Here is a 57,275-nt window from a genome sequence, read left to right on the forward strand (position 1 = left end):
CGGGCGGTCCGCAGCTCCCGGGGACGGCGCTGCGCGAGGCACAGCGGTCCCGTCCGGCGCGTCCGGGCGCGGCCCGCCCTTCGCGTCCGGCCGCCTCCCCCCGGCCGTCGAGCGCCCCGCGCACCCCGCCCCGGGCCCCGCGCCCCGGCGCGCGCGGCCCGCGCCGGGCGGTGGAGGGCGTACGGCGGCTGTACCTGCGGGCGAAGCGGGCCTGGGACCGGCCGCTGACCGCGTACTACGTGATCCTCGGCGGCAGCCTGCTGATCACCGGCCTCGGTCTGGTGATGGTCTTCTCCGCCTCCCAGATCCAGGCCCTGCAGTCCGGCCTGCCCTCCACGTACTTCTTCCGCAAACAGCTGCTGGCCGCCGTCCTGGGGGCCGTGCTGCTGCTGGCCGCCTCCCGGATGCCGATCGCCCTCCAGCGCGGTCTGGCGTATCCGCTGCTGGCCGTCTCGATCTTCCTGATGTGCCTGGTGCAGGTGCCGGGGATCGGCCAGGAGGTGAACGGCAACCGCAACTGGCTCCAGCTCGGCGGACCGTTCCAGCTCCAGCCCAGCGAGTTCGCCAAGCTCGCCCTGGTGCTGTGGGGGGCCGACCTGCTCGCGCGCAAGGGCGACAAACGGCTGCTCGTCCAGTGGAAGCACATGCTGGTGCCGCTCGTTCCGGTGACCTTCCTGCTGCTGGGCCTGATCATGCTCGGCGGCGACATGGGCACCGCGATCATCCTCGCGGCGATCCTGGTCGGGCTGCTCTGGCTGGCCGGGGCGCCCCTGCGGCTGTTCGTCGGGGTGCTGGCGTTCGTCGCCGTCGTCGGGGCCGTCTTCATCGGCACCAACCCCAACCGGATGTCCCGCCTGGGCTGCCTCGGCGCCACCGACCCCGGCCCGAACGACGCGTGCTGGCAGGCCGTGCACGGCATCTACGCCCTGGCCTCCGGTGGCTGGTTCGGCTCGGGCCTGGGCGCCAGCGTGGAGAAATGGGGGCAACTGCCCGAACCGCACACCGACTTCATCTTCGCCGTGACCGGGGAGGAACTCGGCCTGACGGGGACGCTGTCGGTGCTCGCTCTTTTCGCGGCTCTAGGCTATGCGGGTATCCGCGTGGCCGGACGCACGGAGGACCCCTTCGTCAGGTACGCGGCGGGAGGCGTGACCACCTGGATCATGGCGCAGGCCGTGGTCAACATCGGCGCGGTGCTCGGACTGCTGCCGATCGCCGGTGTCCCGCTCCCGCTGTTCTCCTACGGAGGTTCCGCCCTGCTGCCGACGATGTTCGCCGTCGGGCTGCTGATCTCGTCCGCGAGAACGGAACCCGCCGCGAAGGCGGCACTGGCCATGCGGCAGCCTGCTGTGAGAAAGAAGCTGGCTGGGGTGAGACGGAAGACGATGCGACGGAGCGCCACGCGGCGCCCGTCCGGAGAGCGGTGAAATTCGGTGCATGTCGTACTCGCCGGTGGGGGGACCGCCGGCCACATCGAGCCCGCGCTCGCCCTCGCGGACGCCCTGCGCAGGCAGGACCCGACCGTGGGGATCACGGCACTCGGCACGGAACGCGGACTTGAGACCCGGCTCGTCCCGGAGCGCGGCTACGACCTGGAGCTGATCCCGGCCGTGCCGCTGCCGCGCAAACCCACCCCTGAGCTGATCACCGTGCCGGGGCGGCTGCGCGGCACCATCAAGGCCGCCGAGCAGGTCCTGGAGCGCACCAAGGCCGACTGCGTGGTCGGCTTCGGGGGCTACGTGGCGCTGCCCGGCTACCTGGCGGCCAAGCGGCTCGGGGTGCCGATCGTGGTGCACGAGGCCAACGCCCGGCCGGGCCTGGCCAACAAGATCGGTTCCCGCTACACCCGCTTCGTCGCCGTCTCCACCCCGGACAGCAAGCTGCGGCACGCCCGCTACGTCGGCATCCCGCTGCGCCGCTCCATCGCCACCCTGGACCGGGCGGCGGTGCGGGCCGAGGCCAGGGCGGCCTTCGGGCTCGATCCGGGCCTGCCCACCCTGCTGGTCACCGGCGGCTCCCAGGGGGCGCGGCGGCTGAACGAGGTCGTCCAGGCCATCGCCCCGACCCTCCAGCGGTCCGGCATCCAGATCCTCCACGCGGTCGGCCCGAAGAACGAGCTGCCGCAGGTGGACAACATGCCCGGAATGCCGCCGTACATCCCGGTATCGTATCTGGATCGCATGGATCTCGCGTACGCCGCGGCCGACATGATGCTCTGCCGCGCGGGCGCGATGACGGTCGCCGAACTGTCCGCCGTCGGGCTGCCCGCCGCCTACGTCCCGCTGCCGATCGGCAACGGCGAGCAGCGGCTGAACGCCCAGCCGGTGGTCAAGGCGGGCGGCGGGCTGCTGGTCGACGACGCCGAGCTGTCGCCGGAGTGGATCCAGAACAACGTCCTGCCGGTGCTCACCGACCCGCACCGGCTGTACGACATGGCCCGCGCCGCCGCCGAGTTCGGCCGCCGTGACGCCGACGAACTGCTGGTCGGCATGGTGTACGAAGCGATCGCGGCACGCCGTCAGGGCTGACGGTCCGGGCGCGGGAGAGCAGGGAGCGTGGCCGGACGGACAACGACCGCCGAGCGCGGCGCCGGCGGACCGAGGCGGCCGGGGCGGGGCGCCGTCCCGCCCCCGGCCGCCCGGCGCCCGGCGCCCGGGCGGCCGGACGACCGCAGGCGCCGCCGACTGCTGCTGGTGCTCGCCCTCGCCCCCGCGCTCGTGCTCGGCGGCTGCGCCCTGTGGGTGCTCTACGGCTCCTCGTGGCTGCGGGTGGAGAGCGTCACGGTCACCGGCACACGGGTCCTGACGGAGCGGCAGGTCAGGGGGGTCGCCGCCGTCCCCGTGGGCGACCCGCTCGTCTCGGTCGACCCCGAGGCGGTGGAGCGGCGCCTGCTGGACGGGCTGCCCCGGATCGACTCGGTGGAGGTCGTGCGGTCCTGGCCGCACGGCATCGAGGTGAGGGTCGTCGAGCGCAGACCCGTGGTCGTCATGGCGGAGAAGCGCGGGTACGCGGAGGTGGACGGCGAGGGGGTGCGGTTCGGCACGGTCGCCGAACGGCCCGGGGGCGTCCCCCTGCTCGTGGTGGACCTCGCCGACTCGCCCAGCCGTCACCGCTTCGGCGCCGAGCGGATGCGCCGGGAGGCCGTGCGGGTCGCCTCGGCGCTCCCCGACGGGGTCCGCCGGGACACCCGCACCATCCGCGTCCGCTCCTACGACTCCATCACCCTGGAGCTGACCGGGGGGCGCACGGTGGTGTGGGGGAGCGCCGAGAAGAGCGCCGCGAAGGCCGAGTCGCTCACCCTGCTGATGAAAGCGGCGGACGGGGCGGAGAGGTTCGACGTGAGTGTCCCCGGCGCCCCGGCGGCGTCGGGGAGTTGACGTCCGTACCCGCAGGCCAGCACCCTGGTTGGCTACCGCATCGCCTGATCACATAGGGTGAGAAGAAAAACGGGAGGTTCGGCGTGTTCATTGAACGCGCACCGCATGTCGACCTAGTGTCCGTTCCAAAGAATCCGAGGAACGACAGACATTGGTAACCCTAAACTTCACCGTTAGGGTTCGGGTCGGCGTCCGGACCGTCCCACTCGGCATAGGTCGGCGCACCGCAACCACCGTGGAGCGGCGACACGTAACTCGAGGCGAGAGGCCTTCGACGTGGCAGCACCGCAGAACTACCTCGCAGTCATCAAGGTCGTCGGTATCGGCGGCGGTGGCGTCAATGCCATCAACCGGATGATCGAGGTCGGTCTCAAGGGCGTCGAGTTCATCGCGATCAACACCGACGCACAGGCCCTGCTGATGAGCGACGCCGACGTCAAGCTCGACGTCGGCCGCGAGCTCACCCGCGGCCTCGGCGCGGGTGCCAACCCCGAGGTGGGCCGCAAGGCCGCCGAGGACCACCGCGAGGAGATCGAGGAGGTCCTCAAGGGGGCCGACATGGTCTTCGTCACGGCGGGCGAGGGCGGCGGCACCGGCACCGGCGGTGCACCCGTCGTCGCGAACATCGCACGCTCCCTCGGCGCCCTCACCATCGGCGTCGTCACCCGTCCCTTCACCTTCGAGGGCCGCCGCCGCGCCAACCAGGCCGAGGACGGCATCGCGGCCCTGCGCGACGAGGTCGACACCCTCATCGTCATCCCCAACGACCGGCTGCTGTCCATCTCGGACCGTCAGGTGAGCGTGCTCGACGCGTTCAAGTCCGCGGACCAGGTGCTGCTGTCCGGTGTGCAGGGCATCACCGACCTCATCACCACCCCGGGCCTGATCAACCTCGACTTCGCGGACGTCAAGTCCGTGATGTCCGAGGCGGGTTCGGCGCTCATGGGCATCGGCTCGGCGCGCGGCGACGACCGCGCGGTGGCCGCCGCCGAGATGGCGATCTCCTCGCCGCTGCTGGAGGCGTCCATCGACGGCGCCCGCGGCGTCCTGCTCTCCATCTCCGGCGGCTCCGACCTCGGCCTGTTCGAGATCAACGAGGCCGCCCAGCTGGTGAGCGAGGCGGCGCACCCCGAGGCGAACATCATCTTCGGCGCGGTCATCGACGACGCCCTCGGCGACGAGGTCCGGGTCACCGTCATCGCGGCGGGCTTCGACGGTGGGCAGCCCCCGGCGAAGAACCGCGACAAGGTGCTCGGTTCCTACGGGAGCAAGGAGGAGAGCGCCACGGGCACGCGCCCGGCGCCCTCCGACACCGACCGTCCGTCCTTCGGCGGGCTCGGCTCCGTCACCCCGCGCGAGGACGAGCCGTCCCCCGTGTCCCCGCTGAGCGACCCCTCGCCCGTCTTCGGCACGAGCACCTCGACCACGGGAGCCGGCGAGACCGGCCCGTCCGCGGGCCCGCAGGTGCCCCCGGCCCGGCCGTACCCGTCGGAGGGGCAGGCCGAGGAGCTCGACGTGCCGGACTTCCTCAAGTAGGCACCACGAGCGTGATAGGGCAGCACGACTCCGTGAGCGGCGCGCACTTCGCCTTCACCGACCGGTGGGGCGGGGTGAGCGCCGCTCCGTATGACGAACTCAACCTCGGCGGCGCGGTGGGGGACGACCCCGGCGCCGTACGGGCCAACCGGGAGCTGGCGGCGAAGGCGCTCGGCCTGGACCCGGCCGCGGTGGTCTGGATGAACCAGGTGCACGGCCGTGACGCGGCCGTCGTCCGAGGGCCGTGGGGGACCGGCGACGCGCCGTGCGTGGACGCGGTCGTCACCGACCGGCCCGGCCTGGCACTCGCCGTCCTCACCGCCGACTGCGTACCGGTCCTCCTCGCCGATCCCGTCGCCGGGGTCGCGGGCGCCGCGCACGCCGGACGGCCGGGCCTGGTCGCCGGGGTGGTGCCGGCGGTGGTCGAGACGATGACGTCCCTGGGCGCCGATCCGGCGCGCGTCGTCGCCCGCGTCGGTCCCTCGGTGTGCGGGCGCTGCTACGAGGTGCCGGAGCGGATGCGCGAGGAGGTCGCCGCCGTGGTGCCGGAGGCGTACGCCACCACGCGCCGGGGCACGCCGGCGGTCGACGTCGCGGCCGGGGTCCGCGCCCAACTCGCCCGGCTCGGCGTCCCGGAGCCGCCGCGCTCCTCCGTGTGCACGCTGGAGTCGGACGACCACTACTCGTACCGGCGGGAGAAGGTCACCGGACGGCTGGCGAGTTACGTCTGGCTGGAGGGAGCGGACTCCCCGGAGAGTCCGGATGAAAGGGACGGGTCGGGGAAGCCGGGCCGTACGGAAGGCCGGACGCCGTCCACGGACGGCGCCGGAGCGTCGCACGGGGAGCGTGGGGAGTGACGGACCGCAAGGCCGAACTGGCCGCCAATCTCGCCCGGGTGGAGGAGCGCATCGCCCGCGCTTGTGTCACCGCGGGGCGCGAACCGAAGGACGTGACCCTGATCGTCGTCACCAAGACCCGCCCCGCCGGCGATGTGCGGCTGTTGGCCGAACTCGGGGTGCGGCACGTGGCGGAGAACCGCGACCAGGAGGCGGCGCCCAAGGCCGCGGCCTGCGCGGACCTGCCGCTCACCTGGCACTTCGTGGGCCAGTTGCAGACGAACAAGGTCCGCTCCGTGGTCCGCTACGCCGACTTCGTGCACTCGGTGGACCGCCCCCGTCTGGTCGCCGCGCTCTCCTCGGCGGCCGAGCGGGAGGGGCGGCGGATCGGCTGTCTGCTCCAGGTCGCGCTCGACCGGGAGTCGGGCGCGGCCGGGGGGCGCGGCGGCGTCGCGCCCGACGGGGTGGGGGAGTTGGCCGCCGAGGTGGCCGCCGCCCCGGGGCTGTGGCTGGCCGGTGTGATGACGGTCGCACCCCTGTCCGGTCCGTACGCCGGGAGGCCGAGGGCCGCGTTCGAGAGGCTGGGTGAAATCTCAACCGGCCTGCGGGCGAACGATCCTGCTGCGAACATGGTGTCGGCGGGAATGAGCGCGGATCTGGAGCACGCGGTGGCGGCCGGTGCGACACATGTGCGCATCGGCAGTGCGGTACTCGGAGACCGACCCGGCCTCCGGTAACGTCGCCAAGCAAGTCGGACCACAAAAGAAAATATGGTCATTTCCGCACCGAGCGGATGGCCGCGTGGATCCAAGGCCACCGGTGACGGAGCCTTGGGGCCTCCCCGCCGGAGGCACCGGAGGCAGGAATGGGGCCTCCCCGCCGAAGGCAGGGGAACCACCACAGAGCGGAGGACGCAGAGAATGGCCGGCGCGATGCGCAAGATGGCGGTCTACCTCGGCCTCGTGGAGGACGATGGGTACGACGGCCCGGGGTTCGACCCCGATGACGAGTTCGAGCCCGAGCCGGAGCCCGAAAGGGACCGGCGCCATCAGGCACACCAGCCTCTGGGAGCTTCCACGGTGAAGGCCGGCGGGGAGCAGGAGCCCGAGGAGCCGGTGCGGGTCGTCCATCCTCCGGCTCACCGGGAGCGGGAACAGGCTCCCGCGATCGTCACCGAGAGCGGCCGCCACGGGCGGATCGCGCCCGTGGCATCCATCACATCCGAACGCCAGAACCTGGAGAAGAACGCGCCGGTGATCATGCCCAAGGTCGTGTCCGAGCGGGAGCCCTACCGGATCACCACGCTCCACCCCCGGACGTACAACGAAGCCCGTACCATCGGGGAACACTTCCGCGAGGGCACCCCGGTGATCATGAATCTGACCGAGATGGACGACACGGACGCGAAGCGGCTGGTCGACTTCGCGGCCGGTCTGGTGTTCGGTCTCCATGGGAGTATCGAGCGGGTGACGCAGAAGGTCTTCCTGCTGTCTCCTGCTAACGTCGATGTCACGGCGGAGGACAAGGCCCGCATCGCAGAGGGCGGGTTCTTCAACCAGAGCTGATAGTCAGTACGAACGGACAGCCCGGTCGGCAGGCGGCCGGACACGACCAAAGGGGAGAGGGAAGCGCACGATGGGCGTCGCACAGCAGGTGATCCTCATTGCGCTGCAATGCTTCCTGGTCGTGCTGATCTTCCGCCTGGTGATGGACTACGTCTTCATGTTCGCCCGCTCATGGCAGCCCGGCAAGGCGATGGTGGTCGTTCTGGAGGCCACCTACACTGTCACTGATCCGCCACTCAAGCTACTGCGGCGGTTCATACCGCCGCTGCGCTTCGGGGGCGTGGCGCTCGACCTGTCCTTCTTCGTACTGATGATCATCGTCTACATCCTGATCAGTGTCGTGGCCAGGCTGTGAGCGATACGGTCTTGCCGATATGCCGATGACTTACGTTGAGGTGAAGAGATGCCGCTGACCCCCGAGGACGTGCGGAACAAGCAGTTCACGACCGTCCGCCTGCGCGAGGGCTACGACGAGGACGAGGTCGATGCCTTCCTCGACGAGGTCGAGGCCGAGCTGACCCGGCTGCTCCGCGAGAACGAGGACCTGCGCGCCAAGCTGGCCGCGGCGACGCGGGCCGCCGCGCAGAACCAGCAGCAGCAGGGGATGCGCAAACCCGAGCCACAGGAGAGGCCCGGGGCTCCCGTACCAGCCGCCATATCGGGACCGCAGCCGGTCCCGCCGGGGCAGATGGGCGGCCCGCCCCAGCTCCCCGGCGGTGCGCCGCAGCTGCCGGCAGGTCCCGGCGGGCACGGACCGCAGGGCGGTCCGCACGGTCCCGGGCCGATGGGCCCCGGACCGATGGGTCCCGGCCCGATGGGTGGCCAGGCCCCCGGCGGCGACAGCGCGGCCCGCGTGCTGTCGCTGGCGCAGCAGACCGCCGACCAGGCGATCGCGGAGGCCCGTTCCGAGGCCAACAAGATCGTCGGTGAGGCGCGCAGCCGCGCCGAAGGCCTGGAGCGGGACGCCCGCGCCAAGGCCGACGCCCTGGAGCGGGACGCGCAGGAGAAGCACCGTGTCGCGATGGGCTCGCTGGAGTCCGCCCGCGCCACGCTGGAGCGCAAGGTCGAGGACCTGCGCGGCTTCGAGCGCGAGTACCGCACCCGTCTGAAGTCGTACCTGGAGAGCCAGCTCCGCCAGCTGGAGAGCCAGGCCGACGACTCCCTGGCCCCGCCGCGCACCCCGGCGACGGCCTCGCTGCCGCCGTCCCCGTCGATGGCCTCGGCCGGTGCCCCCACCGGCGGCTCGATGGGCGGCGGACACCAGGCGATGGGCGGCAACCAGTCCATGGGCGGCGGCCAGTCGATGGGCGGCCCCGGTGGTCACGGCGGCCACACCCAGGGCGGTGGTCAGACGTACGGCGGACAGCAGCAGCAGATGTCCCCGGCCATGACCCAGCCGATGGCCCCCGTGCGGCCGCAGGGCCCGCAGCCGATGCAGCAGGCGCCGTCGCCGATGCGCGGCTTCCTCATCGACGAGGACGACAACTGACCGGCGGCTGACGGACGCCTCCGCGAGCGCAGGTCGGCATATCACGAACGGGCCGGGCCCGGGATCCGAAACGATCCCGGGCCCGGCCCGTTGGCGTGTTCGCTTCACCCCGCCCGAGCGAGCACGGCCACGACGCGGCCACGCCACGAGCGCGACCGGGGGCCACGACCGGGGCCGCGATCGGGAGGGGTCGGGACGGCCGGCGTCGCGGGGACGCCGGCCGTCGAGCCGCCGTCAGGCGCGGCGGAGCCGGAAGGTCAGGGAGAGCCCCTCGTCCGTGAACGGCTCGCCGAAGGAGTCGTCGCCCTCGCCCTCGGCGTAGTCCGTCGCCAGGACCTCGTCCGTGATCAGGGCCTGGTGCTCGGTGAGGGCCCGGCCGACCTCCGCGTCGTCCGACCGCCACCGCAGGGCGATCCGGTCGGCGACGTCCAGGCCGCTCTTCTTGCGCGCCTCCTGGATCAGCCGGATCGCGTCACGGGCCAGTCCGGCCCGCCGCAGCTCCGGGGTGATCTCCAGGTCCAGGGCGACCGTGGCGCCCGCGTCGGAGGCCACCGACCACCCCTCGCGCGGGGTCTCGGTGATGATGACCTCCTCCGGCGACAGCGCGATCGTCTCGCCGTCCACCTCCACCGAGGCCGTGCCGTTGCGCAGCGCCGCCGAGAGCTCCGCCGCGTCCGCCTCGGCGATGGCCTTGGCGACCGGCTGGGTGCGCTTGCCGAACCGGCGGCCCAGCGCGCGGAAGTTCGCCTTGGCGGTGGTGTCCACCAGGGAACCGCCCACCTCCGACAGGGAGGCGAGCGAGGTGACGTTCAGCTCCTCGGCGATCTGCTCCCGCAGCTCGTCGCTGAGCAGCTCGAAGCCCTGCGCGGCCAGCAGCGCCCTCGACAGCGGCTGCCGGGTCTTGACGCCCGACTCGGCGCGCGTGGCCCGACCCAGCTCCACCAGACGCCGCACCAGCAGCATGTCGCGGGAGAGGTCCGGGTCGATGGCGTCCGGGTCGGCGACCGGCCACGAGGCCATGTGCACCGAGGGCGGCGCGTCCGGGGTGACGGGGACGACCAGGTCCTGCCAGACCCGCTCGGTGATGAACGGCGTCAGCGGGGCCATCAGGCGGGTGACCGTCTCCAGCACGTCGTGGAGGGTGCGCAGCGCCGCCGGGTCGCCCTGCCAGAAGCGGCGCCGCGAGCGGCGCACGTACCAGTTGGACAGGTCGTCCACGAAGGTCGACAGCAGCTTGCCGGTGCGCTGGGTGTCGAACGTCTCCATGGCCTGGGTGCACTGGTCGACCAGCGCGTGGAGCTCGCTGAGCAGCCAGCGGTCCAGCAGCGGCCTCTCCGCCGGGGCCGGGTCGGCCTCGGAGGGCGTCCAGCCGGAGGTGCGGGCGTACAGGGCCTGGAAGGCGACCGTGTTCCAGTAGGTCAGCAGGACCTTGCGGACGACCTCCTGGATCGTGCCGTGGCCGACGCGCCGCGCGCTCCACGGGGAGCCGCCCGCCGCCATGAACCAGCGCACCGCGTCGGCGCCGTGCCGCTCCATGAGCGGGATCGGCTCCAGGATGTTGCCCAGGTGCTTGGACATCTTCCGGCCGTCCTCGGCGAGGATGTGGCCCAGGCAGACCACGTTCTCGTAGGAGGAGCGGTCGAAGACGAGCGTGCCGACCGCCATCAGCGTGTAGAACCAGCCGCGGGTCTGGTCGATCGCCTCGCAGATGAACTGCGCCGGGTAGCGCTTCTCGAACAGCTCCTTGTTCCGGTACGGGTAGCCCCACTGCGCGAAGGGCATCGACCCCGAGTCGTACCAGGCGTCGATGACCTCCGGGACGCGGACGGCCCGGTGGGAGCAGCCCTCGGCGGGGCAGTCGAAGACGACCTCGTCGATGTAGGGCCGGTGCGGGTCCAGGCCGGACTGGTCGGTGCCGGTCAGCTCCGTCAGCTCGGCCAGCGAGCCGACGCAGGTGAGGTGGCCGTCCTCGCACCGCCAGATGGGCAGCGGGGTGCCCCAGTAGCGGTTGCGGGACAGGGCCCAGTCGATGTTGTTGTTCAGCCAGTCGCCGTAGCGGCCGTGCTTGACCGAGTCCGGGAACCAGTTCGTCCGCTCGTTCTCCCGGAGCAGGGCGTCCTTGACGGCGGTGGTGCGGATGTACCAGGACGGCTGCGCGTAGTAGAGCAGCGCGGTGTGGCAGCGCCAGCAGTGCGGGTAGCTGTGCTCGTACGGCAGGTGGCGGAAGAGCAGGCCGCGTGCGTCCAGGTCGGCGACCAGCGCCTCGTCGGCCTTCTTGAAGAACTGCCCGCCGACCAGCCCCAGGCCCTCCTCGAAGGTGCCGTCGGGCCGGACGGGGTTGACCACCGGCAGCCCGTAGGCGCGGCAGGTCTTCAGGTCGTCCTCGCCGAAGGCGGGGGACTGGTGGACCAGGCCGGTGCCGTCGTCGGTGGTGACGTACTCGGCGTTGACGACGTAGTGGGCGTTCTCGATCTCCACCAGGTCGAACGGGCGGCGGTAGGTCCAGCGCTCCATCTGGCGGCCGGTGAAGGTCTGCCCGGTCGTGCTCCAGCCCTCGCCGAGGGCCTTGGCCAGCAGCGGCTCGGCGACGACCAGCTTCTCGGTGCCGTCCGTGGCCACCACGTAGGTGACGTCGGGGTGGGCCGCGACCGCGGTGTTGGACACCAGCGTCCAGGGGGTGGTCGTCCACACCAGCAGCGCGGCCTCGCCGGCCAGCGGGCCGGAGGTCAGTGGGAAGCGGACGTAGACCGAGGGGTCGACCACGGTCTCGTAGCCCTGCGCCAGCTCGTGGTCGGACAGGCCGGTGCCGCAGCGCGGGCACCAGGGCGCCACCCGGTGGTCCTGGACGAGGAGGCCCTTGTCGAAGATCTGCTTCAGGGACCACCAGACGGACTCGATGTACTGGGGGCTCATCGTCCAGTACGCGTCGTCCATGTCGACCCAGTAGCCCATCCGGGTCGTCAGCTCGGCGAAGGCGTCGGTGTGCCGGGTCACCGACTCGCGGCACTTGGCGTTGAACTCCGCGATGCCGTAGGCCTCGATGTCCTGCTTGCCGGTGAAGCCCAGCTCCTTCTCCACCGCCAGCTCGACCGGCAGGCCGTGGCAGTCCCAGCCGGCCTTGCGCGTGACGTGGTAGCCGCGCATGGTGCGGAAGCGGGGGAAGACGTCCTTGAAGACGCGGGCCTCGATGTGGTGGGCGCCGGGCATGCCGTTCGCGGTCGGGGGGCCCTCGTAGAAGACCCACTCGGGACGGCCCTCGGTCTGTTCCAGACTGCGGGCGAAGATCTTGTTCTCGCGCCAGAAGTCCAGTACGGCGCGCTCCAGGGCGGGGAGATCCACCTGGGCGGGCACCGGACGGTACTGGGGCGGGGGCTGCTGGCTCACTGCGAGCTTCCTCCAACGGACGTCGTGACTTCCGCCGGAGGGACGAGACCGCCGCCCGTCGGCGCCGGTTCCCGCGGTACCACCCTCCTTGACGGCGGGAGCGCGCCGCGCGCGGGTCCCACCGCCCACTCATTGGTGCCGCGATGCCGGTTCTACTCGCCACGCGCTCGACGCGCTCGCGCGGGCTTTCTTCCGGCGGCTCCGGGGTGATCTTCACGCCGCGCTCGCCCCCGGGCTCACACCGTCCCCGGGTCGCTCTCGGCTGCGTACGGACGCTACTCGTCCCCATCCACGCCTTTCGCTCTGCCCAGTGTACGGGTGTCCTCCAATGGCGGTGGACCGGTTTTCGGGCCGCGCCGCGGGGCACAACGCTTCGCAGGGGCACGGGCCCGCCGCGGAAGAGACACGGGCGGACCGGCGTGCCCCGTTGCCGCGTGATCGGGGTCGACTTATCGTTCCCGTCACGATTCGCGGACAAGATCACAATATGTGAAGGGAACGCGGCCATGGTGGCGAGAGAGACCGCGGGGAAGAGGGCGAAAGCCGTGCGGAAACCCGCCGCGCCCGCCACGGAGGCCGCCGACGGGGTGCGGAGGAGGACGGCGGACGTGACGGGGGCGGAGCCGAAGGCGAATCCGAGAGGGGCCGGCCGGGAGACCTCCGCGGGGACGGCCCCCGCCGCGGACGAGGACGCGACGGCGGGGAGAACCGCCCCCGGGGCGGACGGCCGGGACGTCGCCACGGAGACGGCCGCGGGAGCGGCCGGCGAGGAGACAGGAGCCAAGACGGTGGTTGCCAAGAAGACCACGACGGGAGCGCCGGCCGCCGAGGTGCCCACGGCCCGCGCGGCCGCGACACCCGCCGCCCCCGACGAACTCGTCGTACGGCCCGGCGAGAGCCCCTGGACCCCGGACGAGGTGGAGGAGGCGCGCGCCGAGCTGTCCGAGGACGCCGCACGGCTGCGCACCGAGATCCACGCCGCCGAGGAGGCCCTCAACGGCCTGATGCGCGACTCGGCCGACGCCACCGGGGACGACCAGGCCGACACGGGCACCAAGAACATCACGCGCGAGCACGAGATGGCCCTCGCGGAGAACGCCCGCGAGATGCTCTACCAGACCGAGCGCGCCCTGGGGCGCCTGGAGGCCGGGACGTACGGGGTCTGCGAGAGCTGCGGCCGGCCGATCGGCAAGGCGCGGATGCAGGCGTTCCCCCGCGCCACGCTCTGCGTCGAGTGCAAGCAGCGGCAGGAACGCCGCTGACGGCTCCCGCGCGGGTGTGACGTACCCTGCATCACGTGACAGAGGTGGAACGGGCCGACGACAAGCCCGAGAAGGCCGAAGCCGAGACCGTGGAAGCGCCGCCGGAGACGGCGCCCGCGACGGGGACCGGGGCCCGGGAGGGCGAGCGGACACCGTCCGCTCGCCGCCGGCGGGTGGTGGAACTCGCCATCGTGGCGGCCCTGGCGTACGCCCTCGACCTGATCACCAAGATCCTCGTGGTCGAGAGGCTGGAGGGCCACGACGCGATCGAGGTGATCGGGACCTGGCTGCGGTTCCACGCGGTGCGCAACCCGGGCGCCGCCTTCGGCATCGGCGAGGCCCTCACCATCGTCTTCACCGTCATCGCGGCGGCCGTGATCGTGGTGATCGTACGGATCGCCCGCAAGCTCTACAGCGCGCCGTGGGCCGTGGCGCTGGGGCTGCTGCTGGGCGGGGCCCTGGGCAACCTCACCGACCGGATCTTCCGCTCGCCGGGGGTGTTCCGGGGCCACGTCGTGGACTTCATCGCGCCCGCGCACTTCGCCGTCTTCAACCTCGCCGACACGGCGATCGTCTGTGGCGGCGTGCTGATCGTGATCCTGTCCTTCCGCGGCCTGGACCCCGACGGCACGGTCCACCGCGACTGACCCGGGCCGTGCCTCCGCCCGCCGGACGGAGGCACGGCCCGGGTCCGGCATACTCGATCGGGTGAGCCAGCTTCCCGAGATCCGCACCCTGCCCGTACCCGACGGCCTGGAGGGCGAGCGCGTCGACGCGGCCCTGGCCAGGATGTTCGGCTTCTCCCGCACCAAGGCGGCCGAGCTGGCCGCCGCGGGGAAGGTCCGGCTCGACGGCGGCGAGGTGGGGAAGTCGGAGCGCGTGCGGGGCGGGGCCTGGCTGGAGGTCGAGATGCCCGCGCCCCCCGCGCCGGTGAGGGTCGTCGCCGAGCCCGTCGAGGGCATGGAGATCGTGTACGACGACGCCGACATCGTGGTGGTCGACAAGCCGATCGGCGTGGCGGCCCACCCCAGCCCCGGCTGGGACGGGCCCACCGTGATCGGCGGACTCGCCGCCGCGGGCTTCCGCATCTCCACCTCGGGCGCCGCGGAGCGCCAGGGCATCGTGCACCGGCTGGACGTGGGCACCTCCGGGCTGATGGTGGTCGCCAAGTCCGAGCGGGCCTACACCCTGCTCAAGCAGCAGTTCCGCGAGCGCACGGTCGACAAGCGCTACCACGCGCTCGTCCAGGGCCACCCCGACCCGCTGAGCGGCACGATCGACGCCCCCATCGGGCGACACCCCGTCCACGACTCCAAGTGGGCCGTCACCGCCGACGGCAAGCCGTCGGTCACCCACTACGACCTCATCGAGGCGTTCCGGGCCGCCAGCCTGCTCGACATCAAGCTGGAGACCGGCCGCACCCACCAGATCCGCGTCCACATGGCCGCCCACCGGCATCCCTGCGTCGGCGACACCACCTATGGCGCCGACCCGACGATGGCGAAGCGGCTCGGTCTGGGCCGGCAGTGGCTGCACGCGGTCCGGCTCGGCTTCGAACACCCCGCGGACGGCCGCCGGGTGGAGTTCGCCAGCGACTACCCCGACGACCTCCGGACCGCCCTGGACCGGGTCCGCGCCGAGAGCGCGTGACCGGCGCGCGGGACGTACGACGGCGCGGCGGCGGGGGACCGGGGAGCAGCCGGGTCCGGGGAGGCGCCGGCGGGCGCGTCAGGGGGCCTTCCGGGCGTCCGGGATGCCCGCCCGGCCCGGCCCGGAGCCGTTCGACCGGTCGTCCGCCGCGCCCGTCCCCCGCCGCGCCGACCGCTCCCGGGCGGGCTCCGGCGCCGCCTGCGCCGTCGTGATGCGGGGAAGCGCGTAGGGGTGCTCCCGGTGGAGCCAGGTGATCAGCTCCTCGCGGAGCTCGCAGCGCAGCGTCCAGACGTCGTCGGACGTGCGCGCCGTCACCATCGCGCGGACCTCGATCGTGGAGGGCGTGGTGTCGGTCACCACCAGGTTCCAGGCGCGGCCGTCCCACGCGTCGCTGGCGCGCACGATCTCCTCGGTCTTCGCGCGGATCTCGGCGATCGGGGCCGAGTGGTCGAGGTGGAGGTAGACCGTGCCGGTCATCTGCGCGCCGTTGCGGGACCAGTTCTCGAAGGGCTTGCCGGCGAAGTACGACACCGGCATGGTGATCCGCCGCTCGTCCCAGGTGCGGATGACGATGTACGAGACGGTGATCTCCTCGACCGTCCCCAGCTCGCCCTCGACCACCACCGTGTCGCCGATGCGCACCATGTCGCCGAAGGCGATCTGCAGGCCGGCGAAGAGGTTGCCCAGCGTGGACTGGGCGGCGATGCCCGCGACGATGCCGAGCACACCGGCCGAGGCCAGCATGGAGGCGCCGAGCTTCTCCATCGCGGGGAACTGCAGCAGCATCGCGGCGGCGGCGATCACCGTGACCACCGCCGTCGCCAGCCGCCGGATCAGGGTCAGCTGGGTGCGAACGCGTCGCACCCGCGCCGCGTCGTGGGCCACCCCCGCGTAGCGGGAGAACGCCGTCTCCACGATGGCGGCGACGATCCGCAGCGCCAGCCACGCGGTGGCCCCGATCAGTATCAGGCTGAGCCAGAGGTCGACGGTCTTCTGGTGGTCCCGGGTCAGGTGCGTCTCTTCGGAGAAGGCGTTGAGCAGCGCGACGAAGACGACCGCCTGCAGCGGCCACCGGCCGCTGCGCAGCAGCCCCCACATGGGGGTCTCCGGGTGCCGGGCGTCCACGCGCCGCAGCACGCGGTCCATGGCCCAGCCGACGACGAGGGCCAGTGCGATCGCGCCGCCGAAGACGATCAGCGGCCGTAGCACGTTCTCCATGGTCGTGGGACTCCTCGGGGGCTCCTGATGACGAAAAGGACTCCAACGACCGTACCTGGCACCATGGGGGGAACCCCGCTCCGGGTGAGGCGCCCGAACGCGGATCATGAGCCTGACCTGCGAAGGAAGTGACATCGTGCCCACCGTTGTGATGTTCCACTCCGCCTACGGGCCGCGCCCCGCCGTACACGCCGCCGCCGAGCGGCTGCGGGAGGCCGGGCACGAGGTCCACACCCCCGACCTGTACGACGGGCGGACGGCCGACACCGTCGAGGACGGCATGGCGATCAAGGACGAGATCGGCCGGGACGAACTGCTCAAGCGGGCCGTCGCCGCCACCGCGCCCCTGTCCGAGCGGGGGCTGGTGTACGCCGGGTTCTCGCTGGGCGGGGCGATCGCCCAGAACCTCGCGCTGGCCGACGTCCGCGCCCGCGGGCTGCTGCTCCTCCACGGCACCTCGGACATCGCGGAGAACGCCTCCGTGGACGAGCTGCCCGTCCAGCTCCACGTCGCCGACCCCGACCCCTTCGAGCCGCACGACTGGCTGAACGCCTGGTACCTGCGGATGCGACGGGCGGGCGCGGAGGTCGAGATCCACCGCTACGCCGGGGCCGGGCACCTCTACACCGACCCCGACCTGCCCGACTACGACAAGGAGGCGGCCGAGCGGACCTGGCGGATCGCCCTGGACTTCCTGGCGGACCTGGCGGACCGCTGAGGCGGTCCGAGGCCGGGACCCGGGGTTTCCCGGGCCCCGGCGGACGGTCCGGGGACGGGGGCACCGCACAGCAGCACGTTGGCCGGCTTCACGTCGCGGTGGTGGGCGCCGACGGCGTGCGCGGCGCACAGCGCGGAGAGGATCCGCCGCCCCAGCCGGGCCGCCTCGCGCGGCTCTGGCGGGCCGTCGACGATCCGTCCGGGCCGGGTGTGCTCCTCGTGCCGTCCCCCTGACATTCCCCCTGACATTCCCCCTGACACGGGGTCAACGTACGGGCTCCTCCGCGCGCTCCACACGCTGGGTGCCCGAGCGTGTGCGGTAGGAGCGGACGTGTTCGGCGGTCGCCAGCGGGTCCGTCTTGTCCGACAGCGCGTAGTAGTCCATCTGCGCCCGCTCGCCGGTCACGTCCAGGACGCCGTAGCCGTGCGAGTCCATGTCGACCCACTTGGTGTGGCGGTTGGCGGCGCGGATGGCGGTCTCGGCCACGGAGGAGACGGTGTGCGGCGGGACCCTCAGGAAGTCGTCCAGGTTGTCCGAGGTGACGGAGGTGACCACGAACTCCGTGGCGACCGGCCGCTCCAGCGGGTACGTGGCCGCCCGGACGGGCACGTCGTTGGCGAAGGCCATGTGGATGTCGCCGGTGAGGAAGACGGTGTTGTCGATGCCGCGGTCGCGCAGGTGGGTCAGCAGCTCGCGGCGGTCGTCGGTGTAGCCGTCCCACTGGTCGACGTTGACGGCCAGGCCCTCGCGGGGGATGCCCAGCAGCTCGGCCAGCGGCCCGAGCAGGTGGGCGGGCACCGACCCGAAGGCCATCGGCGAGATCATCACCGAGGTGCCGACCAGGTGCCACCGCGTGTCGGAGGCCGCCAGGGAGGACTTCAGCCAGTCCAACTGCGCCCGGCCGGTGATCGTGCGGTCGGGGTCGTCCACGTCGCCGCTGCCGAGGCCGGTCTGCCGGTCGCGGAAGGAGCGCAGGTCCAGCAGGTGGAGGTCGGCCAGGTCGCCGAAGCGCAGCCGCCGGTGGACGGTGCCCTCGGTGGAGGGGCGGACCGGCATCCACTCGAAGTAGGCCCGCCGGGCGTCTCTCGCGCGGACCGCCCAGTCGCCCTCCGTCTCCGGCGTGTGGTTCTCCGCTCCGCCGGACCAGGAGTCGTTGGCCGTCTCGTGGTCGTCCCATATCGCGATCACCGGATGCGCGGCGTGCAGGGCCTGCAGGTCCGGGTCGGTTTTGTAGTGGGCGTGGCGCTGCCGGTAGTCGGCCAGGGTGACGGTCTCGTGGACCGGCCGCATCTCCCGGACGACCCCGTCCTTCAGCGGGTACTCGCCCTTGCCGTACTCGTAGATGTAGTCGCCGAGGTGGAGGACGGCGTCGAGGTCGGTCCGGGCGGCCAGCCGGCGGTACGCGGTGAAGTACCCGCTCTCGTAGTGGGCGCAGGAGACCACCCCGAAGCGGACGCGGTCCGCGGTGGTGCCGGCGGCGGGCGCGGTGCGGGTGCGCCCGACGGGGGAGTGGGCGCCGCCGGCGGCGAAGCGGTAGAAGTAGGCGGTGGCCGGACGCAGCCCGCGGACGTCGGCCTTGACCGTGTGGTCGCCCTCGGCCGTGGCGGTGGTGCGGCCCGAGGCGACGACGGAGGCGAAGCCGCGGTCCTCGGCGACCTCCCAGGAGACCTCCACGGGGGCGCCCCGGCCGGAGCCGGGCGTCGCGTCGGGGGTGGGGGTGACGCGGGTCCACAGCAGGACGCCGTCGGGCAGCGGGTCGCCGGAGGCGACGCCGTGCGCGAAGACGGGGGTGCTCTCGGAGCCGGCGGTGTCGTCGGCCCGGGCCTGCCGGACGCCGGTCAGCGGCAGCAGCGCGGCGGTCGCGGCGCCCGCCGCGACGACCGTACGGCGCGTGGGCGCGGCGGTACGGAGAGTGGTGTCGGTATCGGTCACGGCCGCAGATGCTACGCGCCGGTAGGGGCCTCGGATAGAAGACCGACAAGAGTTCGCCGACCCGTCCGACGGCGTTTCGGCCGCGGTCGGTCGGGCGCCGCCAGACCCCGAGGGGAAGGGCGCCGGAACGGGACCGGCCCGGTGGCCGCGTCGCCTCGGGCGACGGGACCCACCGGGCCGGACGGGGGTGTTCCGGGAGGCCGGAGGCCGACTACCGGAGCTTGACGCCGAGCTTGTCGAGCTCCGCGGGGAGCTTGCCGATCTCCACGTCCTTGCCGTTGACGCGGACGGTGGGCGTGCCCTGGATGCCGGCGTCGTTGAAGCTGTCGATCATCTCCAGGGCCCACTTGTCGTAGGTGCCCTTCTCGACGGCCTGCTCGAACTCCTGGTTGTCCTTCAGCGCGTCGACGTCCTCCGCGACCTTCAGCAGGTAGTCGTTGTCGGCGAACTTGTCCTCGGACTCCGCCGGGTGGTGCTCGGCGGAGTACAGCAGGGAGTGGTACTCGGTGAACGCCTCGGTGCTCACGTCGAGCGCGGCGCCCAGCGCGCTGATGGCGTTCTTGGAGCCGTTGCCGCCCATGTTGCCGTCGATGATGGCGCCCAGGTGGATCCGGAGCTTGTACTTGTCGTCCTTGGCGCCCTGCTTGAGGGGCTCGCCGAGCTGCTGCTCGAAGTTGGCACAGGCCGGGCAGCGCATGTCCTCGTAGACGTCGATGGTGGTCTTGGCCTTCTCGCCGCCGATGACGACGCCGGTGCCGTTCTCGCCCGTGGTGTTGGCCGGCTTCACCAGCTTCTTGTCGGCCGCCGCGGACCAGGACTTCTCGCTGCCGCTCTCGCTCTCCATGTTGGCGACCGCGAAGCCGATGCCGCCCGCGATGGCGAGGATGCCCACCACCGAGGCGCCGACGATCAGCTGGCGGCGGAGCTTCTCCTTCTTGGCCTGCTTCTCGCGCTCGATCCGCAGCCGCTCGCGGGCGGCGCGCTTGGCTTCCTGGCTGTTGCGCTTGCTCATGGGGTGTCGTTCTCCGTGTCGTTCGCGTACGTGTGGGGGACGGTGGTGCTCAGGCGGCGAGGGCCACGGGGCACGGAGGTCCGCGTCGTACGACGGAGTGGGTCAGCAGCGGAAGCGCGCGAGGGGCGCGGGCGCGCGGGGCGGGACGGAACCCGCGGAGGGACGGCCCGGCCGCGACCCGGTGGTCGGCGACCGCCAGCAGCAGCGGCCGGAACAGGGCCGCGGCGGCGGCGCGCAGCAGTCGGGTGAGCGCCGCGTCGCCCCGGCGCAGCCAGGCGGCGGCGGTCAGCCCCACGGCCACGTGCGCGGCCAGCAGCAGCCAGGGCGCGGCGGGGTGGGTGCCGCCGGCGAGCGGCGGCGCGCCGGCGGCGGCCACCCGGGCCAGCGGCGTCCCGAAGTCGCCGCCCGCGCAGAGCAGGTCCAGGCCCAGCGAGCGCAGCGGCCCGGCCACGGGCCCGCCGGCCTGTCCGTAGCAGGTGTCCTGCCCGGTGGTGAAGACGGTGTCCGCGGCCAGCTCCAGCGGCACCAGCAGCCCGGCGACCGACCGGTACCCCCGCTCGCGCCCGGCGAGCGCGAAGGCGGTGACGAACACCACCGCGGTGACCGCGATCAGCGGCGGGTACGGCAGGGGGTTTCCGGTGAGCAGCACATGGGCACCCGCGGACAGGGTGACGCACAGCGCGGTGAAGACCGCGGCGCGCACCGTCCGAATCCCCATGCTCGTCCCCGCGTCGGGGACGTTCGTCGTGCTCATCGCAGCCGAGTGTGCCACGCGCTCCGCTAAGAAGGGCCTAAAGGGCGGGAACGGGGTGGCGATCGCAACACGAACGACGCCCGGACGCGTCCGTGAGCGGTGTGACCCGCGGGACGCGCGGGTCGGTCGGCCCGGCCCGCCCCACCCCGATTCCCGTCCCCGCTTCCCCTCCTCGGTCCGAGGTCGCCGCGGGCGCGTGACGCCGGGGGACGCGGGCCGCCGCCGAGGGAGGGACCGGGCCGGTGTCCGCCCGTGGCGGGCGGCGGATGTCCGTCGGTCCCGGGTCGTAGACTTCGAAGCCGTTCAGGAACCGCCGCAAGACCGTTCGTTGGAGGTCCTCCGTCGTGGCCCACCCGCCGTTCACACACCTGCACGTACACACTCAGTACTCACTGCTGGACGGTGCGGCACGACTCGGCGACATGTTCGAGGCCTGTCAGAAGATGGGCATGACGCACATCGCCATGACCGACCACGGCAACCTCCACGGGGCGTACGACTTCTTCCAGCACGCCACCAAGGCGGGCATCACGCCCATCATCGGGATCGAGGCGTACGTCGCCCCGCAGTCGCGCCGGTACAAGCGCCGCGTCCAGTGGGGCCAGCCGCACCAGAAGCGCGACGACGTCTCCGGCTCCGGTGGTTACACCCACAAGACCATCTGGGCGGCGAACAAGACCGGCCTGCACAACCTCTTCCGGCTCTCCTCCGACGCGTACATGGAGGGCTTCTTCGTCAAGTGGCCGCGTACCGACAAGGAGATGATCGCCGAGTTCTCCGAGGGGCTGATCGCCTCCACCGGCTGCCCCTCGGGCGAGGTGCAGACCCGGCTCCGGCTCGGCCAGTTCGACGAGGCGCTCAAGGCCGCCGCCGACTACCAGGACATCTTCGGCAAGGGCCGGTACTTCCTGGAGCTGATGGACCACGGCATCGAGATCGAGCGCCGGGTCCGCGACGGGCTGCTGGAGATCGGCAAGAAGCTGGGCATCCCGCCGCTGGTCACCAACGACAGCCACTACACCTACGAGAGCGAGGCCGAGGCCCACGACGCGCTGCTGTGCGTCCAGACCGGCAAGAACCTCTCCGACCCCGACCGCTTCCGGTTCGACGGCGCGGGCTACTACCTGAAGTCCACGGAGGAGATGTACGCCATCGACTCCTCCGACGCCTGGCAGGAGGGCTGCCGCAACACCCTCCTGGTCGCCGAGCAGGTCGACACCACCGGCTGGTTCGAGAAGCGGGACCTGATGCCCCGCTTCCCCGTCCCCGAGGGGCACACCGAGGAGTCCTGGTTCCGCGAGGAGGTCCGGCGGGGCATGCAGCGCCGGTACCCGAACGGCATCCCCGAGGACCGGCAGAAGCAGGCCGAGTACGAGATGGACGTCATCGTCCAGATGGGGTTCCCGGGGTACTTCCTCGTCGTCGCCGACTTCATCATGTGGGCCAAGAACAACGGCATCGCCGTCGGCCCGGGCCGAGGCTCCGCGGCGGGCTCGATCGTGGCCTACGCCATGGGCATCACCGACCTCGACCCCATCGACCACGGCCTGATCTTCGAGCGGTTCCTCAACCCCGAGCGCGTCTCCATGCCCGACGTCGACATCGACTTCGACGAGCGCAGGCGCGGCGAGGTCATCCGCTACGTGACCGAGAAGTACGGCGCCGACAAGGTCGCCCAGATCGGCACCTACGGCACCATCAAGGCCAAGGCGGCGATCAAGGACTCCGCCCGCGTCCTGGGCTACCCGTACGCCATGGGCGACCGCATCACCAAGGCCATGCCCGCCGACGTCCTGGGCAAGGGCATCCCGCTCTCCGGCATCACCGACCCCGACCACCCGCGCTACAGCGAGGCGGCCGAGGTGAGGTCGATGTACGAGAACGAACCGGACGTGAAGAAGGTGATCGACACCGCTCGCGGCATCGAGGGCCTGGTGCGGCAGATGGGCGTGCACGCGGCGGGCGTGATCATGTCCAGCGAGCCGCTCGTCGATCACGTGCCGGTGTTCAGCCCCAAGAACGACGGCGCGGTGGTCACCCAGTGGGACTACCCCACCTGTGAGTCGCTCGGCCTGCTGAAGATGGACTTCCTGGGCCTGCGCAATCTCACGATCATGGACGACGCCGTCAAGCTGGTGAAGGCCAACAAGGGCGTCGACATCAAGCTGCTCGACCTGCCGCTGGACGATCCCAAGACCTTCGAACTGCTCCAGCGCGGCGAGACCCTGGGCGTCTTCCAGTTCGACGGCGGGCCCATGCGCTCCCTGCTGCGGATGATGAAGCCCGACAACTTCGAGGACATCTCCGCGGTCTCGGCCCTGTACCGGCCCGGCCCGATGGGCATGAACTCCCACATCAACTACGCGCTGCGCAAGAACGGGCAGCAGGAGATCACCCCCATCCACCCGGAGCTGGAGGAGCCCCTCAAGGACATCCTCGACGTCACCTACGGCCTGATCGTCTACCAGGAGCAGGTGCAGAAGGCCGCCCAGGTGCTCGCCGGGTACAGCCTCGGCCAGGCCGACCTGCTGCGCCGGGCGATGGGCAAGAAGAAGCCCGAGGTCCTGGAGAAGGAGTTCGTCAACTTCCAGAAGGGCGCTCGGGAGAAGGGGTACTCCGACGAGGCCATCCAGGCCGTGTGGGACGTGCTGGTGCCCTTCGCCGGCTACGCCTTCAACAAGGCGCACTCCTCGGCGTACGGACTGGTGTCGTACTGGACGGCCTACCTCAAGGCCAACTACCCGGCCGAGTACATGGCGGCCCTGCTGACCTCCGTCCGCGACGACAAGGACAAGTCGGCGGTCTACCTCAACGAGTGCCGCCGCATGGGCATCAGGGTGCTGCCGCCGGACGTGAACGAGTCCGACGCGAACTTCACCCCGCGCGGCGACGACACGATCGTCTTCGGCCTGACGGCCGTGCGCAACGTCGGCCAGAACGTGGTGGACTCGATCGTCGCCTGCCGGAAGGCCAAGGGGAAGTACACCTCCTTCCCCGACTTCCTCGACAAGGTCGACGCGGTGGTGTGCAACAAGCGCACGGTCGAGTCGCTGATCAAGGCCGGCGCCTTCGACAACCTGGGCCACACCCGCAAGGGGCTGACGGCGCACTTCGAGTCGATGATCGACAACGTGGTGCAGGTCAAGCGCAAGGAGGCCGAGGGACAGTTCGACCTCTTCGGCGGGTTGGGGGAGGACGACGCCGACAGCGGCCCCGGCTTCGGCATGGACGTGCAGTTCCCCACCGACGAGTGGGACAAGAGCTATCTGCTCGCCCAGGAGCGGGAGATGCTCGGCCTCTACGTCTCCGACCACCCCCTGTTCGGCCTGGAGCACGTCCTGGCCGACAAGACCGACGCGGCGATCTCCCAGCTCAACGCCGGCGACTTCACCGACGGGGCGATCGTCACCATCGGCGGCATCATCTCCGGCCTCCAGCGGAAGATGACCAAGCAGGGCAACGCCTGGGCGATCGCCACCGTGGAGGACCTGGCGGGCTCGATCGACTGCATGTTCTTCCCCGCCACCTACCAACTCGTCTCCACCCAGCTCGTGGAGGACGCGGTGGTCTTCGTCAAGGGCCGGTTGGACAAGCGCGAGGACATCCCCCGGCTGGTCGCGATGGAGTTGATGGTCCCCGACCTGTCGGACGCGGCGTCCGACGCGCCCGTCACCATCACCATCCCCACGGTCAAGGTCACGCCGCCGCTGGTGGAGAAGTTGGGCGAGGTGCTCACCCAGCACCGCGGTTCGACCGAGGTGCGGGTCAAGCTCCAGGGCGCCCGCAAGACGACCGTGCTCCGGCTCGACCGGCACCGGGTCACCGCCGATCCGGCGCTCTTCGGAGACCTCAAGGCCCTGCTCGGCCCCTCCTGTCTGGCCGGCTGACGCGGCCGACGCACCGCACCCGCCCGACCGCGTCGTCGGGCGGGTGCGGTGCGTTCCGGCCCGAGGGAGCGCGTGGGGAAGAGGGGCGCTCCCTCGGACCGCTGCCGGTGCCCCGGTCGTGGCCGTGCCCCGGCGGTGGTCTCGGTGGTGTGCTTCGGTGGTGGTCTCGGTGGTGTGACGTCGGTCGTGTCCGAGTCAGTTGTGTCCGAAGCGCCTGCGGTGCTTGCGCCCGATGTTCCCGGAGCCGCCCTGCGGCGCCGACTGCGCTTGTGCCATCTGCTCGGCGGGGGTGTTCGACTGCTCCTGCGACCGGTCGACGGCGCCGTGTCCACGCTGTTGTTCGCGGTCGCCCTTCTTGCGCTTGCCCATGATCTCCTCCTGTGGCGGATCTCGGAACGATGGGCCGTGATCAGAGCCTCGCACGCATTCGCACGGTGCGCATGTCGGACAATTGCCCTGCGTAATCGGCCTTCTTGAGCGGCGCTCCGTCCCGTACCGTGGACACGGGCCTCCCGCCACGCCGAGGATCGAGCCCGGACCGACAAGCCCCGCACGGTCGGGCAGACTCGAAACGGACCCGAAAGAAACGCACCACGACCGGACGGACACCGTCGGTCACGGTGGTTGCACCGGTCGTGCCGGTCGTACCGAGAGTGGGTGGAGCGTGGACCGCTGCGTCGTCCTGGTGGACGCCGGATACCTTCTGGGCGCCGCCGCGAGCCTCCTGGCGGGGGAACCCGCGCGCTCCCGGATCACCGTGGACCACTCCGTCCTCATCCAGGCGCTGCGCGAACGCGCCGAGGCCGACACCGGCTGCCGCCTGCTGCGCATCTACTGGTTCGACGGCGCCCCGGACCGGGTGCCCCAACCCGAGCACCGGCGCCTGCGGGTGATGCCGCGCGTGACCGTACGGCTCGGCGCCCTCACGCGCAGCGAGGGACGGTGGGCGCAGAAGGGCGTGGACGCCGCCATGCACGCCGAACTCACCGAACTGGCACGCAACCGCGCCTGCTCCGACATCGTGCTGGTCACCGGAGACGGCGATCTGCTGCCCGGACTGATGTCCGCCAAGGAGCACGGCGTCGCCGTCCACCTGTGGGCCGTACAGGCCGCCGACGGCGACTACAACCAGTCCGAGGACCTGGTCGCCGAGGCCGACGAGCGGCGCGTGCTGGACCGCGCCTGGATCACCCGGGCCGTCCGGGCCAGGGACCTCACCGGGGTCTGCCCGCCCCGGCCCGACACCCGCCCCGAGATCGCCGCCATCCTCTCCGCCCCCCTGCCCGAGCCGCCCCCCGCCCCGAGCGCGGGAACCCCCGTCGCGACCGGCGCCGGCACGGGTGCGCCGCCCGTGGAGCAGGTGGAGACGGCCGCCGGCGCCGCACCGGCCGCCGCGCCCGGCCGGAACGGCACCCGGCCCGCCGCCGACGAACGTCCCGGCGACAGCGGCCCCGGCAAGGGCGTGCCCACCCCCAAGGACCTGGCCGGACTCGGCCGCCCCGCCGCGCACACCCCGCACGCCGCCCCCGCCGCCACCCTGCGCTGGTCCTCCGACCGGGGCTGGGTCGAGCGCGGCGCCCCCGGCGAGTCCCCCGAGGCCGCCGCCCTGCCGATGCTCGCCCAGCTCACCACCGCCGAGCAGCGCTGGGCCGACCGGGAGGAGGACATCACCACGGTCAGCGGCGACCCCTACGAGGTCGGCCAGGTCTTCGCCCGCCGCTGGATCGACCGGCTCGCCCACCCCGGGCACCTGAGGACCCTCTCCGCGGAGTACCCCCGCATCCCGCACCGCATCGACGGCGAGCTGCTGCGCTACGCCGCCCGCTTCGGCCTGCTGGCGCACAAGGACGACCAGATCGACGAGCGCGACCGCTACGCCATCCGCGCGGGCTTCTGGCGCGAGGTCGACGCCCGTACGGCCGACGAACCCGCACCCACCGGCGAGTGAGGAGAGCACGGGCGCGTACCCTCGTAGCTCGTGAGGACGGGCACGCGACAGGCGGTCGGCGGGACGGAGGCACCGGTGGGGGCCGCCGTACGCGTCCACGACCTGGTCAAGACCTATCCGGCCCGGCGCGGCCGGCGCGGCGCCCCCGGCACCCCCGCCGTACGGGCCAGCGACGGCGTCAGCCTGGAGGTCCGGCACGGCGAGGTGTTCGGCCTGCTCGGCCCGAACGGCGCCGGGAAGTCCACCCTGGTGCGGCAGCTCACCGGACTGCTGCGGCCCGACTCCGGACGTGTCGACGTCCTCGGCCACGACCTGGTCCGCCACCCGCGGCGGGCGTCCCGGCTGCTGGCCTACCTCGGACAGGAGTCCACCGCGCTGGACGAGCTGACCGTGGCGCTGGCCGCCGAGACCACCGGACGGCTGCGCGGCCTGGACGCCGGCGCGGCGCGGCGCGAGCGCGACGCCGTCCTGGAGGAACTGGGACTGGGGGCCATCGCCGACCGTCCGCTGAAGCGGCTCTCCGGCGGCCAGCGACGACTGGCCTGCGTGGCGGCGGCCCTGGTGGGGGAGCGGCCCCTGCTGGTGCTGGACGAGCCGACGACCGGCATGGACCCCGTCGCGCGGCGCGCGGTGTGGGCCGCGATCGACCGGCGGCGGGCCGAGCGCGGCGTCACGGTGATCCTGGTGACCCACAACGTCATCGAGGCCGAACTGGTCCTGGACCGGGTGGCGGTCATGGACCGCGGCCGGGCGATCGCCTGCGACACCCCCGCCGGTCTGAAGGCCATGGTCGGCGAGGACGTACGGCTGGAACTGGTGTGGCGCGACCGGCCGCCGCTGGAGGTGCCCGAGGTCGCCGCCCTGCACCCGGTCGCCACGGCCACCGGCCGCCGCTGGACGCTGCGGCTGCCCCCGGCGGCCGCGCGCGCGGCGGTCGCCGCCGTCACCGGCGGCCCGGCGTTCGCCGCGCTGGACGACTTCACGCTGGCGACGCCGAGCCTGGAGGACGTCTACCTGGCGCTCGGAGGACACACGGAAGGTCTGGTGAAGACGTGAGCACGGCCGCGTCGGCGACCCCGGAGGAGACCGCGGTGGAGGACGGGAGCGTCCGGACGTCCGCGCCGCGCCCGGCCCCGCGGCACGACCGCCCGGCGGTCGCCCCGCTCGCGCCGGGCGCGGGACTGTGGCCCGCCCTGGCGGCCGTCTACCGGGCGCAGCTCTCCCGCGCGCGGGTGGCCCGCATCCCGCTGCTGTTCGTGGCGACCTTCCAGTCCCTGGGCATCATGATCCTGATGCGCGGGGTCGTGGACGGCGGGCCCGGCGACGAGGCGCGGGCCGTGGTGGCCGGATCGAGCGTGCTGGTGGTCGCCTTCGTCGCGCTGAACCTCCTCGCCCAGTACTTCGGGCAACTGCGGGCCTCCGGCGGGCTCGACCACTACGCCACCCTGCCGGTGCCGCCCACCGCGGTGGTGCTGGGGGCGGCGGGCGCGTACGCCTCCTTCACGGTGCCCGGCGTGGTGGTCACCGCCGTGGCCGGCGCCGTGCTCTACCAGCTCCCGCTGGGCGGGCTGTGGGTGCTGATCGCGGTGGTGCCGCTGGCCGGCGCGGCCCTCGCCGGGCTCGGCGCGGCCTGCGGGCTGCTCGCCCCGCGCCAGGAACTCGCCACGCTCTGCGGGCAGCTGGGCATGTCCGCCGCGCTGCTGCTGGGCGTGCTCCCGGCCGACGGGCTGCCGGAGGCGGTGCGCTGGACGAGGGACCTGCTGCCCTCCACGTACGGCGTGGAGGCGCTGGCGGCCACCTTCGAGCCCAGCCCGAGCTGGGGCTCGGTCGCCGCCGACCTGGGGGTCTGCGCGGTGGTCGGGGTCGTCGCGCTGGCCGTCGCCACCTGGGCGTACCGCCGCGCCGCCGTCCGCTGACGGCTCCCGCGGCACCGAGCCGGGTCCTGCCCGGCGAACCGGTGGCCGGACCTGGCACGATGGCAGGGTGACCGCACCGACACCTCCCTCCCCGCAGCACGGACCGTCCCGGTCGGCCCACTCCTACGACCCGTGGGGGTCCCCGCCCGACGGCGGCAGGGCGCCCGGCGGGGACGCCGGGCCGGAGGGGGCCGACGCGCTCTCGACCCGCCGGGAGGTGCGCGACGCCGCACTGGTGGCGGTGGCCGTGGCGGTCGCCGGGGTGGCGCTCGGACTGCTGTGGCTGTGGCTGGCCCCGCGGGTGCCGCTGATCTCCGACGGCACGGCCGTCTACCTCGACGACGCCGAGGGCGAGGAGTCGGTCGGCGTCGACGGAACGTTCACCCTGTCGGCCCTGGGCATCGGCGTGCTGAGCGGCGCGGCCGTCTTCCTCGCGCGGCGCCGGGGCGGTGTCGGCGTGGTGGTCGGGTTGGCGGTCGGCGCGCTGCTGGGCTCGGTGGTGGCCTGGCGGTTGGGCGTCTGGCTCGGTCCGGAGCAGGACGTGGTCGCCCACGCCAAGGCGGTGGGCAAGGGGCAGGTCTTCGACGCCCCGCTGGAGCTGAAGGCCAAGGGCGCCCTGCTGGCCTGGCCGTTCGCCGCGCTGGTGGCGCACCTGGGACTCACGGCGCTGTTCGGCCCCCGCGACCCCGAGCCCGGCCACGTCCCCCACCTCGGGTGGGGGCCGCCGCCGGAGGGCCGGGAGGGCCGGACGGACGCGTGACACCCCGGACGGAGCCGGTGCCGGCAGGGCGCCGGCACCGTCGGGGCACCGGGCTCAGGGGCGGGCGATCGGCGCCGTGACGGCACCGGTGAGCTTCACCAGGTCCGCGGGCGCCAGTTCGATCTCCAGCCCCCGCCGCCCGGCCGAGACGCAGATCGTGCCGTGCCGCTCGGCGGAGGCGTCCACCACGGTCGGCAGCGCCTTGCGCTGGCCCAGCGGGGAGATCCCGCCGCGCACGTAGCCCGTGGTGCGCTCGGCCGCGGCCGGGTCCGCCATCGCGGCCCGCTTGCCGCCGACCGCCGCCGCCAGCGCCTTGAGGTCCAGCGAACCGGAGACGGGGACGACCGCGACGGTCGGCGCGCCGTCGACGTCCGCGACGAGCGTCTTGAACACCCGCTCCGGGGCCACCCCGAGCGCCTCGGCGGCCTCCTCGCCGTAGGACGCCGCCGCCGGATCGTGCTCGTAGGAGTGGAGCGTGAAGGCCACGCCCGCCTCCGTGGCGGCCACCGTCGCCGGGGTGCCGCCGGATGCCGACTTCCGCTTCTTCCTCGCCACGGTCTTCACGCCTCGCATCGCCGGGGAACCGCGCCCGCCGAACCCCGCGTCGGCCGGGGCGGTGTCAGTTCGGACTGGTCGGCGTACGGGTGAGCTCCGCCGCCGGAACCGAGGGGAGCCTACCGATCAGCGCCGTCTCGCGCCGCAGGATTCTCAGCTCGTCCGCCAGCCGCGTGGCGGTGTCCGGAGCCTGGAGGAGCCGCTGCTTGGTCGGGGTGTCCAGGACGGTGGCGGCGGCGACCAGGTACGACACCACCGAGGGCTCGTCCGGCAGCTCCTGCCCGCCGGCCAGGGTCCGCTCCCGCGCGCCGGCGAGCTGCTTCTGGTAGGAGCGGAACGCCCGCAGCACCCCGGAGGCGAGCGCGCCCGCCCCCTCGCCGTCCTCCTCCGGCAGTTCCTCGACCTCGCCGACCAGGTACGGGCCCGAGGCGTCGACCGACAGCAGCCGGAAGCGGATGGTGCCGGTGGCGAGCACCTCGTAACCGCCCTCGCCGCCGTCCTCGCCGGGACGCTCGCGGATGGTCGCGACGTCGGCGACGCAGCCCACCGTGTGGAAGGCCCGCATCGGGTCGGGGCCGAAGCCCGCCGCCGGGCCGGCCTGGGACGGCGCCGTGGGGTCCGGCAGCCCGATCGCGGTGGTCGCCACCTCGCGGCCGTCCCGGATGGCGACCACCCCGAAGCGGCGCGGCGCGTCCTCCGGGATCTCCAGCAGGTCGCGCACCAGCGCGCGGTACCGCTGCTCGAAGACGTTCAGCGGCAGCACCAGTCCCGGGAACAGCACGGTGTTGAGGGGGAAGAGCGGCAGTCGGGTGGTGGTCACGGTCCGTAGCCTAAGCCCTCGCCGCGGCGCGCACCGCGCCCACCGCCCGCCCGCCGCTCGTCCCCGGCCGGCGTTCGGCCGTCACTGCCGCCGCAGCAGCCGCGTGGCCCCGGCGGCGACCGTGGTGGCCAGCACCCAGCCCAGGAGGATCGTCATCGCGGCCACCCACTGGTAGGCCCCCTCCGGCTTCCAGTGGGACGCCTGGCCGAGGTCCATCACCGGCAGCAGCAGGTCCAGGACGTACAGCGGGGCGTTCCACTGCGGCGACTCCCCGGGCTTGAGGGGGTCCGGGGGGTTCCGGGCGAAGTACAGCGTTCCCGAGGCCCACAGGACGGCCATCCACAGCGCGGCCTGCCCCGGCCGGTAGCCGTAGGCGACCGTCCAGTCCTGCAGGTAGCCCCAGAGCTTCGCGGCCGGCGGAAGCGTCTCGCGGCGGCGGCGCTGCTTGGCGAGCAGGACGGCGCGCGCGTCCGCGTCCTCCCCGCTGTTGCGCATCACCGTCGCCAACTGCTCGTACGGCTCCGGCGCGTACTCCGGCGTCGCCGTCGCCAGCCACTCCAGGCGCTGGGCGAGGGTGAACGGCCCGCGGGGTATCAGGTTCTGGTAGGTGAACCCGGCCATCCACAGGCCCTCGCCCACCGGCCAGCTCTCCACCCTGTCCACCAGGTTGTCCACCGTCGCCCCCGCCAGCACCACCCGGCCCCTGGCGGGCCGCTCGGGCGTGAAGCACAGCTCCGGGGTCTGGATGCGGCGCAGCGACAGCTCCTGGTCCCGCTCCAGGTTGAAGCGGGCGTCGTCCAGCACCAGCGAGTCCCCGAACTTCCCGTCGTCCAGCTTCATCCCGCCCGTGCACTCGAAGCGCTTGACGCGGCGGGCCATGTGGCTGCCGTCCCCCCTGGGCGGCCAGGCGGTGCCGTCCGGCGGGGTGGCGCCGTGGACGACCGGCAGGTGGTGCGGGCCGGAGGTGGCGAAGTGCGCGAAGTGCTCCACGGTCATCTGCGGGGCGTACAGGGCGTACTGCCCGTCGCGGTTGCGCAGGACGCTGCCGTACATGAACAGCGAGCCGCCTATCTCCGCGCCGCGCAGGCTCACCTCGCCGGACGCCAGCATCAGACTGGCCTGGAGGTCCTGGGCGACCTGGAGCCCGTCGGCGGAGAACGACCGCGCCCGGCCGCCGCTGCCGACCGTGATCTCGTTCAGCAGCAGGTCCGTGCCGATGGTGGCGTCGGTGAGCCGTACGCCGTCGGGGATGGTGCAGCGCGGCAGGTGGAGATCGCCCTCGGTGCTCATCCGGGCGGCCTCCAGACGGGGTATGTGGCAGTCGACCATCCGGGCGGTGGTCAGACGGCACTCGTGGAGCAGCACCTCCTCCTCGAAGCGGCACCGGTCGAACTCGAAGTACGGCTCGACCGTCCCGCCGGACAGGTCCAGCCGCCCGGTGATGTACGCGCCCGTCAACTGGAGGGACGCGACACGCCCGAGCAGCGGCGGCGGTCCGTGCAACAGGAGCAGGGCGACGACCCGGGCCCGCACCGTCCGCTGCGGACCCCACTCGTGGTCGCCGTTGGGATCGTCCAGCTCCGGCTCGCCCGAGCGCAGATCGTGTTCGCTGCCGTTGCGAAAGGCCTGCCACATGCCCCATTCCGCGGTGGTCAGCCGCAGTCCGGGCGGTGGATCCCCACTGGTGAGAGACTCGCTCACGACGTATTTCCCCCAAGTCACAGATGGCACCGCGTGACGCTCTGGACACTATCGGTCGGCACTGACAACAAGATGCCCCTTCCGGACGCTCGCGTATCACGCACTGATACGACGGAACGGGCACCGGATCACGTCTGAGACACTGGTACACGTGCTTCGATCCGTATCCATGACCCGAGTCGACCTGCGCGGCCGCGACCTCGCCGCGGACGGGATCGACCGGGACCTGCTGCCCCGAGCCGAACTCGACGTCGAGGCCGCCCTGGAGAAGGTGCGGCCGATCTGCGACGCCGTGCACCATCGCGGCACGGCGGCCGTGATCGAGTACAACGAGCGCTTCGACGGTGTGCGGCTGGAGCGCGTCCGGGTCCCCGCGGAGGCCCTGGAGAAGGCCCTGAAGGAGCTCGACCCGGCGGTGCGCGCGGCGCTGGAGGAGTCCATCCGCCGCGCCCGGATCGTCCACCGCGACCAGCGGCGCACCGACTCCACCGTCCGCGTCGTCCCCGGCGGCACCGTCACCGAGCGGTGGGTGCCGGTCGAGCGCGTGGGCCTGTACGTGCCCGGCGGGCGGGCCGTCTACCCCTCGTCGGTCGTGATGAACGTGGTGCCCGCGCAGGAGGCCGAGGTCGGCTCGCTGGCCGTCGCCTCGCCCCCGCAGAAGGAGTTCGACGGGCTGCCGCACCCCACGATCCTGGCCGCCTGCGCCCTGCTGGGCGTCGACGAGGTGTACGCCGCCGGCGGCGCCCAGGCCATCGCGATGTTCGCCTACGGCACCGAGGAGTGTCGCCCCGCCCAGCTGGTCACCGGCCCGGGCAACATCTGGGTCGCCGCCGCCAAGCGCCTGCTCAAGGGCCGCATCGGCATCGACTCCGAGGCCGGCCCCACCGAGATCGCCGTCCTCGCCGACGACACCGCCGACCCCCGCCACGTCGCCGCCGACCTGATCAGCCAGGCCGAGCACGACACCCTGGCCGCGGCCGTCCTCGTCACGCCCTCCGAGGCGCTGGCCGACGCGGTCGACGCCGAGCTGACCTCGCAGGTGGCCTCCACCAAGCACCGGGAGCGCATCGCCGAGGCCCTGGCCGGGCGGCAGTCCGGCACCATCCTGGTGGACGACCTGGACCAGGGCCTGGCGGTGGTGGACGCCTACGCCGCCGAGCACCTGGAGATCCAGACCGAGAACGCGGCCGAGGTCGCCGCCCGGGTCCGCAACGCGGGCGCGGTCTTCGTCGGCCCCTGGGCGCCGGTCTCGCTCGGCGACTACTGCGCCGGCTCCAACCACGTGCTGCCCACCGGCGGCTGCGCCTGCCACTCCTCCGGCCTGTCCGTGCAGTCGTTCCTGCGCGGCATCCACGTCGTGGACTACACCCGCGACGCGCTGGCCGACGTGGCCCACCACGTGGTCACCCTGGCGGAGGCCGAGGACCTGCCCGCGCACGGTGCGGCCCTCAAGGCGAGGTTCGACTGGAAGGTGCCCCAGGGAAAGTGACCGGCATCGACGACCTGCCCATCCGGGACGAGCTGCGCGGCCAGTCCCCGTACGGGGCGCCGCAGCTCGACGTCCCCGTGCGGCTGAACACCAACGAGAACCCCCACCCGCTGCCCGAGCCGCTGGTGGCCCGCATCGCCGAGCGCGTCGCCGAGGCCGCCCGGAACCTCAACCGCTACCCCGACCGCGACGCGGTCGAGCTGCGGACCGAGCTGGCCCGCTACCTGACCCGCACCACCGGGTACGAGGTCGGCACGGCGAACGTGTGGGCCGCCAACGGCTCCAACGAGGTGCTCCAGCAGCTCCTCCAGGCGTTCGGCGGGCCGGGCCGCACCGCGATCGGCTTCGAGCCCTCGTACTCGATGCACGCCCTGATCGCCCGCGGCACCGGCACCGCCTGGATCTCCGGACCGCGCCACGAGGACTTCCGCCTCGACGTGGCGGCGGCGCGGGAGGTCATCGCCGAGCGCAGGCCGCACGTGGTCTTCGTCTGCTCGCCCAACAACCCCACCGGCACGGCCGTCGACGCCGACACCGTGCTGGCCCTGTACGAGGCGGCACAGGCGGCCCGGCCCTCGCTGGTGATCGTCGACGAGGCGTACGGCGAGTTCAGCCACCGGCCCTCGCTGCTGCCCCTGATCGACGGCCGCCCGAACCTGGTGGTCTCGCGGACCATGTCCAAGGCGTTCGGCGCCGCCGGACTGCGGCTGGGCTACCTCGCCGCCCACCCGGCCGTCGTCGACGCCGTCCAGTTGGTCCGCCTGCCGTACCACCTGTCCGCCGTCACCCAGGCCACCGCGCTCGCCGCGCTGGAACACACCGACACGCTGCTCGGCTACGTCGAGCAGCTCAAGGCCGAACGGGACCGCCTGGTGACCGAGCTGCGCGCCATGGGCTGCGAGGTCACCGAATCCGACGCCAACTTCGTGCAGTTCGGACGCTTCGACGGCGAGGGCGGCGCCCACGCCGTGTGGCGGGCCCTGCTGGACCGGGGCGTCCTGGTCCGGGACAACGGAGTGCCGGGCCGGCTGCGGGTCACCGCGGGCACCCCGGCGGAGAACGACGCGTTCCTCGACGCGATGCGCGCAGTACTGAAGGAGAACAATCGATGAGCCGCGTGGGCCGCGTGGAGCGCACCACCAAGGAGACGTCCGTCCTCGTCGAGATCGACCTCGACGGCACCGGAAAGGTCGACGTGTCGACCGGGGTCGGCTTCTACGACCACATGCTCGACCAGCTCGGCCGCCACGGCCTGTTCGACCTCACGGTCAAGACCGAGGGCGACCTGCACATCGACAGCCACCACACCATCGAGGACAGCGCGCTGGCCCTGGGCGCCGCCTTCCGGCAGGCGCTCGGCGACAAGCGCGGCATCGTCCGCTTCGCCAACGCCTCGGTGCCGCTGGACGAGTCCCTCGCCCAGGTGACCGTGGACCTGTCGGGACGCCCCTACCTGGTGCACACCGAGCCGGAGAACATGGCGCCGATGATCGGCAGCTACGACACCACCATGACCCGGCACATCCTGGAGTCGTTCGTCGCCCAGGCCCAGATCGCCCTGCACGTCCACGTCCCCTACGGGCGCAACGCGCACCACATCGTGGAGTGCCAGTTCAAGGCGCTCGCCCGCGCCCTGCGCTACGCCAGCGAGATCGACCCGCGGCAGAGCGGCATCCCCTCGACCAAGGGCGCGCTGTGAACGGGATCTCCACGCTGCTGATCTTCGTGGGGCTCTTCCTGCTCGGCGGCGCGATCTCCTTCTGGAAGCAGAAGATGCCCAAGGGCGTCATCACCCTGCTCGGCATCGGGGCCGCCATGTCCCTGGTCGCCGGGATCATGCGCCTGGAGGTGTGGTCATGACGGAGCGGAAGAAGGTCGTCGTCTTCGACTACGGCTTCGGCAACGTGCGCTCCGCCGAGCGCGCCCTGGCCCGGGCCGGCGCGGAGGTGGAGATCACCCGCGACTACGATGCGGCGATGAACGCCGACGGTCTGCTCGTGCCCGGCGTCGGCGCCTTCGCCGCCTGCATGACGGGCCTGCGGCAGGCCCGCGGCGACTGGGTCGTCGAGCGCCGCCTCGCCGGCGGACGTCCGGTGATGGGCATCTGCGTGGGCATGCAGATCCTGTTCGCCCGCGGCATCGAGCACGGGGTCGAGGCCGAGGGCCTGAGCGAGTGGCCCGGCACGGTCGGCCCGCTCAAGGCGGACGTCGTGCCGCACATGGGCTGGAACACGGTCCGGGCGCCCGAGGACTCGAAGCTGTTCGCGGGCCTGCCCGCCGACGCCCGCTACTACTTCGTGCACTCCTACGCCGTGCGCGAGTGGGAGCTGAAGGCCACCCACGCCGCCATGCCCGCCCCCAAGGTCACCTGGGCCACGCACGGCGAGCCGTTCGTCGCCGCCGTGGAGAACGGCCCGCTGTGGGCCACCCAGTTCCACCCCGAGAAGTCCGGCGACGCCGGCGCGCACCTGCTGACCAACTGGATCGACACCCTCTAGGACGCGAGGACCGCCACCCGATGAGCACCCACCGTCTCGAACTCCTCCCCGCCGTCGACGTCCGCGACGGACAGGCGGTCCGCCTCGTCCACGGCGAGTCCGGCACCGAGACCTCCTACGGCGACCCGCTGGAGGCCGCCCTGACCTGGCAGCGGGCGGGCGCCGAGTGGCTGCACCTGGTGGACCTCGACGCGGCGTTCGGCACCGGCGACAACCGCGAGCGGATCGCCGAGGTCGTCCGCGCGATGGACATCAAGGTGGAGCTCTCCGGCGGCATCCGCGACGACGAGACGCTGGCCGCCGCCCTGGCCACCGGCTGCACGCGGGTCAACCTGGGCACCGCCGCCCTGGAGAGCCCCGAGTGGGTGGCCAAGGTGATCGCCGAGCACGGCGACAAGATCGCGGTCGGCCTGGACGTCCGCGGCACCACCCTGCGCGGGCGCGGCTGGACCCGCGACGGCGGAGACCTCTACGAGACGCTGGCGCGGCTCGACTCCGAGGGCTGCGCCCGCTACGTCGTCACCGACATCGCCAAGGACGGCACCCTCCAGGGCCCCAACCTGGAACTGCTGAGGAACGTCTGCGCCGCCACCGACCGCCCGGTCGTCGCCTCCGGCGGGGTCTCGTCCCTCGACGACCTGCGGGCGCTGGCCGGTCTGGTGCCCGAGGGCGTCGAGGGCGCCATCGTGGGCAAGGCTCTCTACGCCAAGGCGTTCACCCTGGAAGAGGCGTTGGAGGCGGTGTCCCGGTGACGGACTCCGCGGCGGTGGAACGGGGGGCGATCGAGCGCGTCCGGTCCGACAGCCCGTGGGAGGACACCATCGGTGTCGCGCGTGCCGTCGCGGCCGGCGACCGGGTCCTGGTCTCGGGCACGATGCCCCTGGTCGACGGAGCGGTGCAGGGCGAGGGGGACCCGTACGCGCAGGCGAAGGCGGCGTTCGGCAACGCCCTGGCCGCGCTGGAGCGGTTCGGCCTGGACGCCTCCTCCGTCGTCCGCACCCGCATGTACGTGACCCACGCGCGCGACGTGGAGGAGGTGGGCCGCGCCCACCAGGAGCTCTTCGGCTCCGTCCGCCCCGCCGCGACGCTCGTGGTCGTCTCGGGCTTCGTCGACTCGCGCGTGCTGGTCGAGGTGGAGATCGAAGCCTTCCGCAACACGAAGGAGCGTCCCTAGGTGTCCCTGGCCGTACGAGTCATCCCCTGCCTGGACGTGGACGGCGGCCGGGTCGTCAAGGGGGTCAACTTCCAGAACCTGCGCGACGCGGGCGACCCGGTCGAGATGGCCAAGGTGTACGACGCGGAGGGCGCCGACGAGCTGACCTTCCTCGACATCACCGCCTCCTCCGGCAACCGCGAGACCACCTACGACGTGGTGCGGCGCACCGCCGAGCAGGTCTTCATCCCGCTCACGGTGGGCGGCGGAGTGCGCAGCGCCGAGGACGTGGACAAGCTGCTGCGCGCGGGCGCCGACAAGGTCGGCGTCAACACCGCGGCCATCGCCCGCCCGGAGCTGATCCGGGAGATCGCCGAACGCTTCGGCAGCCAGGTGCTGGTGCTGTCGGTGGACGCCCGCCGCTGCCCGGAGGGGACGGTGACGCCGTCGGGCTTCGAGGTCACCACGCACGGCGGCCGGCGCGGCACGGGCATCGACGCGGTGGAGTGGGCGCACCGGGCCGCAGAGCTGGGCGCCGGGGAGATCCTGCTCAACTCCATGGACGCCGACGGCACCAAGGACGGCTACGACATCGCCATGATCGGCGCCGTCCGCAAGCACGTCACCATTCCCGTGATCGCCTCCGGCGGCGCGGGCAGGCTCGCCGACTTCCCCCCGGCGGTGGAGGCGGGCGCCGACGCGGTGCTGGCCGCCAGCGTCTTCCACTTCGGCGACCTGCGCATCGGCCAGGTCAAGGAGACCCTGCGCGCGGCGGGCCACCCGGTGCGCTGACGCGGTGTTCCGGCCGCCTTCCGCGCCGGGAGGCGGCCGGATGCGTCAGCCGGCGGCCCTCCGCAGCGCCTCCGCCGCACCGCGGACGATCGGATCTCCGTGGCCGAAGCAGGCGGTCTCCGTCGCCGGCGCGGCGAGCCGGCGGAAGGACTCCAGCAGCCGGGCGCGGTCGAGGTTGAACACCCCCGGCATGGTCCGGCCCCCGACGTTGGCGGCGGTGTCGCCGGTGAACAGCACGCCCGGGCCGGGCAGGTGGAGCGCGATGCTGCCGTCGGTGTGACCGGGCACGGCCAGCACCCGGGCGCCGCCGCCGACGTCGAGCACGTCGCCGTCCTCCAGTTCGCGGTCGACGCGGCACGGCGGGGCCGGGGGGAGGTCGGGCAGGTTCTCGTACAGGGCGCGCTCCCAGTCGGGCGCGTCGGCGAAGTTCGGCGGCGGGCCGGGCACCTCGCCCCGGATCACGGGCGCCTCCAGCCGGTGCGCCATGACGGTCACCCCGGGCAGGGCGGCGAGTTCGGCGGCGCCGCCGGTGTGGTCCTCGTGGAAGTGGGTCAGGATCACGCGGTCGATGTCGCCCGGCTCGTGCCCCGCCTCCCGGACGGCCGCGACGATGTCCGCCCCGGAGCCGGCGGGACCGGTGTCGATCAGGGTCAGCGACCCGGGGTCGTGCCAGAGGTACGCCTGTCCCACGGCGAAGGTGAACATGTGCAGTCCGGGCCGTACCAGGGTCGTCTCCATGCCGCGAACCTACGGGCGCCGCGGGCGTCCCGCCACGCCGTCCGCCGGCGGCGTAAACCGTCCGCCGTGGGCGGAACCGGTGGCCGGGACCGGTGGCCGGAACCCGGTGGACGGGCGGCGCGGCGGGGCGCGGAGGTCACACGGGCACGCGCAGGCCGTGCGCCCAGGCCACCAGCGCCGCGTACTGCTCGGCCAGGGAGGCCCGGTCCGCGTCGGCGGGGTCGTCCGGGACGGGGTCCTCGAAGAAGAACGCCAACTCCCGCACCGGGCCCCGGACGCCCGCCCGGTCGGCCAGCGCCATCAGCCGGGCGAGGTCGAGGACCAGGGGAGCGGCCAGGACGGACTCGCAGCCCCGCCAGGCGAGCCGCAGGGTCATCCGAGTGCCCAGGAAGCCCTCGAAGGACATCTCGTCCCGGGCGGTCCGCCATCCTCCGGACCCGCCGGACCCGCCGGCCGCGGACGGGCCGGACCCGGACCGCGCGGCCGGCGCCCGCCGCGCGAACGCCGGCACCGACACCGGCACCGACGTCAGCAGGGTCTCGCCGCTCCTGCCGGCGCGGCCGGCGTACGGCATTCCCCGCTCCGCGGCCAACTCCCGCACGGCCGGGAGCCGGAGAGCGGCCGACGGGGTGAAGTCGACATAGGGACAGTCCGCCCGCAGCGCGGCGCAGGCGTACAGCGCGCTGTCCGGCAGGACGTTCTCCCCGGCCGCGAGCGCCTTCCGCAACGCGGGCAGCGAGGCGTGGGCGGGGTGGGGCGGCGGGACCGGGTCGGGGGAGGCGACGTTGACCACGACGACGCGGTCCAGGCCCCACCGCCGCCGGAACGCGACGAGGTCGTCGGCCAGGGTGAGGATCGTCTCCCGCTGGTCGCGCCCGCCGTCGCCCCCGGTCGCTCCGGTCCGGATCTCCTCCTCGGCGGCGAGCAGCTCGTCGCGTACCAGGCGGGGCAGGCCCGGCGGCATGACGCCCCGCTCGGCGAGTTCCTCCACCCGCCGCGGGAGGCCGGGGCCGGCGATGTCGTGCCCGCCGAAGACCAGGTCGTCGAAGCGGGGCAGGTCCAGGGAGGCGAGTTCGCGCCGTGCCGTGACGCACCCCGTGGGCCGTACCAGGCCCGCTCGCAGCGCCGCCGCGCCCGCGATCGTGGTGGCCGCCAGCGAGCCGCGCGCGCCCACCAGCCAGACACCGGTGGCGCCCCGTCCGCCGTACGCCCGTCGGTCCGTCACCGCGCCTCCTCCCCGCGGTGGACCCGGACCCCGGGCACGTTGCGGTTGCCACGAACGGAAAAGCCCCCGGCAAAGCTCCGTCGAATCGGGGCGGGGCACTCCGCCGTTCCGTGCGGCGTCCCGTGGCGGAGGGGGAAGGCGGCGGCCGTCGCGGCGTCCGCCGACACCTTCGCGGCTCCCACGGCCGATCGTGAAATCCGCCGACATAGGGCATCGCGCACCATGGAATTTCCCTTCGAGGTGGGGAGGGGCGGGAAGGAGGCACTTCCGGGAGGGTTCCGGAATCAGTCGGTCCTCCGGCCTCCGGGCGTGCCGGACCTCCTCAACGTAGGAGGTCGGTCGTCCCGGTTTCGTGGGAGTGCGGTCCCATGGAGTCCCGGAAGGGGGGCCCTGCGGTGCCGCCGGGTGGGGGAGGCGTCCGTCGGGCGCCGGGCACGCGCCCGGCGCCCACCCATCGTTTTGCGCCAACTCCGGTGTCGCGACGAATGTCCGTCACGGCCCGCTGTCGTACGGAAACCCCCTGTGATGTATCGATTAAATGCCTGGTCAACCCCGTCGACGGGTGGCTGAATACATCCCTCCGGAAAGAGTCGCAACTGTATTAATGTTCGAGACTCAGAAGAATTGGGGGAACTTTTCATGGCGACGCCGGGAAGTCGTGGGACCGAGCGGCTCATGTGCCGGGAAGTGAAACCGGGGGGCGAGTCACCGGACCGGAACGCGGGACCGGAATCGTTTAAAACAAAAACACCGACGCCGTCACCGACCCTCAATGACGCGCGGGGCGCCCGGCCGGAAAGGCGGGAAATGCGAGAGGGGTCGAACCTCTGGCGCGAACGCCTGATTTCCGCCCGGGAAGACGAGCGCCGCCGCCTGGGGCGCGACCTGCACGACACCCTGGGCGCGACCCTGACCGGGATACGGCTGCGGCTGGAGACCGCCGGGGCGATCCTGGCCGACGAGCCCGAGGCGCGCCGCCTGGTGACCGAGGCGGCGCACGAGACGGGCAGGCTCATCGACCAGATCCGCTGCGTCGTCGGCGACCTGCGGCCGCCGGACTTCGCCGACACGGGGCTGCCCGGGGCGCTGCGGCGCCTCGCGGCACGGCTGGACGGCATGTCCGCGACCGTCACCGCGGACGTGCCGGACCGGCTGCCGGACCTGCCGCCCGCGCTGGAGCTGGCGGTCTACCGGATCGCGTCCGAGAGCCTGACCAACGCGCTGCGGCACGCGTCGGCGTCCACCGTGACCACACGGCTGACCGCCGACCCCCGCCGCCGCGTCCTGGTCCTGGAGACCGTCGACGACGGCGTCGGCACCGGCTCGACGGGGAAGGGACGGTGGGGCACCGGCCTGGCGTCCATCGGCCGACGCGCCGAGGAACTGGGCGGCAGGTGCGCCGTCCTGCCCCGGCCGGACGCCGCGCGGGGCACCCTCGTCAGGGCCGTGCTGCCGTGGGGGCGCCCATGACGATCCGGGTCTTCCTCGTCGACGACCACCCGATGTTCCGGGCCGGCGCCCGCCACACCGTCGAGAGCGTGGCCGACATGGCCGTCGTGGGGGAGGCGGCCACCGGGCAGGAGGCCGTCCGGGCCCTGCGCGGCGGAGAGGTGACGGCCGACGTCGTCCTGATGGACCTGGGGCTGCCCGACTGCCCGGGCACCGAGGCCACCCGGATGATCACCGCCTCGCCGCCGGACCGGGAGCCCGTCCCCCGGGTGCTGGTGCTGTCGGCCCTGGAGGAGGACGACGCGGTGATATCGGCCCTGCGCGCCGGGGCCCGGGGCTACGTGGTCAAGGGCGCCCCCCGCGAGGAGCTGCTGAGGGCCGTGCGGACGGTCGCCGAGGGCGGAGCGGTGTTCAGTCCGTTCGTCGCGGACCGGCTGGGCCACTACTTCTCCGCGGTCCACGACACGCCCTCGCGAGTGGCCTTCCCCCAACTCACCAACCGCGAGCGGCAGATCCTCGACCTGCTCGCCCGCGGCTACGGGAACCGGCGGATCGCCCGGGAGCTGGTCCTGTCGGACAAGACCGTCCGCAACCACATCTCCCACATCTTCGCCAAACTCCAGGTGAGCGACCGGATGGCGGCCGCCGCCCGGGCCCGCGAGGCGGGCCTGGGCGAGTGAGCGGGACGGGGGCGCGCGAGGCGCCCGCCGCGCCCGGACGTCACCGCGGCGTCACAGCTCCATGCCGAGCCGCGCCCTGCGGACGCGCTCGACGGCCTCCGCGTCGCCCTCCAGCTCCACACGTGCCGCGCCCTGCCGGCCGGAGACGAAGACCAGCAGCTCGGAGGGCTCGCCCGTGACGGTCACGACCGGGGTGCCCTTGCGCGCCACCACCACCTGGCCGTTGGGGCGGCGCAGCACCAGACCGACCGGGGACCGGCGGCCGTAGAGCCGGGCGCTGGTCTCCAGCCGCCGCCACAGGGCGTCGGCGAAGACCGGGTCGATCTCGCGCGGGGCCCAGTCCGGCTGCGCGCGCCGGACGTCCTCGCCGTGGAGGAAGAACTCGACGGTGTTGGCCGCCTCGTCGACCTGCTTGAGCGTGAAGGGCGACATCCGCGGCGGCCCGGTACGGATGAGCTGGATCAGCTCCTCGTACGGCTTGGCCGCGAACTCGCCCTGTACGCGCTCCAACCGGGACTGGAGCGCCCTGACCAGGATGCCCCCGGCCGCGTCCGCGCGGCGCTCGCGCACCACGAGGTGGGCGGCCAGGTCCCGGGTCCGCCACCCGTCGCACAGGGTGGGCGCCTCGGGTCCGACGCTCTCCAACAGATCGGCCAGCAGAAGACGTTCGCGCCTGGCGTGGGTCGACATACGGTCAGCCTACGACCGCGCGCCGACCCACGCCACGCACCGCACCGGTCAGCCCGGCAGCGGCGCGGACAGCTTCTCGCCGTCCTGCTCGTTGCTGAGCGTCAGCGAGCAGGAGATCTGGTCCTCGCCGCGGATCTCGTACGTCGTCAGCGCCGGGTAGATCGCGTAGTAGTAGTACATCCTGCCGTCCGCCGGCATCCGCTTCAGCCGCTTCTCGGCGTCCGCCTTGCACAGCTCCAGCACCTTCTCCTGCAACTCCGTCTCGGTGGCGAAGTCGCCGGTGAGGGTCTCGTTGGCGATCACCTCGCCGTTGTGCGGCTCGTCGCAGGACCGCTCCTCCACCTTCGTGACGTCGCTGCTCAGCGACGGGTGGTCGAAGCAGGTGCCGGGTTCGAGCACCACGTACGGGACGAGTTCGCTGGGCGCCGTCACGCTCGGCGTGGGTATGTCGAGACTCGGCAGGTCCGTCGGGTCCTCGGTGGCCTCCGGCGAGGGGTCCTCGGCCTCGGCCGTCGCGCTGGGCGTGGCGCTCGACCGGGCCCGGTTCTTCCGGTCGTCGTCGCCGCCGGCGGCGGCGAAGAGCACGCCGCCGACGATCAGTCCGGCCACGAGGACCGCGGCGATGATGATGGCGGCGACCTTCCCGCCGTTGCCCCCGCCGCCTCCGCCCGGCGGGGGTGGGAAGGGACCGCCCGGTGCCCCGGGGCCGCCCGGACCGTAGCCGCCGGGACCGGCCGGCGGGCCGGGGTGGCCGTAGCCGGCGGGAGGCCCGGGATAGCCGTAACCGCCCGCGGGCGGTCCCGGCGGCTCGGGCGGACCGAAGCCCTGGGGCGGACCGAAACCGCCACCTGGGCCGGAATTGTGCGCGCCGTTGGGCGGCGGTGGAAAGCTCATGGGCGACAGAATGCCGTACCGCACGGACAAGCGAAGCACCGAGTGCGTCACAACCCTGCCACAGCCGGGCAACCGGGCGCGGCGCGGCCCCTCCCGCCGCTCCGTCCCCCTGCGCGCTCCGTCCGCGGGCCGGAAGGTTGTCGCGGCACACGGGCGCCCGGCGGCACAATGACCCCATGCCCCGATCCCCACTCGACCCAGCCGTGGCCGCCCGCCTCAAGCGCACCCCCGACGGCCTGGTGCCCGCCATCGCCCAGCAGTACGACACCGGAGAGGTGCTGATGCTGGGCTGGATGGACGACGAGGCGCTGCACCGCACCCTCACCACCGGCCGCTGCACCTACTGGAGCCGCAGCCGCGGCGAGTACTGGGTCAAGGGCGACACCTCCGGGCACGTCCAGTACGTGAAGTCCGTGGCCCTGGACTGCGACGGCGACACCGTCCTGGTCAAGGTCGACCAGGTGGGCGCCGCCTGCCACACCGGCGACCGGACCTGCTTCGACGCCGGCGAGCTGCCGCTGGGCGGCCCCGCGGACGGGCGGGAGGACGGCCCGGCATGACCGTCTCGGACGCCCTCCCCGGCACCGCGCCCGACCTGGAGACCTTCCGCACGCTCGCCAAGGACCGCCGGGTCGTCCCGGTCACCCGGCGTCTGCTGGCCGACGGCGACACCCCCATCGCCCTCTACCGCAAGCTCGCCGCCGAGCGCCCCGGCACCTTCCTGCTGGAGTCGGCGGAGAACGGCCGCACCTGGTCGCGCTACTCCTTCGTGGGCGTGCGCACCTCCGCCACGCTCACCGTCCGCGACGGGCGGGCCCACTGGCTGGGCGCCCCACCGGTCGGCGTCCCCACCGACGGCGACCCGCTCGCGGCGCTGCGCGCCACGGTGGAGGCCCTGCACACCCCCCGCGACCTCCACCGCGACGGCGACCTGCCGCCCTTCACCGGCGGCATGGTCGGCTACCTCGGCTACGACATCGTGCGGCGCCTGGAGCGCATCGGCGACAGCACCCGCGACGACCTGGGGCTGCCCGAGCTGACCATGATGCTCACCTCCGACCTCGCGGTCCTCGATCACCGCGACGGCACCGTGCTGCTGATCGCCAACGCCATCAACCACAACGACCTCGACACCGGCGTGGACGAGGCGTACGCCGACGCGGTGCGGCGCCTGGACGCCATGACCGCCGACCTCGCCCGCCCCGCGCCCGCCGGGGCCACCCCCCTGCCGCCGTCCGAGCTGCCCGAGTACACCGCCCTGTGGGGCGGACGGGCCTACCAGGAGGCCGTGGAGGAGATCAAGGAGCGCATCCGCGCGGGCGAGGCGTTCCAGGTGGTGCCCTCGCAGCGGTTCGGGGCGCCCTGCCCGGCGAGCGCGCTCGACGTCTACCGCGTGCTGCGCGCGACCAACCCCAGCCCGTACATGTACCTGCTGCGCTTCGACGGTTTCGACGTCGTCGGCTCCAGCCCCGAGGCGCTGGTGAAGGTCGAGGACGGGCGCGCCATGATGCACCCCATCGCCGGCACCCGCCCGCGCGGCGCGACCCCGCAGGAGGACGCCGCGCTCGCCGAGGAGCTGCTGGCCGACCCCAAGGAGCGCGCCGAGCACCTGATGCTCGTCGACCTGGGCCGCAACGACCTGGGCCGGGTCTGCGAGCCCGGCAGCGTCGAGGTCGTCGACTTCATGTCCGTCGAGCGCTACAGCCACGTGATGCACATCGTCTCCACGGTGACCGGACGGCTGGCGGAGGGCCGCACCGCCTTCGACGCGCTCACCGCCTGCTTCCCCGCCGGCACCCTCTCGGGAGCGCCCAAGCCGCGCGCGCTGCAGATCATCGAGGAGCTGGAGCCGACCCGCCGCGGCCTGTACGGCGGCTGCGTCGGCTACCTGGACTTCGCGGGCGACGCCGACACCGCCATCGCCATCCGCACCGCCCTGCTGCGCGACGGGACGGCCTACGTCCAGGCGGGCGCCGGCGTCGTCGCGGACTCCGACCCGGTGGCGGAGGACACCGAGTGCCGCAACAAGGCCGCGGCGGTGCTCAGGGCGGTGCGCACCGCCGGACGGCTCGGCGGTAGCGTGGGGGAGTGACTTCCCCGCCTCCCGCCGACACCCCCGCCACGCCCCCGGCGCCCGCCGCCTCCGCCGCGTCCCGGCGCGCGCTCGCCGCCGCGCTGGCCTGCGGCACGCTCGGCGCCGCCGCGGTCCTGGTGGCCTCGGGGCGGGTCTGGGGCGAGGGCACCGCGGTCCTGGCACAGGGCGAGCTGCCGATCGAGGTCACGGGCGGCGAGGTGACGGGGCTGCCCAGCGCCCTGGCCCTGGTCGCCCTGGCCGCGCTGGTCGCCGTCTTCGCCGTCCGCCGCGCCGGCCGGACGCTCGTCGCCGCGCTGCTGACCCTGTGCGGCGCGGGCACCGCCGTCGCCGCGCCCCTGGCCGTCCGGGGCGGGCAGGGGACGGCCGCGCTGGACGCCGAGGCGGCCGAGGTCACCGGCCTGACCCGCGGCGCGGTGGAGTCCGTCGCCTTCGGGCCGTGGCCGTGGGTGACCGCCGCCGGTGGCGCTCTGCTGCTGGTCGCCGGGCTGCTGGCGCTGCGTCACGGACGCGCCTGGCCCGCGATGTCGGGCCGCCACGAGCGCGCGGGCGGCGCCCGTCCGGGGAGGGGGAAGCGGCCGGTCTCCGATCCGGACCGCCCCGAGGAGCTGTGGAAGGCCCTCGACCGGGGCGAGGACCCCACCGCCGGAGGAGGCGGAAAAGCTCCCTGACACAATGGCTGGTGAGCGACCCCAGATCGGACCTACGAGGAGCACTCAATGGCGGGCAACAACCACGGACACACTCCTGCCGCCTGGACCGGCGTCACCATCTCGTTCATCGGCTTCTGCGTCGCCTCGGTCTTCACCGTGATGGCCGAGCCGGTCGGATTCTGGGCCGGGGTGGCGATCATCCTCCTCGGTGCCCTCGCCGGGCTGGTGATGCGCTCGATGGGCATGGGCCAGCCGGAGCACGAGCAGGGCCGGCTGACCCGGCCCAAGGAGCGGGCGGAGCAGCTGTAGCCGGGCCGCCGGGGGCGGCTCACCGGGCGCGGTGCCGACGCTGCGGCACCGCGCTTTTCCGTGCCGCCTCCGTCGCCACCCCCACCGCCGCCCCCGTCGCCACCCCTCTCGTGGGCCGGTGGCACGGGGCGCCGGCCGGCATGTGGGACGCCGACCGACCGGATGCGGGGCCACCGCCCGGAGCCCGATACCATCGCAGTGCGGTGACAGACCAGCCCCGCGCCCGGCGCAGGGACCCGAGCCAGCCAGGAAGGGGGCCGCTCGCGTGAGTGTGCTCGACGAGATCATCGACGGGGTCCGCGCCGACCTCGCCGAGCGGCAGGCGCGCGTCAGCCTCGACGAACTCAAGGAGCGCGCGGCCAAGGCGCCCCGGGCACGCGACGGAGCGGCCGCGCTGAAGGGCGACGGCGTCACGGTGATCTGCGAGGTGAAGCGGTCCAGCCCGTCGAAGGGCGCGCTGGCCGCCATCGCGGACCCGGCCGGGCTCGCCGCGGACTACGAGGCCGGCGGCGCGGCGGTCATCTCGGTGCTGACCGAGCAACGGCGGTTCGGCGGTTCGCTGGCCGACCTGGAGGCCGTGCGCGCCCGGGTGGACATCCCCGTCCTCCGCAAGGACTTCATCGTCACCTCCTACCAGCTGTGGGAGGCGCGGGCCCACGGAGCGGACCTGGCCCTGCTGATCGTGGCCGCCCTCGACCAGCCGGCGCTGGTGTCGCTGGTGGAGCGGGCCGAGTCCATCGGCCTCACCCCGCTGGTCGAGGTGCACGACGAGGAGGAGGTCGAGCGCGCCGTGGACGCCGGGGCGAAGGTCATCGGCGTGAACGCCCGCAACCTCAAGACCCTGGAGGTGGACCGCGGCACCTTCGCCCGGGTCGCCCCCGAGATCCCCGAGGGCATCGTCAAGGTCGCCGAGTCGGGCGTGCGCGGCCCGCACGACCTGATCGCCTACGCCAACGAGGGCGCCGACGCGGTGCTCGTCGGCGAGTCGCTGGTCACCGGGAAGGACCCGAAGGCCGCCGTCGCCGACCTGGTCGCGGCGGGCGCCCACCCCGCCCTGCGGCACGGCGGGAACTGAGCGGAGGCCCCCGGATGTCCCTGAGCGCACGCCTCGCCCGCGGCTGCCGCCCGCGCGGCTGCCGCGCGCCCGCGCGCCGGGTGCTGGGACGGCGCGTGCGCTACCACATCGGCTGCGAGCCGGGTCAGATCAACGGAAAGCGATGGCGCGCGAGGCGCGCGCGCTGAGGTCGGGCTCCGTCCGCCGGTCTCCGACCGGCGTGGACACCGGATACCGGCTTCCACGGGCGGCGCCCGGCATCGCCGCGCGCCCCTTCCACGCTCCGCGCGTCCCCTCCACGACCGCCGTCACGCCCGCTTCGCCGCGCCCGTCCCACCGGGCCCGGCCGAGGCGGCGGACGGCGCACCGTTCCTTCTGACCGAACTCTCTGGGGCACATGCCCCGACAAGGAGCATGTCGGATGTCGACCGACTTCTTCGTTCCCGACCCCGAGGGCCGGGTGCCGACCGCCGAGGGGTACTTCGGCGCGTTCGGCGGCAAGTTCATCCCGGAGGCGCTCGTCGCCGCCGTGGACGAGGTGGCGGCCGAGTACGAGAAGGCGAAGGCCGACCCCGCCTTCGCCGCCGAACTGGAGGACCTCCTCGTCAACTACACCGGCCGGCCCAGCGCGCTGACCGAGGTGCGGCGGTTCGCCGAGCACGCGGGCGGCGCCCGGGTCTTCCTCAAGCGCGAGGACCTCAACCACACCGGCTCGCACAAGATCAACAACGTGCTGGGGCAGGCGCTGCTGACCCGGCGCATGGGCAAGACCCGCGTCATCGCCGAGACCGGCGCGGGCCAGCACGGCGTCGCCACCGCCACCGCCTGCGCCCTGTTCGGCCTGGAGTGCACCATCTACATGGGCGAGATCGACACCCAGCGCCAGGCGCTCAACGTCGCCCGGATGCGGATGCTGGGCGCCGAGGTCGTCCCCGTCACCTCCGGCAGTCGGACGCTGAAGGACGCCATCAACGAGGCGTTCCGCGACTGGGTCGCCAACGTGGACCACACCCACTACCTGTTCGGCACGGTCGCCGGCCCCCACCCCTTCCCGGCGCTGGTGCGCGACTTCCACCGCGTCATCGGCGTCGAGGCCCGGCGGCAGATCCTGGAGCGCACCGGACGGCTGCCGGACGCGGTGCTGGCCTGCGTCGGCGGCGGCTCCAACGCCATCGGCCTGTTCCACGCCTTCATCCCCGACACCTCCGTCCGCCTGATCGGCCTGGAGGCCGCCGGGCACGGAGTGGACTCCGGCGAGCACGCGGCGACGCTGACCGCCGGCGAGCCGGGCATCCTCCACGGCTCGCGCTCCTACGTCCTCCAGGACGACGAGGGGCAGATCACCGAGCCGTACTCGATCTCGGCCGGCCTGGACTACCCCGGCATCGGCCCCGAGCACGCCTACCTGAAGGACACCGGACGCGGCGAGTACCGCCCGGTGACCGACGACGAGGCGATGCGGGCCCTGCGCCTGCTGTCGGAGACCGAGGGCATCATCCCGGCCATCGAGAGCGCGCACGCGCTCGCCGGCGCCCTGGAGGTGGGCCGCGAACTCGGGGAGGACGCGCTGCTGCTGGTGAACCTCTCCGGACGCGGCGACAAGGACATGGACACCGCCGCTCGCTACTTCGGGCTGTACGACGGTGCGGACACCGCGAAGGGGACCGAGTGATGGCGGGCCGGGCGGAACTGCTGGGACGCGTCCTGGCGGACGCGAAGAACGAGGGACGGGCCGCGCTGGTGGGCTACCTGCCCGCCGGGTTCCCCACCGTGGACGGCGGCATCGCCGCCTGCACGGCCCTGCTGGAGAGCGGCTGCGACATCGTCGAGGTCGGCCTGCCGCACAGCGACCCCGTGATGGACGGTCCGGTCATCCAGACCGCCGACGACATCGCCCTGCGCGGCGGCGTGCGGATCGCCGACGTGATGCGCACCGTGCGCGAGGCGCACGCCGCCACCGGGGCGCCGGTGCTGTGCATGACGTACTGGAACCCGGTGGACCGCTACGGCCCCGAGCGCTTCGCCGCCGAACTGGCCGAGGCGGGCGGCGCGGGCTGCATCCTCCCCGACCTGCCGGTGGAGGAGTCCGAGACCTGGCGCAAGGCGGCCGAGCAGCACGGCCTGGCGACCGTCTTCGTGGTGGCCCCCAGCAGCCGTGACGAACGGCTGGCGAAGATCACCGCGGCGGGCAGCGGCTTCGTCTACGCCGCCTCCCTGATGGGCGTCACCGGCACCCGCGAGTCGATGGGACAGGAGGCGGAGGAGCTGGTGGGCCGTGTCCGCGCCACCACCGACCTGCCGGTGTGCGTCGGCATCGGCGTCTCGAACGCCGACCACGCCGCCAAGGTCGCCTCCTTCGCGGACGGCGTGATCGTCGGCTCGGCCTTCGTCAAGCGCCTGCTGGAGCACACGGCGGACCCGGACGCCGGTCTGGCCGCGATCCGGAAGCTCGCCGCCGAGCTGGCCGAGGGCGTACGGCGCGGGAACCGGAACCGGTAGTCCGCGGTCCGCGCCCGGCACGCGCCCTGGGACGCCCGGCACCGGGCCTCTCAGGGCGCGTGCAGTCGCAGGACGGCCCGCTCGGACCAGTCGGCCGGGGTGCCGCGCGACGACACCACGATCATGGTGAGGAAGGCCAGCGGAACGGTCCAGGCCGCGGGCTGGGCGAGCAGCACCGTCAGCCAGGCCGAGGACGGCCGGGTGGTGGCCGACAGCACCGCCGCCCCCGTCGCCGTGACCGCCCCGACGGCCAGCCCGCACGCCGCGCCCGTCACCGTCAGCCGGGTCCACCAGATGCCCAGCACCAGCAGCGGACAGAACGTGGACGCCGCCACCGCGAACGCCCAGCCGACCACGACGTTGATGTCCAGGTGCCCGGCGGGCAGCGACAGCAGCACCGCCACGAACGCCCCCGCCACCACCGCCACCCGCAGCCTGGACACGCCCCCGCCGAACAGGTCGTGGGAGAGCCCGCCCGCCAGGGCCAGCAGCAGCCCGGAGGAGGTGGACAGGAACGCCGCGAAGGCACCGGTCGCCACCAGGGCGGTCAGCACGCTGCCCAGCAGCCCGGGCACCGCGGCCCCCGGCAGGACGACCGAGACGGTGTCGGTGGTGTTGCTGTACACCAGATGCGGGGTGAAGACCCGTCCCAGCAGCCCGTAGACCGCCGGGAACAGGTAGAAGACGCCCAGCAGGCCGATCACCATCACGGCCACCCGACGGGCGGTCCGGGCCGTGGGACTGGTGTGGAAGCGCATGATCACATGGGGCAGCCCGATCGCGCCCAGCGTGGTGGCCAGCAGCACCGACCAGGTGGACAGCAGCGGCAGCCCCGCCCCCTGGATGTCGATCAGCGGACGGCTCCAGTGCTCGGAGGCGAGGTCCCCGGCGTGGACCGGGCGCAGCGCCTCCGCCCGGGTCTCCGCGCCGACGTACACCACCAGATAGATCGCCGGCACGGCGATGAACAGCAGCTTGACCAGGTAGTGGAAGGCCTGGACGTAGGTGGCCGACCGCATCCCGCCCACCGCGATCGACGCGCTCACCACCAGCCCGGCCAGCACCACCCCCACCCAGTACGGAGTGCCGCTGACCAGATGGAGGACCATCCCGGCGCCCTTGAACTGCGGCACCAGATAGAGCCACATGATCACCAGGACGATCAGCCCGCACAGCTTGCGGATCGCGGGCGAGCCCAGCCGGTACTCCGCGAAGTCCGGCACGGTGAACGCGCCCGAGCGCCGCATGGGCCCGGCCACCAGGGCGACCACGGCGACGTACCCGGCGGTGAAGCCGACCGCGTACCACATCGCGCCCAGCCCGTCCTTGAGGGTCATCCCGGCCAGCCCGAGCACCGAGGCGGCCGAGACGTACTCCCCGGCGATCGCCATGGCGTTCCAGCCGGGGGAGATGCGCCGGGAGGCGACGAGGAAGTCCGGGCTGGTGCGGGCGGCGTGGACGCCGTAGAGGCCGATGGCCAGACTGGCGGCCAGGACCAGACCGATCGCCGTCATGGCCGCCGCGGCGGTCACGAGCCGCCCCCGGCGCCGCCCGCGTCGTGGCGGTCCTCCACGCGTTCGGCGCGCCGCACGTGGTGCACGGCGAGCAGCAGCAGCACCGGATAGGTGGCGAAGACCAGCACCAGCCAGGACACCGGCACGCCCCCCACCGAGATCCGGTCCAGCGAGGGCCACACCGCCACCGCCCCGCTGGACCCGAACAGCGCCACCCCCAGCAGGGCCACGGTCCGCAGGGCGGTCCGGCGCTGCGCGGCGAACACCGCGCGGGCGGCCTCGGCGTCGGCCGGGGCGGGCAGCGGCAGCAACTGCGGATGCCGGCGGTGGCCGCGGGCCAGGGCGAGGCGGGTCTGCGGACTGGTCACCTTCACCCGACGCGCGCCGCTCACCTGGCCGCCCTGCCCAACTGCCCCTTGCGGGCCGCCTCCAGCAACTGCTCCTTCAACCCCCGGGCGTGGCGGCGGCTGACCGGCACGTCGCCCACCGGGGTGCACGCCACCAGCCCCGACGAGCTGGTGACCCGCAGGTCGTGGACCCAGCCGACGGCCACCAGATAGCCGCGGTGCACCCGCACGAAGCCGGCCGGGGCCCAGATCTCCTCCAGATAGGACAGCGGCAGCCGGATGAGGTGCGTGCCCTGGGCGGTGTGCAGCCTGATGTAGTCGCCGTGCGCCTCCACGAACTGGACGTCGTCGCGCCGCACGAACACCGTCCGGCGGCCGTGGTCGATCTGCACCACCGCCAGCTCGTCCCGGGGCTCGGACTCCACGCCGCCGTTCGCCGCGGCCCGCCGCGCGGCGCCCACCCGGGACACCGACTCGGCCAGCCGCTCCGGCCGGATGGGCTTGAGCAGGTAGTCCACCGCGCCGATGCCGAACGCCTCGATGGCGTGGGACTCCGAGGCGGTGACGAAGACGATGGAGGGCGGGGACGACAGCCGGCCGATCACCCGCGCCACGTCCATCCCGTCCAGACCGGGCATGGAGATGTCCAGGAAGACGGCGTCGAAGACGTGCGCCCCCATCAACTGGACGGCCCTGGTGCCGCTCTCGGCCACCAGGACCTCCCCGATCTCGGGGAGGTCGGCGAGGAGGTCGGCGAGCTCCTCCCGGGTGGAGGTCTCGTCCTCGACGACGAGGACCCGAAGGGCCCGTGGAGAGCCGCTCATTCCGTCACCACTCCTCGCATGAATCGCGGCACCCGGATCGTCACCTTGGTGCCGTTGCCGGGCGCGGTCTCGATGACGAGGCCGTACTCCGGCCCGTAGACGGTGCGCAGTCGCCGGTCGACGTTGGCCAGACCGACGCCCTTGGCGGGAGGACCGACTCCGGCGAGGATCGCCCGTGCGAGTTCCGGCTCCATGCCCACCCCGTCGTCCTCGATCTCGATGACGCACAGGGGGCCCTCGCCGAACCCCGAGACGCTGATGTGTCCGGGACCGGCCTTCTTCTCCAGCCCGTGGCGCACGGCATTTTCCACTATGGGCTGGACGACGAGGAAGGGGATGGCGACGGGAAGAATCTCCGGGGCCATCCGGACGGTGATCTCCATCCGGTCGTCGAACCGGGCCCGCTGGAGCTCCAGGTAGGTCTGGGTGGCCTGGAGCTCGGCGGCGACCGTGACGTAGTCGCCGACCGTGGAGAAGCTGTAGCGCAGGTAGTCCGCGAAGTCGGTGAGGAGCCGGCGGGCGCGGCCGGGGTCGGTGCGGATGTGCGCGGCGATGACGGCCAGGGCGTTGTGCACGAAGTGCGGGGAGATCTGGGCCCGCAGCGTCCGCAGGTCCGCCGCCGCGATCCGGGCGCGGGCGCTGCGCAGCTCGGTGTGGTCCAGCGCCTGCGACACCAGCTCGGCGACCTCGGCCAGCTCCCGCTCCTCCGGCACCCGGGCGTCGGGCGCGGCGCAGACCACCAGGCAGCCCGTCAGCTCGTCCGCCACCAGCAGCGGGGCGGCGCACAGCGGAGGCTTGCGGAAGGTGGTGCCGTGCTCGTAGACCTGCGCGAGCACCGCGTCCAGGTCGGTGTCCGCGGGCAGCGCCCCGTGCCGGGCCACGGGCCCGTCCAGATCGGCCAGGACGACGGCGTCGACCCCCAGCAGCCGCCGGACGCGCCGGGCGGCGACGACGGACCGCCCGCCGTGCAGCCCCTCCTGGAGATCGGCGCCGATCAGCCGCACCTCCCGCAGCACCTCCACGGTGGCGCGCACGTCGGCCCCCGCCGGACCGCCGCGCCCCGCCCGGCCACGCCGCCGGGCACCGATCCACGCTCTCCTGGCCACGGGGCGACCGTAACGCACCCAAAGGTCCAGGGGAGCCCCCCGGCCACAAGCCGGGGAACTCCCCTGGAACCCGATGGCGGGTCCGGCGCCGAACGTGGGGGGTCACGCCGGTGAGAAGCACCCGCCACCGGGGGTCCCGCCGGAGCCTCGGGGCCGCCGATCAGTGCTGCGAGGCACCCTCCGCACCGGCTCCGGTCAGCGCCCGCACCTGGAGCTCCGCGAAGCGCCGGGGGTTGTTCTCGCCCGACATCAGCGTGCCGACGACCGCGCACAGCAGACCGATCGGGATGGAGACGATGCCCGGGTTCGACAGCGGGAACCAGGCGATGTCGATGCTCGGGATGAGCGCCTTCTCACCGCCCGAGAACACCGGCGAGAAGATCACCAGACCGACCGCGCTGATCAGACCGCCGTAGATGCCCGCGACCGCGCCCTGGGTGTTGAAGCGCTTCCAGAACAGGCTGAGCAGCAGGGTCGGCAGGTTGGCCGAGGCGGCGATGGCGAAGGCCAGCGCGACCAGGAACGCCACGTTCAGGCCCTGCGCGAAGATCGCCAGGATGATCGCCACGGCACCGATGCCGAAGGCCGAGAAGCGGGCGACCCGGATCTCCTCCTGCTCCGACGCCCTGCCCTTGCGCAGCACGCTGTTGTAGAAGTCGTGCGCCAGGGACGAGGAGGAGGCGATGGTCAGACCGGCCACCGTGGACAGGATCGTCGCGAAGGCCACCGCGGCGATCACCGCCAGCAGGACGGCGCCCACGGTGTCGCCGCCGACGTTCTCGCCCAGCACCTGCGCCAGCTGGGGCGCCGCGGTGTTGCCCGCCGCGTCCTGGGCGGTGATGGCCTCCTTGCCCACCAGGGCCGCCGCGCCGAAGCCGAGGACCAGGGTCAGCAGGTAGAAGGAGCCGATCAGACCGATGCCCCAGTTGACGGACTTGCGGGCCGCCTTGGAGTCCGGAACGGTGTAGAAGCGGATCAGGATGTGCGGCAGGCCCGCGGTGCCCAGCACCAGGGCGAGGCCGAGGCTGATCAGGTCCAGCTTGTTCCAGAGCGTCTGCAGGGCGTCACCGGGCACCTCGACGCCGTACCGCAGGCCGGGCTCCAGGAACGACTGCCCGGCGCCGCTGGCCTGGGCGGCGTCCGACATCAGCGCGCCGAAGCTGAACCCGTACTCGGCCAGCACCATCACGGTGAGCAGCGCGGCGCCGCCCATCAGCATGACGGCCTTGACGATCTGGACCCAGGTGGTGCCCTTCATGCCGCCGAAGCTGACGTAGACGACCATCAGGACGCCGACGACGACGATGCCCATGATCTTCGCGGTGTCCGCGTCCATGCCCAGGAACGTCTCGCCCGGCTGGATGCCCAGCAGCAGCGCGATCAGCGCACCGGCGCCCACCATCTGGGCCAGCAGGTAGAAGATCGACACCACGATGGTGGAGACGGCCGCCGCGGTGCGCACCGGACGCTGCTGCATCCGGTAGGAGAGCACGTCGGCCATGGTGAACCGGCCGGAGTTGCGCAGCAGTTCGGCCACCAGCAGCAGCGCCACCAGCCAGGCGACGAGGAAGCCGATGGAGTACAGGAACCCGTCGTAGCCGAACAGCGCGATCATGCCCGCGATGCCCAGGAACGACGCGGCGGACATGTAGTCGCCGCCGATGGCGAAGCCGTTCTGGATGCCGGAGAAGGACCGGCCGCCGGAGTGGAAGTCGGCGGCGGTCTTGGTCTGACGGCTGGCCCAGATGGTGATGCCGAGCGTCGCGGCGATCATCACCGTGAACAGCAGCATGGTGATGACGCGGCTGCTGGAGCTGACCTCCGCGGCCAGGAGCGTTCCGGAGACGTTGCTCACGGTCGGCCTCCCCAGAGGTCGGTGCGGGCGGACGGAGTGGTCAGTTCGGCGCGCAGGTCGTCGGCGACCGGGTCGAGCCGGCGGTCGGCGTAGCGCGAGTACAGGATCGCGATGCCGAAGGTGGTGACGAACTGGAGCACCCCGAAGACCAGGGCCACGTTGACGTCACCGAAGAGGACGGTGGACATCACCCCACGGGCGTAGACCGACATCACCACGTACAGCAGGTACCAGGCGAGGAAGGCGACGCTCGCCGGGAAGACGAACCGGGTCAGTCTGCGCTTGAGGTCCAGGAAGCGCGGATCGCTGTGCATGGCCACCATGCGGTCCTCCGCGTCCCCGGCGGGGTCCAGGGTTGGTTGTGGACGGTCTGCGGACACTGCCGCCTCCTTCATCGACACGACGCGATACGACACGACGTACGGGAGCGGATTCAAGGAATGCGGGGAACGTAAGCGGCGTCACACTCGGGGTGAAGACGCGGTTCCCGGCGTGCGGCGAACGCCGCATGCGTGCGCCGAACGGTAGGCCGTCGTGCGCCGACCGGTTGATATCCGCGACGAGCGGTCACCCCTTCGGGGGAAACGGCGGCGAGGAACGCACGGCGGGACGGTCCCGCGTCGTTGGACCGGGGTGTGACGAACCGGAACACCCCTGAGGGAAAGCACACCGCGCGCGAGCGGCTGCGGCGGCGGCGGGAGCGGGAGAAGAAGGCCGAGAAGCGCGCCAGGACGCTGAAGACGGTGATCGCCGCCGTCGCCGTGCTCGGCGTCGTCGGACTGGTCGGCGCCGTGGCGGCCCACCGGGGCGGCGGCGAGGCGGGCGCCGGCGGGACCGGGGCCGGGGTCGAGCCGATCGTCGACGGCGACCCCGGGGCCCCGGTCACCCTCACCGTCTACGAGGACTTCCGCTGCCCGGGCTGCGGCCACTTCGAGAACGGCTTCCGCGAGGCGATCCACCGCCTCCGGGACGGCGGGAAGATGAAGGTGGAGTACCACCTCGTCACCATCATCGACGGCAACGTGGGCGGTCACGGCTCGGCGTACGCCGCCAACGCCGCCGCCTGCGCGCGCGACGAGGGGAGGTTCCGGGAG

General features: G+C 73.1%; 55 protein-coding genes and 1 pseudogene (1 of these 56 only partly in view). 37 read left to right on the forward strand and 19 right to left on the reverse strand.

The features are described from left to right. From ftsW to ABD335_RS14805, 9 genes and pseudogenes are all read left to right on the forward strand, one after another. Positions 1-1,427: putative lipid II flippase FtsW (ftsW, locus tag ABD335_RS14765; RefSeq protein ID WP_425583633.1), on the forward strand; the 1,427-nt coding region annotated here is incomplete at its 5' end. A 6-nt stretch (positions 1,428-1,433) separates the two neighbouring features. Continuing rightward, positions 1,434-2,528 carry an undecaprenyldiphospho-muramoylpentapeptide beta-N-acetylglucosaminyltransferase gene (murG, locus tag ABD335_RS14770; protein WP_344322798.1) on the forward strand — a complete coding sequence of 365 codons (1,095 nt, stop codon included), beginning with the start codon at positions 1,434-1,436 and terminating at the stop codon, positions 2,526-2,528. Between the two features lie 27 nt (positions 2,529-2,555). After that, on the forward strand, positions 2,556-3,377 hold the full coding sequence (locus tag ABD335_RS14775; protein WP_344322799.1) for a cell division protein FtsQ/DivIB: 822 nt from the start codon (positions 2,556-2,558) through the stop codon (positions 3,375-3,377). A gap of 276 nt (positions 3,378-3,653) precedes the next feature. Continuing rightward, on the forward strand, positions 3,654-4,913 hold the full coding sequence (ftsZ, locus tag ABD335_RS14780) for a cell division protein FtsZ (RefSeq protein WP_344322800.1): 1,260 nt from the start codon (positions 3,654-3,656) through the stop codon (positions 4,911-4,913). Positions 4,914-4,924: 11 nt separating this feature from the next. Next, positions 4,925-5,653, forward strand: a pseudogene (gene pgeF, locus ABD335_RS14785) (peptidoglycan editing factor PgeF); the annotation flags it as partial. Between the two features lie 113 nt (positions 5,654-5,766). Continuing rightward, a complete protein-coding gene (locus tag ABD335_RS14790) occupies positions 5,767-6,486 on the forward strand; it encodes a YggS family pyridoxal phosphate-dependent enzyme (RefSeq protein WP_344322801.1) in 720 nt (239 codons plus the stop codon). A gap of 183 nt (positions 6,487-6,669) precedes the next feature. Continuing rightward, entirely contained in the window at positions 6,670-7,314 is a 645-nt protein-coding gene (locus tag ABD335_RS14795; protein ID WP_344322802.1) for a cell division protein SepF, read from the forward strand. A 70-nt stretch (positions 7,315-7,384) separates the two neighbouring features. Continuing rightward, entirely contained in the window at positions 7,385-7,669 is a 285-nt protein-coding gene (locus ABD335_RS14800; RefSeq protein WP_155070222.1) for a YggT family protein, read from the forward strand. A gap of 48 nt (positions 7,670-7,717) precedes the next feature. Beyond that, positions 7,718-8,803: a DivIVA domain-containing protein gene (locus ABD335_RS14805; RefSeq protein ID WP_344322806.1), complete on the forward strand. Its 1,086-nt coding sequence runs from the start codon at positions 7,718-7,720 to the stop codon at positions 8,801-8,803. Positions 8,804-9,037: 234 nt separating this feature from the next. Here ABD335_RS14805 and ileS read toward each other — a convergent pair whose 3' ends face one another. Continuing rightward, positions 9,038-12,187, reverse strand: coding sequence for an isoleucine--tRNA ligase (gene ileS / locus ABD335_RS14810; protein WP_344322808.1), 3,150 nt, complete (start codon positions 12,185-12,187; stop codon positions 9,038-9,040). 506 nt (positions 12,188-12,693) lie between these two features. Between ileS and ABD335_RS14815 the strand changes: the two genes are divergently transcribed. The 3 genes from ABD335_RS14815 to ABD335_RS14825 all read left to right on the forward strand — a co-directional run bounded on the left by ABD335_RS14815 (position 12,694) and on the right by ABD335_RS14825 (position 15,099). Then, positions 12,694-13,449 carry a TraR/DksA family transcriptional regulator gene (locus ABD335_RS14815; RefSeq protein ID WP_344322810.1) on the forward strand — a complete coding sequence of 252 codons (756 nt, stop codon included), beginning with the start codon at positions 12,694-12,696 and terminating at the stop codon, positions 13,447-13,449. A gap of 35 nt (positions 13,450-13,484) precedes the next feature. Beyond that, positions 13,485-14,096 (forward strand): signal peptidase II, encoded by a 612-nt coding sequence (lspA, locus tag ABD335_RS14820; protein ID WP_344322813.1) that lies wholly within the window; start codon positions 13,485-13,487, stop codon positions 14,094-14,096. Positions 14,097-14,157: 61 nt separating this feature from the next. Further along, positions 14,158-15,099: an RluA family pseudouridine synthase gene (locus ABD335_RS14825; protein ID WP_344322815.1), complete on the forward strand. Its 942-nt coding sequence runs from the start codon at positions 14,158-14,160 to the stop codon at positions 15,097-15,099. A gap of 78 nt (positions 15,100-15,177) precedes the next feature. Here ABD335_RS14825 and ABD335_RS14830 read toward each other — a convergent pair whose 3' ends face one another. Continuing rightward, the gene (locus tag ABD335_RS14830) at positions 15,178-16,317 is read right to left on the reverse strand and encodes a mechanosensitive ion channel family protein (RefSeq protein ID WP_344322817.1); all 1,140 of its coding nucleotides are present in this window, start codon (positions 16,315-16,317) and stop codon (positions 15,178-15,180) included. A 151-nt stretch (positions 16,318-16,468) separates the two neighbouring features. Here ABD335_RS14830 and ABD335_RS14835 point away from each other — a divergent pair, with 151 nt between their 5' ends. Then, positions 16,469-17,035: a dienelactone hydrolase family protein gene (locus tag ABD335_RS14835; protein ID WP_425583645.1), complete on the forward strand. Its 567-nt coding sequence runs from the start codon at positions 16,469-16,471 to the stop codon at positions 17,033-17,035. A gap of 264 nt (positions 17,036-17,299) precedes the next feature. Here the strand turns inward: ABD335_RS14835 and ABD335_RS14840 are convergent, their stop codons facing one another. From ABD335_RS14840 to ABD335_RS14850, 3 genes are all read right to left on the reverse strand, one after another. After that, positions 17,300-18,967 carry an alkaline phosphatase D family protein gene (locus tag ABD335_RS14840; RefSeq protein ID WP_344322822.1) on the reverse strand — a complete coding sequence of 556 codons (1,668 nt, stop codon included), beginning with the start codon at positions 18,965-18,967 and terminating at the stop codon, positions 17,300-17,302. A 211-nt stretch (positions 18,968-19,178) separates the two neighbouring features. Then, the gene (locus ABD335_RS14845) at positions 19,179-19,979 is read right to left on the reverse strand and encodes a DsbA family protein (RefSeq protein ID WP_344322824.1); all 801 of its coding nucleotides are present in this window, start codon (positions 19,977-19,979) and stop codon (positions 19,179-19,181) included. A 49-nt stretch (positions 19,980-20,028) separates the two neighbouring features. Further along, positions 20,029-20,733: a hypothetical protein gene (locus ABD335_RS14850; protein WP_344322826.1), complete on the reverse strand. Its 705-nt coding sequence runs from the start codon at positions 20,731-20,733 to the stop codon at positions 20,029-20,031. A gap of 344 nt (positions 20,734-21,077) precedes the next feature. On the opposite strand from ABD335_RS14850, the gene dnaE reads away from it, so the two are divergent. Continuing rightward, entirely contained in the window at positions 21,078-24,620 is a 3,543-nt protein-coding gene (gene dnaE, locus ABD335_RS14855; protein ID WP_344322828.1) for a DNA polymerase III subunit alpha, read from the forward strand. Positions 24,621-24,815: 195 nt separating this feature from the next. Here dnaE and ABD335_RS14860 read toward each other — a convergent pair whose 3' ends face one another. Further along, complete coding sequence (locus ABD335_RS14860; protein ID WP_344322830.1) at positions 24,816-24,989, reverse strand: hypothetical protein; 174 nt, start codon at positions 24,987-24,989, stop codon at positions 24,816-24,818. A 295-nt stretch (positions 24,990-25,284) separates the two neighbouring features. On the opposite strand from ABD335_RS14860, the gene ABD335_RS14865 reads away from it, so the two are divergent. From ABD335_RS14865 to ABD335_RS14880, 4 genes are all read left to right on the forward strand, one after another. Continuing rightward, entirely contained in the window at positions 25,285-26,568 is a 1,284-nt protein-coding gene (locus tag ABD335_RS14865) for an NYN domain-containing protein (RefSeq protein WP_344322832.1), read from the forward strand. A gap of 30 nt (positions 26,569-26,598) precedes the next feature. Beyond that, positions 26,599-27,624, forward strand: a complete 1,026-nt coding sequence (locus ABD335_RS14870; protein WP_425583634.1) for an ABC transporter ATP-binding protein — start codon at positions 26,599-26,601, stop codon at positions 27,622-27,624. A 35-nt stretch (positions 27,625-27,659) separates the two neighbouring features. Further along, positions 27,660-28,484, forward strand: a complete 825-nt coding sequence (locus ABD335_RS14875; protein ID WP_344323057.1) for an ABC transporter permease — start codon at positions 27,660-27,662, stop codon at positions 28,482-28,484. 67 nt (positions 28,485-28,551) lie between these two features. Next, positions 28,552-29,244 (forward strand): hypothetical protein, encoded by a 693-nt coding sequence (locus ABD335_RS14880; protein WP_344322835.1) that lies wholly within the window; start codon positions 28,552-28,554, stop codon positions 29,242-29,244. Positions 29,245-29,298: 54 nt separating this feature from the next. On the opposite strand, the gene ybaK is transcribed toward ABD335_RS14880, so the two are convergent. The 3 genes from ybaK to ABD335_RS14895 form a co-directional block, all read right to left on the reverse strand. Beyond that, positions 29,299-29,799 carry a Cys-tRNA(Pro) deacylase gene (ybaK, locus tag ABD335_RS14885; protein ID WP_344323059.1) on the reverse strand — a complete coding sequence of 167 codons (501 nt, stop codon included), beginning with the start codon at positions 29,797-29,799 and terminating at the stop codon, positions 29,299-29,301. Positions 29,800-29,863: 64 nt separating this feature from the next. Then, positions 29,864-30,619 (reverse strand): LON peptidase substrate-binding domain-containing protein, encoded by a 756-nt coding sequence (locus tag ABD335_RS14890; RefSeq protein WP_344322837.1) that lies wholly within the window; start codon positions 30,617-30,619, stop codon positions 29,864-29,866. 81 nt (positions 30,620-30,700) lie between these two features. Then, positions 30,701-32,320 carry an oxidoreductase gene (locus ABD335_RS14895; protein ID WP_344322839.1) on the reverse strand — a complete coding sequence of 540 codons (1,620 nt, stop codon included), beginning with the start codon at positions 32,318-32,320 and terminating at the stop codon, positions 30,701-30,703. A gap of 169 nt (positions 32,321-32,489) precedes the next feature. On the opposite strand from ABD335_RS14895, the gene hisD reads away from it, so the two are divergent. From hisD to hisF, 8 genes are read left to right on the forward strand one after another with little or no spacing between them, the layout of a single operon-like run. Next, positions 32,490-33,809, forward strand: coding sequence for a histidinol dehydrogenase (hisD, locus tag ABD335_RS14900; protein ID WP_344322841.1), 1,320 nt, complete (start codon positions 32,490-32,492; stop codon positions 33,807-33,809). Beyond that, positions 33,806-34,921: a histidinol-phosphate transaminase gene (locus ABD335_RS14905; RefSeq protein WP_344322843.1), complete on the forward strand. Its 1,116-nt coding sequence runs from the start codon at positions 33,806-33,808 to the stop codon at positions 34,919-34,921. Before hisD ends, ABD335_RS14905 begins: the two co-directional genes overlap by 4 nt. Then, a complete protein-coding gene (gene hisB / locus ABD335_RS14910) occupies positions 34,918-35,508 on the forward strand; it encodes an imidazoleglycerol-phosphate dehydratase HisB (RefSeq protein ID WP_344322846.1) in 591 nt (196 codons plus the stop codon). Before ABD335_RS14905 ends, hisB begins: the two co-directional genes overlap by 4 nt. Continuing rightward, positions 35,505-35,669 (forward strand): hypothetical protein, encoded by a 165-nt coding sequence (locus tag ABD335_RS14915; protein ID WP_344322848.1) that lies wholly within the window; start codon positions 35,505-35,507, stop codon positions 35,667-35,669. Before hisB ends, ABD335_RS14915 begins: the two co-directional genes overlap by 4 nt. After that, positions 35,666-36,307: an imidazole glycerol phosphate synthase subunit HisH gene (hisH, locus tag ABD335_RS14920; protein WP_344322850.1), complete on the forward strand. Its 642-nt coding sequence runs from the start codon at positions 35,666-35,668 to the stop codon at positions 36,305-36,307. Before ABD335_RS14915 ends, hisH begins: the two co-directional genes overlap by 4 nt. 20 nt (positions 36,308-36,327) lie before the next feature. After that, positions 36,328-37,059 (forward strand): bifunctional 1-(5-phosphoribosyl)-5-((5-phosphoribosylamino)methylideneamino)imidazole-4-carboxamide isomerase/phosphoribosylanthranilate isomerase PriA, encoded by a 732-nt coding sequence (gene priA / locus ABD335_RS14925; RefSeq protein WP_344322852.1) that lies wholly within the window; start codon positions 36,328-36,330, stop codon positions 37,057-37,059. Continuing rightward, positions 37,056-37,481 carry a RidA family protein gene (locus ABD335_RS14930; protein WP_344322854.1) on the forward strand — a complete coding sequence of 142 codons (426 nt, stop codon included), beginning with the start codon at positions 37,056-37,058 and terminating at the stop codon, positions 37,479-37,481. Before priA ends, ABD335_RS14930 begins: the two co-directional genes overlap by 4 nt. Next, the gene (gene hisF, locus ABD335_RS14935) at positions 37,482-38,252 is read left to right on the forward strand and encodes an imidazole glycerol phosphate synthase subunit HisF (RefSeq protein ID WP_344322857.1); all 771 of its coding nucleotides are present in this window, start codon (positions 37,482-37,484) and stop codon (positions 38,250-38,252) included. Between the two features lie 45 nt (positions 38,253-38,297). On the opposite strand, the gene ABD335_RS14940 is transcribed toward hisF, so the two are convergent. After that, positions 38,298-38,990: an MBL fold metallo-hydrolase gene (locus ABD335_RS14940; RefSeq protein ID WP_344322858.1), complete on the reverse strand. Its 693-nt coding sequence runs from the start codon at positions 38,988-38,990 to the stop codon at positions 38,298-38,300. Between the two features lie 136 nt (positions 38,991-39,126). After that, positions 39,127-40,215, reverse strand: coding sequence for an inositol-3-phosphate synthase (locus ABD335_RS14945; protein WP_344322860.1), 1,089 nt, complete (start codon positions 40,213-40,215; stop codon positions 39,127-39,129). A gap of 807 nt (positions 40,216-41,022) precedes the next feature. Between ABD335_RS14945 and ABD335_RS14950 the strand changes: the two genes are divergently transcribed. Next, positions 41,023-41,685, forward strand: a complete 663-nt coding sequence (locus tag ABD335_RS14950) for a sensor histidine kinase (protein ID WP_344322862.1) — start codon at positions 41,023-41,025, stop codon at positions 41,683-41,685. Next, positions 41,682-42,344, forward strand: a complete 663-nt coding sequence (locus ABD335_RS14955) for a response regulator (RefSeq protein ID WP_344322864.1) — start codon at positions 41,682-41,684, stop codon at positions 42,342-42,344. Before ABD335_RS14950 ends, ABD335_RS14955 begins: the two co-directional genes overlap by 4 nt. Positions 42,345-42,395: 51 nt before the next feature. Here ABD335_RS14955 and ABD335_RS14960 read toward each other — a convergent pair whose 3' ends face one another. Next, positions 42,396-43,034, reverse strand: a complete 639-nt coding sequence (locus tag ABD335_RS14960; protein WP_344322867.1) for a TIGR03085 family metal-binding protein — start codon at positions 43,032-43,034, stop codon at positions 42,396-42,398. A 48-nt stretch (positions 43,035-43,082) separates the two neighbouring features. Continuing rightward, positions 43,083-43,928 (reverse strand): hypothetical protein, encoded by an 846-nt coding sequence (locus ABD335_RS14965; RefSeq protein ID WP_344322869.1) that lies wholly within the window; start codon positions 43,926-43,928, stop codon positions 43,083-43,085. A 176-nt stretch (positions 43,929-44,104) separates the two neighbouring features. Here ABD335_RS14965 and hisI point away from each other — a divergent pair, with 176 nt between their 5' ends. From hisI to trpA, 8 genes are all read left to right on the forward strand, one after another. After that, positions 44,105-44,488 (forward strand): phosphoribosyl-AMP cyclohydrolase, encoded by a 384-nt coding sequence (gene hisI / locus ABD335_RS14970; protein WP_344322871.1) that lies wholly within the window; start codon positions 44,105-44,107, stop codon positions 44,486-44,488. Next, complete coding sequence (locus tag ABD335_RS14975) at positions 44,485-46,020, forward strand: anthranilate synthase component I (RefSeq protein WP_344322873.1); 1,536 nt, start codon at positions 44,485-44,487, stop codon at positions 46,018-46,020. Before hisI ends, ABD335_RS14975 begins: the two co-directional genes overlap by 4 nt. Further along, positions 46,017-46,691 (forward strand): TIGR02234 family membrane protein, encoded by a 675-nt coding sequence (locus tag ABD335_RS14980; protein ID WP_344322875.1) that lies wholly within the window; start codon positions 46,017-46,019, stop codon positions 46,689-46,691. The genes ABD335_RS14975 and ABD335_RS14980 overlap by 4 nt, the downstream gene beginning before the upstream one ends. A gap of 48 nt (positions 46,692-46,739) precedes the next feature. Continuing rightward, the gene (locus tag ABD335_RS14985; protein WP_344322876.1) at positions 46,740-46,982 is read left to right on the forward strand and encodes an HGxxPAAW family protein; all 243 of its coding nucleotides are present in this window, start codon (positions 46,740-46,742) and stop codon (positions 46,980-46,982) included. A gap of 265 nt (positions 46,983-47,247) precedes the next feature. Then, the gene (trpC, locus tag ABD335_RS14990) at positions 47,248-48,057 is read left to right on the forward strand and encodes an indole-3-glycerol phosphate synthase TrpC (RefSeq protein ID WP_344322879.1); all 810 of its coding nucleotides are present in this window, start codon (positions 47,248-47,250) and stop codon (positions 48,055-48,057) included. 14 nt (positions 48,058-48,071) lie between these two features. Next, complete coding sequence (trpM, locus tag ABD335_RS14995; protein ID WP_344322881.1) at positions 48,072-48,224, forward strand: tryptophan biosynthesis modulator TrpM; 153 nt, start codon at positions 48,072-48,074, stop codon at positions 48,222-48,224. Positions 48,225-48,457: 233 nt separating this feature from the next. Next, complete coding sequence (trpB, locus tag ABD335_RS15000; RefSeq protein WP_344322883.1) at positions 48,458-49,708, forward strand: tryptophan synthase subunit beta; 1,251 nt, start codon at positions 48,458-48,460, stop codon at positions 49,706-49,708. Beyond that, entirely contained in the window at positions 49,708-50,535 is an 828-nt protein-coding gene (gene trpA / locus ABD335_RS15005; protein ID WP_344322885.1) for a tryptophan synthase subunit alpha, read from the forward strand. The genes trpB and trpA overlap by 1 nt, the downstream gene beginning before the upstream one ends. 50 nt (positions 50,536-50,585) lie before the next feature. Here trpA and ABD335_RS15010 read toward each other — a convergent pair whose 3' ends face one another. The 6 genes from ABD335_RS15010 to ABD335_RS15035 all read right to left on the reverse strand — a co-directional run bounded on the left by ABD335_RS15010 (position 50,586) and on the right by ABD335_RS15035 (position 56,561). Continuing rightward, complete coding sequence (locus ABD335_RS15010; protein WP_344322887.1) at positions 50,586-52,067, reverse strand: sodium/solute symporter; 1,482 nt, start codon at positions 52,065-52,067, stop codon at positions 50,586-50,588. Beyond that, positions 52,064-52,441, reverse strand: coding sequence for a hypothetical protein (locus ABD335_RS15015; protein WP_344322889.1), 378 nt, complete (start codon positions 52,439-52,441; stop codon positions 52,064-52,066). Before ABD335_RS15015 ends, ABD335_RS15010 begins: the two co-directional genes overlap by 4 nt. After that, positions 52,438-53,220, reverse strand: coding sequence for a LytR/AlgR family response regulator transcription factor (locus ABD335_RS15020; RefSeq protein WP_344322891.1), 783 nt, complete (start codon positions 53,218-53,220; stop codon positions 52,438-52,440). Before ABD335_RS15020 ends, ABD335_RS15015 begins: the two co-directional genes overlap by 4 nt. Continuing rightward, entirely contained in the window at positions 53,217-54,326 is a 1,110-nt protein-coding gene (locus ABD335_RS15025) for a sensor histidine kinase (RefSeq protein ID WP_344322893.1), read from the reverse strand. Before ABD335_RS15025 ends, ABD335_RS15020 begins: the two co-directional genes overlap by 4 nt. 160 nt (positions 54,327-54,486) lie before the next feature. Then, a complete protein-coding gene (locus tag ABD335_RS15030; protein ID WP_344323061.1) occupies positions 54,487-56,118 on the reverse strand; it encodes a solute symporter family protein in 1,632 nt (543 codons plus the stop codon). A gap of 59 nt (positions 56,119-56,177) precedes the next feature. Continuing rightward, entirely contained in the window at positions 56,178-56,561 is a 384-nt protein-coding gene (locus ABD335_RS15035) for a DUF485 domain-containing protein (protein WP_344322895.1), read from the reverse strand. A gap of 255 nt (positions 56,562-56,816) precedes the next feature. Here ABD335_RS15035 and ABD335_RS15040 point away from each other — a divergent pair, with 255 nt between their 5' ends. Continuing rightward, positions 56,817-57,275, forward strand: partial view of a DsbA family protein gene (locus ABD335_RS15040; RefSeq protein WP_344322897.1) — the 5' portion only. The gene runs 303 nt beyond the window's last position; 459 of the gene's 762 nt are visible here — the first part of the coding sequence; the start codon lies at positions 56,817-56,819; its stop codon lies off the right edge, out of view.

It is taken from the genome of Streptomyces macrosporus (assembly GCF_039533145.1).
GTDB classification, from domain to species: Bacteria; Actinomycetota; Actinomycetes; order Streptomycetales; family Streptomycetaceae; genus Streptomyces; species Streptomyces macrosporus.

Bases quoted from the DNA above. Each gene is read 5' to 3' on its own strand.
- ABD335_RS14795 (WP_344322802.1), top strand. From the start codon at position 6,670: ATGGCCGGCGCGATGCGCAAGATGGCGGTCTACCTCGGCCTCGTGGAG.
- ABD335_RS14800 (WP_155070222.1), top strand. From the start codon at position 7,385: ATGGGCGTCGCACAGCAGGTGATCCTCATTGCGCTGCAATGCTTCCTG.
- ABD335_RS14805 (WP_344322806.1), top strand. From the start codon at position 7,718: ATGCCGCTGACCCCCGAGGACGTGCGGAACAAGCAGTTCACGACCGTC.
- ABD335_RS14815 (WP_344322810.1), top strand. From the start codon at position 12,694: ATGGTGGCGAGAGAGACCGCGGGGAAGAGGGCGAAAGCCGTGCGGAAA.
- ABD335_RS14830 (WP_344322817.1), bottom strand. From the start codon at position 16,317: ATGGAGAACGTGCTACGGCCGCTGATCGTCTTCGGCGGCGCGATCGCA.
- ABD335_RS14835 (WP_425583645.1), top strand. From the start codon at position 16,469: ATGTTCCACTCCGCCTACGGGCCGCGCCCCGCCGTACACGCCGCCGCC.
- ABD335_RS14845 (WP_344322824.1), bottom strand. From the start codon at position 19,979: ATGAGCAAGCGCAACAGCCAGGAAGCCAAGCGCGCCGCCCGCGAGCGG.
- ABD335_RS14850 (WP_344322826.1), bottom strand. From the start codon at position 20,733: ATGAGCACGACGAACGTCCCCGACGCGGGGACGAGCATGGGGATTCGG.
- ABD335_RS14860 (WP_344322830.1), bottom strand. From the start codon at position 24,989: ATGGGCAAGCGCAAGAAGGGCGACCGCGAACAACAGCGTGGACACGGC.
- hisD (WP_344322841.1), top strand. From the start codon at position 32,490: ATGACCCGAGTCGACCTGCGCGGCCGCGACCTCGCCGCGGACGGGATC.
- hisB (WP_344322846.1), top strand. From the start codon at position 34,918: ATGAGCCGCGTGGGCCGCGTGGAGCGCACCACCAAGGAGACGTCCGTC.
- hisH (WP_344322850.1), top strand. From the start codon at position 35,666: ATGACGGAGCGGAAGAAGGTCGTCGTCTTCGACTACGGCTTCGGCAAC.
- priA (WP_344322852.1), top strand. From the start codon at position 36,328: ATGAGCACCCACCGTCTCGAACTCCTCCCCGCCGTCGACGTCCGCGAC.
- ABD335_RS14940 (WP_344322858.1), bottom strand. From the start codon at position 38,990: ATGGAGACGACCCTGGTACGGCCCGGACTGCACATGTTCACCTTCGCC.
- ABD335_RS14950 (WP_344322862.1), top strand. From the start codon at position 41,023: ATGCGAGAGGGGTCGAACCTCTGGCGCGAACGCCTGATTTCCGCCCGG.
- ABD335_RS14955 (WP_344322864.1), top strand. From the start codon at position 41,682: ATGACGATCCGGGTCTTCCTCGTCGACGACCACCCGATGTTCCGGGCC.
- ABD335_RS14960 (WP_344322867.1), bottom strand. From the start codon at position 43,034: ATGTCGACCCACGCCAGGCGCGAACGTCTTCTGCTGGCCGATCTGTTG.
- ABD335_RS14965 (WP_344322869.1), bottom strand. From the start codon at position 43,928: ATGAGCTTTCCACCGCCGCCCAACGGCGCGCACAATTCCGGCCCAGGT.
- hisI (WP_344322871.1), top strand. From the start codon at position 44,105: ATGCCCCGATCCCCACTCGACCCAGCCGTGGCCGCCCGCCTCAAGCGC.
- ABD335_RS14975 (WP_344322873.1), top strand. From the start codon at position 44,485: ATGACCGTCTCGGACGCCCTCCCCGGCACCGCGCCCGACCTGGAGACC.
- ABD335_RS14985 (WP_344322876.1), top strand. From the start codon at position 46,740: ATGGCGGGCAACAACCACGGACACACTCCTGCCGCCTGGACCGGCGTC.
- trpM (WP_344322881.1), top strand. From the start codon at position 48,072: ATGTCCCTGAGCGCACGCCTCGCCCGCGGCTGCCGCCCGCGCGGCTGC.
- trpB (WP_344322883.1), top strand. From the start codon at position 48,458: ATGTCGACCGACTTCTTCGTTCCCGACCCCGAGGGCCGGGTGCCGACC.
- trpA (WP_344322885.1), top strand. From the start codon at position 49,708: ATGGCGGGCCGGGCGGAACTGCTGGGACGCGTCCTGGCGGACGCGAAG.
- ABD335_RS15020 (WP_344322891.1), bottom strand. From the start codon at position 53,220: ATGAGCGGCTCTCCACGGGCCCTTCGGGTCCTCGTCGTCGAGGACGAG.
- ABD335_RS15030 (WP_344323061.1), bottom strand. From the start codon at position 56,118: ATGCTGCTGTTCACGGTGATGATCGCCGCGACGCTCGGCATCACCATC.